This window comes from Pseudomonas sp. FG35 (genome assembly GCF_057809295.1).
Genome location: NZ_JBMDJR010000006.1, coordinates 171065 through 226158, shown reverse-complemented (window position 1 = coordinate 226158; position 55094 = coordinate 171065). Strand labels below are relative to the sequence as shown.

Here is a 55094-nt window from a genome sequence, read left to right as displayed (position 1 = left end):
CAGACCCTGACCGTGGATTACGCGGTGACGCCGATCCTCAGCAACGGCGCGACCCTGCTCCTGCTGGAAGTCCATCCCCGTGACCGCCTGCTGCGGATCACCAAGGAAGAGGCGCAACTGTCGAAACAGGAAACCAGCAAGATGCTGGTGCGCGGCCTGGCCCACGAGATCAAGAATCCGCTGGGCGGCATCCGTGGTGCCGCGCAGTTGCTGGCCCGGGAACTGCCGGAAGACAGCCTGCGCGACTACACCAACGTGATCATCGAAGAGGCCGACCGCCTGCGCAATCTGGTCGACCGCATGCTCGGCTCGAACAAATTGCCGTCGCTGGCCCTGTGCAACGTACACGAAGTGCTGGAGCGGGTCTGCCAACTGGTCGAGGCCGAAAGCCAGGGCTGCATCACGCTGGTGCGCGATTACGACCCGAGCATTCCAGACGTCCTGATCGACCGGGAACAAATGATTCAGGCGGTGCTGAACATCGTGCGCAACGCGATGCAGGCCATCAGCAGCCAGAACGAACTGCGCCTGGGCCGCATCAGCCTGCGCACCCGCGCCATGCGCCAGTTCACCATCGGCCACGTCCGCCATCGCCTGGTGACCAAGATCGAGATCATCGACAACGGCCCGGGCATTCCTGCGGAACTCCAGGAAACCATCTTCTTTCCCATGGTCAGCGGCCGTCCGGACGGTACCGGGCTGGGCCTGGCCATCACCCAGAACATCATCAGCCAGCACCAGGGCCTGATCGAGTGTGACAGCCATCCAGGCCACACCACGTTCTCGATCTTTCTGCCACTGGAACAAGGAGCCACATCGACATGAGCCGTAGTGAAACCGTGTGGATCGTCGATGACGACCGTTCTATCCGTTGGGTTCTGGAAAAAGCCCTGCAACAGGAAGGCATGACCACCCAGAGCTTCGACAGTGCCGATGGCGTGATGAGCCGCCTCGCGCGCCAGCAGCCGGACGTGATCATCTCCGACATCCGCATGCCCGGCGCCAGTGGCCTGGACCTGCTGGCACGGATCCGCGAGCAGCACCCGCGGCTGCCGGTGATCATCATGACCGCTCATTCCGATCTGGACAGCGCTGTCGCCTCCTATCAGGGTGGCGCGTTCGAATACCTGCCCAAGCCGTTCGACGTCGACGAAGCCGTGTCGCTGGTCAAGCGCGCCAATCAGCACGCCCAGGAACAGCAAGGTCTGGAAGTCGCGCCAGCGCTGACCCGCACCCCGGAAATCATCGGCGAAGCGCCGGCGATGCAGGAAGTGTTTCGCGCCATCGGGCGCCTGAGCCACTCCAACATCACCGTGCTGATCAACGGCGAATCCGGCACCGGTAAAGAACTGGTGGCCCACGCCCTGCACCGCCACAGCCCGCGCGCGGCCTCGCCGTTCATCGCGCTGAACATGGCGGCGATTCCGAAAGACCTGATGGAATCCGAGCTGTTCGGCCATGAAAAAGGCGCGTTCACCGGTGCGGCCAACCTGCGTCGTGGCCGTTTCGAACAGGCCGACGGCGGCACGCTGTTCCTCGATGAAATCGGCGACATGCCGGCGGACACCCAGACTCGCCTGCTGCGGGTGCTGGCCGATGGCGAGTTCTATCGCGTTGGCGGGCACGTGCCGGTCAAAGTCGATGTGCGGATCATCGCCGCAACGCACCAGAATCTGGAAACCCTGGTTCACGCCGGGAAATTCCGTGAGGACTTGTTCCACCGCCTCAACGTGATCCGCATCCACATCCCTCGCCTGTCGGACCGTCGCGAAGACATCCCGACCCTGGCCAAGCACTTCCTCAGCCGCGCCGCGCAAGAGCTGGCGGTGGAGCCGAAGCTGCTGAAAAGCGAGACCGAGGAATACCTGAAGAACCTGCCGTGGCCAGGCAACGTGCGGCAGCTGGAAAACACCTGCCGCTGGATCACCGTAATGGCCTCCGGGCGCGAAGTGCACATCAGCGACCTGCCGCCGGAACTGCTGAGCCTGCCGCAGGACTCGGCGCCGGTCACCAACTGGGAACAGGCGCTGCGACAGTGGGCCGATCAGGCCCTGGCGCGCGGTCAGTCGAGCCTGCTCGACAGCGCGGTGCCGGCGTTCGAGCGAATCATGATCGAGACAGCACTGAAGCACACCGCCGGACGTCGTCGCGACGCGGCCGTGCTGCTGGGCTGGGGCCGGAACACCTTGACCCGCAAGATCAAGGAACTCGGCATGAAGGTCGATGGCGGGGATGACGATGAGGGCGATGAAGGCTGAGATTCAGCGCCAGCCTGCACCGCCGCAAGGCACCGTGACCCTTAATCGGGCACGGCAACTGACTCAGTCTCGCACTGTAAACCGCTGAAAATCCCGTCCTGTGAAAAGCCGAAGGCCCCGTATTACGGGGCCTTCGTCGTTGTGCCGAGCTTTTTTGTTTCAAAACGAGAAAAACTGGCACGCCCCCTGCAATAACTCCTTCAGGTGATTCGATTCACCCACCCTTTCGGGGGCCTTGGTACAGGCAGGCCGGGGATTCCCCTCTTTACACCGGACTCAGCGAGTCCACCCTTTTGGGGCCCTTGATACAGGCAGGTCAGGGGTTCCTTCTTTACACCGGCTCAGAACGCGATGCGATGAGCCCGCCCGTTTCGGGAACCTTGGTACAGGCAGGCCGGGGATTCCCTCTTTTATTGCTCCCGGAGATGGATCTCCAGCCGCCAGCGGTCATCGACCGCCTGGCCGGCCCAGTCGCCCTGCAGCGACCGCGCCGCCACCAGCGTCAGCAACAATCCCCCGTCACTCAAACGCGTCCGCCAGTTCACGTCCTTGCCGTTGAGCTTGAGCTGGCCTTTCTGGGGCTTGCCTTCAGCCCCGAACAACAGCGCAACGCTGCCATCGACGATCTCGCCGTGCAGCTTCGGCTCGTTGTTGAACCAGACCGCCAGACCATCATCAATCACCTCGACCTGCTGCAAGACGGTCGGGTCAGGCGTGGTCAAACGACCGATCATCATTCCGACCATCACACCGACGATCGCCAGCGATGCCATCACCCGCGGGAATAGTTTCGAACGCGGATCCGCTTGCGGCGTAGAATGCGCGTCATCTTTACCTTCGGAGCCGTGCATGTTTCACGTCATCCTTTTTCAACCGGAAATTCCGCCGAACACCGGCAACGTTATCAGGCTGTGCGCCAACAGCGGCTGCCACCTGCATTTGATCGAACCGCTGGGCTTCGAGATGGACGACAAGCGCCTGCGCCGCGCCGGTCTCGACTACCACGAGTATGCCACTCTGCAGCGCCACGCCGACCTCGCCAGCTGCCTGGAAAGCCTCGGTCATCCACGGCTGTTCGCCTTCACCACCAAGGGTTCGCGGCCGTTTCACGATGCCGCGTTCGTCCCCGGCGATGCGTTCATCTTCGGCCCGGAAAGCCGTGGCCTGCCGCCGGAAGTGCTCGATGCCCTGCCCGGCGAACAGCGCCTGCGCCTGCCGATGCGCGAAGGCTGCCGCAGCCTGAACCTGTCCAACACTGTGGCGGTGGCCGTGTACGAAGCGTGGCGGCAGAACGACTTCAAGTAACGCCATTCGATCGCCCAAGAAAAAAGCGCCGGTAACGGCGCTTTTTTCGTTGTTGCATCGACCGCTTACTGAACGGTTGGGGTCTCGCCGGATTCCTGCATGCGCTGCAGCTCTTGCGCGTACAGGGCGTCGAAGTTCACCGGGGCCAGCATCAGGGCCGGGAACGAACCGCGGGTCACCAGGCTGTCCAGGGTTTCGCGAGCGTACGGGAACAGGATGTTCGGGCAGAACGCACCCAGGGTGTGGCTCATGGAAGCCGCGTCCAGGTTCTTGATCAGGAAGATACCGGCCTGTTGCACTTCAGCGATGAAGGCCACTTCTTCACCGTTTTTCACGGTGACGGACAGGGTCAGCACGACTTCGTAGAAATCACCTTCCAGGGCTTTCTGGCGGGTGTTCAGATCCAGAGCGACCGCCGGATCCCACTGCTGGCGGAAGATTGCCGGGCTTTTCGGGGCTTCGAAGGACAGGTCGCGTACGTAGATGCGCTGCAAGGAGAATTGCGGTGCGGTTTCTTCTTCGCTGGCTGCAGTGTTCTGTTGGTCAGTCATCTCAGATCCTTTCTGATCTTGGGTCTTTTAGGGTTCTTGGTTTGCAGGTGCAGCAGTTCAGGCCTTGAGCAGCGCGTCGAGCTTGCCGGCGCGCTCCAGGGCATACAAATCATCACATCCGCCGACGTGGGTGTCGCCGATCCAGATCTGCGGCACGGACGTGCGTCCGGCCTTCTGGGCCATGGCGGCGCGCACCTGCGGCTTGCCATCGACCTTGATCTCTTCGAAGGCCACGCCTTTGTTCGCGAGCAGGTACTTGGCGCGCGAGCAGTAAGGGCAGTAATCGCTGGAGTAGACGATGACGTCGCTCATGTCACTTCACCAACGGCAGGTTGTCGCCTTTCCAGCTGGAAATCCCGCCGGACAGCTTGGCGGCGGTGAAGCCGGCCTTCATCAGCTCGCGGGCGTGGGTGCCGGCGGTCTGGCCCAGGGCGTCGACCAGAATGATGGTCTTGGCCTTGTGTTTTTCCAGCTCGCCGATGCGGGCGGCCAGTTTGTCCTGGGGAATGTTCACCGCGCCAACGATGTGACCGGCGGCGTAGTCCTTGCTCGGACGGATGTCCACCACCACGCCGGCTTCCTTGTTGACCAGCGCGGTCAGCTCGCCCGTGCTCAGGCTTTTACCGCCGCCCTGCACCGTATGCGCCAGCAGCAAAGCCAGCAGTACGACGAAGATACCGACAAGAATGTAGTGGTTAGTGGCAAATTCAATCAGGTGAGCAACCATCGAAGGAGGTTCCAGGGCGTTAAAATGTCGGCCAGTATACACAGCCACTATGGTCGGCCAAACCCCGTCCGGCGGTGACGCCGCCGGAACTTCGCTTTAAACTCCAACTCCCTTTTCCATCGCCCTCTTCTTATTAGCCACGAGTGGATTCCATGACTACCACGCCTAAACCTTTGGTCCTGATGATTCTCGACGGCTTCGGTCACAGCGACAGCCCCGAGTCCAACGCCGTCTATGCGGCCAAGAAGCCTGTGCTGGATCGCCTGTGGGCCACCGTACCGAACGGCTTGATCTCGGGCAGCGGCATGGACGTCGGTCTGCCGGACGGCCAGATGGGCAACTCCGAAGTCGGCCACATGAACCTCGGCGCCGGGCGCGTGGTGTATCAGGACTTCACCCGCGTGACCAAAGCGATCCGCGACGGCGAGTTCTTCGAGAACCCGACCATCTGCGCCGCCGTGGACAAGGCTGTGGCCGCCGGCAAGGCCGTGCATTTCATGGGCCTGCTGTCGGACGGCGGGGTTCACAGCCACCAGGATCACTTGATCGCCATGGCCGAACTGGCCTTCAAGCGCGGCGCCGAAAAAATCTACCTGCACGCCTTCCTCGACGGCCGTGACACGCCGCCGAAAAGCGCTGCCTCGTCGATCGAACTGCTCGACGCGACCTTCCAGGCCCTCGGCAAGGGCCGCATCGCCAGCCTGATCGGCCGCTACTACGCCATGGACCGCGACAACCGTTGGGATCGCGTGGCTCAGGCCTATAACCTGATCGTCGACGGCAAGGGCGAATTCAACGCCGCCACCGCCCAGGAAGGTCTGGAAGCCGCTTACGCCCGTGGCGAGAGCGACGAATTCGTCAAGGCCACCAGCATCGGTGAGCCGGTGACAGTCGAAGACGGCGACGCCGTGGTGTTCATGAACTTCCGCGCCGACCGCGCCCGCGAGCTGAGCCGTGTGTTTGTCGAAGACGGTTTCAAGGAGTTCGAACGCGCACGCCAGCCAAACGTGCAGTACGTGGGCCTGACTCAATATGCCGCCAGCATTCCGGCTCCCGCAGCCTTTGCCCCGGGCAGCCTGGAAAACGTGCTCGGCGACTACCTGGCGAAAAACGGCAAGACCCAGCTGCGCATCGCCGAAACCGAGAAATACGCCCACGTGACCTTCTTCTTCTCCGGTGGCCGCGAAGAACCGTTCCCGGGCGAAGAGCGCATCCTGATCCCGTCGCCGAAAGTCGCCACCTATGACTTGCAGCCGGAAATGAGCGCGCCGGAAGTCACCGACCGCATCGTCGAGGCCATCGAGAACCAGCGTTACGACGTGATCGTGGTCAACTACGCCAACGGCGACATGGTCGGCCATAGCGGCGTGTTCGAAGCCGCGGTGAAAGCCGTGGAATGCCTGGACACCTGCGTAGGCCGCATCGTCGAGGCTCTGGAAAAAGTCGGCGGTGAAGCGCTGATCACCGCCGACCACGGTAACGTCGAGCAGATGGCTGACGAATCCACCGGGCAAGCGCACACCGCACACACCACCGAGCCGGTACCGTTCATTTATGTCGGCAAGCGCGATCTGAAAGTCCGCGAAGGCGGCGTGCTGGCGGACGTGGCGCCGACCATGCTGAAACTGCTGGGTCTGGAAAAACCGGCGGAAATGACTGGCACTTCGATTCTGGTCTGATATCAAAAACGCCCTGTAATCAGCCTGAAACGGCTTTTTATGACGAACGCCTCAAAGCAGTTGGCTTTGAGGCGTTTTTTTTGCTGCGTCGGGCGGGCATACTAGACCGTCCCTTACCCTGGTGCCGCCCGCCTCTATGCTTCGCGTCCTGATCGCCCTCGCTCTGACATGCCTGCTTCAACCGGCCTTCGCGGATGAGCGCGCGCAAACCCAACAGCAACTGGACGCCACGCGCCAGGACATCGCCGAGCTGAAAAAACTGCTGGGCAAGCTCCAGGAAGAAAAATCCGGCGTGCAAAAGGAGCTCAAGGGCACCGAAACCGAGATGGGCAAGCTCGAGAAACAGGTCGAAGCCCTGCAGAAAGAGCTGAAGAAGAGCGAATCCGAGCTGCAGCGGCTCGATGCGGAGAAAAAAAAACTCCAGAGCGCGCGCACTGAACAGCAGCGACTGATCGCCATCCAGGCCCGCGCCGCCTACCAGAACGGTCGCCAGGAATACCTCAAGCTGCTGCTCAACCAGCAGAATCCCGAGAAATTCGCCCGCACCCTCACCTATTACGACTACCTGAGCCAGGCTCGCCTGGAACAGCTGAAAAGCTTCAACGAAACCCTGCGCCAACTGGCCAATGTCGAAAAGGACATCGGCTTGCAGCAGGCGCAATTGCTGGTGCAGCAAAGCGATCTCGACACTCAGCGCGAAGCGCTCGACAAGGTCCGCAAGGAGCGCCAGCAGGCCCTTGCCAAACTCAATGACGACGTGAAAGCCCGGGACCAGAAACTGGCCGCCCGCGAGCAGGACCAGGCAGACCTGTCTAAAGTCCTTAAAACCATTGAAGAAACCCTGGCCCGCCAGGCCCGTGAGGCAGAAGAAGCGCGACAGAAAGCGCTCATCGCCCAGCAGGAAGCCGAAAAAAAGCGTTTGCGTGAGGCCCAGGCCCGTGCCGATGCGGACTCGGATACCAGCGACGCCCCGCGAAAACAAGCCAGACCCACACCTGGCGCGCTGGTTTCCAGCAGCGGCGAGACGTTCGGCGGCCCTTTTGCTGCCACCCGGGGAAAACTTCCATGGCCGGTTGATGGTCGACTGCTGGCACGCTTCGGCGAAACCCGTGGCGACGATGCCCGTACAAAGTGGGACGGCGTGATGATCAGCGCCTCCGCCGGCAGCCAGGTGCACGCCGTACATGGCGGGCGCGTGGTGTTTGCCGACTGGTTGCGCGGTGCCGGGCTATTGGTGATCCTCGATCACGGCAACGGTTTTCTGAGTCTTTACGGTCACAACCAGACGCTGCTCAAGTCGGCGGGTGACGTGGTAAAAGCCGGTGAGTCCATCTCCACTGTGGGTAACAGTGGCGGCCAGGACACACCAGCGCTGTATTTCGCAATTCGTCAGCAGGGTCACCCGAGTGATCCGGCGCAATGGTGCCGTGCGCAAGGATAAGCACGCCATCTAATTCAGGAGTTCGTTCGACATGCTGCATTTGTCCCGCCTTACCTCGCTGGCCCTGACGATCGCCCTGGTGATCGGCGCGCCTCTGGCGTTTGCCGCTCAACCGGCTCCGGCCGTCGCTCCGGCAGGTACTGCCGCGACTTCCAAGGCGCCGTTGCCGCTGGAAGAGCTGCGCACCTTTGCCGAGGTCATGGACCGGATCAAGGCCGCCTATGTCGAGCCGGTGGACGACAAGACCCTGCTGGAAAACGCGATCAAGGGCATGCTCAGCAACCTCGATCCGCACTCCGCCTACCTGGGCCCTGAAGACTTTGCCGAGTTGCAGGAAAGCACCAGCGGTGAATTCGGTGGCCTGGGCATCGAAGTCGGCGCCGAGGACGGCTTCATCAAGGTCGTGTCGCCGATCGATGACACTCCGGCGTCGAAGGCCGGCATCCAGGCCGGCGACTTCATCGTCAAGATCAACGGCGCGCCGACCCGCGGCCAGACCATGACCGAAGCCGTGGACAAGATGCGCGGCAAGATCGGCCAGAAGATCACCCTGACCCTGGTGCGCGACGGCGGCACGCCGTTCGATGTAACCCTGGCTCGCGCCGTGATCCAGGTGAAGAGCGTCAAGGCGCAACTGCTGGAGTCGGGCTACGGCCTGATCCGCATCACTCAGTTCCAGGTCAAGACCGGCGAAGAGGTCTCCAAGGCCCTGGCCAAGCTGCGCAAGGACAACGGCAAGAAGCTCAACGGCATCATCCTCGACCTGCGCAACAACCCGGGTGGCGTACTGCAGGCGGCGGTGGAAGTGGTCGACCACTTCATCACCAAAGGCCTGATCGTCTACACCAAGGGCCGGATCGCCAACTCCGAACTGCGCTTCTCCGCCACCGGCAAGGACGAAAGCGAAGCCGTGCCGATGGTCGTGCTGATCAACGGTGGCAGTGCCTCGGCCTCGGAAATCGTCGCCGGCGCCCTGCAGGATCAGAAACGCGCCGTGGTCATGGGCACCACCAGTTTCGGCAAGGGCTCGGTACAGACCGTGCTGCCGCTGAACAACGACCGCGCGCTGAAGATCACCACGGCGCTGTACTTCACGCCGAACGGCCGCTCGATCCAGGCCCAGGGCATCGTCCCGGACATCGAAGTGCGCCGCGCCAAGATCACCAACGAGGCGGACAGCGACTACTTCAAGGAAGCCGATCTGCAAGGTCACCTGGGCAACGGCAACGGCGGCGCGGACAAACCGACCGGCTCTGGCGGCAAAGCCAAGGCGATGCCGCAGGATGACGATTACCAGTTGGCCCAGGCCCTGAGCCTGCTCAAAGGCCTGAGCATCACGTCCGGCCGTTGAGGATGTCCTTGCGTTTGGTCTTTGTCCTGCTGTGCTGTCTGGCGGGTGCTGCTCATGCAGAACCTGCCAGACCCACACCTCAAAAAGCCTACCTGACACTGATCATCGACGACCTGGGGCAGAACCTGCCCCGGGATCGCCGGGTGCTGGCCCTGCCCGGGCCGGTCACGACCGCGATCATGCCCGACACCCCGCACGCCACCGAGTTTGCCCGCGAGGCCCATCGCGCCGGCAAGGTCGTGATCCTGCACATGCCGATGGACCCGGCCACTGGCCCGTTCGCCTGGCATCCCGAACTGCCCATCGAAGAACTCGAAAAACGGCTGAGTGCCGCGTTCAAAATGGTCCCCTACACCGCCGGCATCAACAACCACATGGGCAGTCGCATGACTGCGCAGCCGGTGGCCATGGCCTGGTTGATGGGCGAGTTGCAGCGCCGCCACAAGTTCTTCGTCGACAGCCGGACCAGCGCCCAGACTGTCGCCGCGCAGCAGGCACAGAAGATCGATCTGGCGAGCGTTTCACGGGATGTGTTTCTCGATGACGTGCGCACCGAAGCGGCGATCCTGATTCAATTGCAGACGGCAATCAGCCTGGCGCACAAACAGGGTTCAGCCGTGATGATCGGGCACCCTTATCCACAGACACTCGCGGTGCTGGAACGGGAGCTGCCAAAGTTGAAAGCCCAAGGCATCGAGTGGATCGACATCAAGCAGATGATCAGTGTGCGCAGCAATCGCGCCACGGCCGCACACGGCAAAAACGGTGTCTACCGATAAATGCCCTGATACAACCGCTACACATAGTTATTGCCTGACGACTCGCCCGCGTCTGGATAGTCACCCCTGTAATGGTTAGCGACTCTTGTGGGTCGCCTTGCAAACTTCAGGACTGACTATGACAGGCATCGACAGCAACACATTATCTGCGCAGCGAATGGAACCGATCCGGTTCGGCAATCTGCTGATCAATTTCACCAGCGAATTCCACCGGATCTGGGACAGCCGCGGCTCCGGTTCCGCGGTTGGCAGTTTTTGGCGCCCGGCTCCCGCCCCCGATCTGCTACCGGGGTATTTCCCGTTGGGGGATGTGGCCGTGACCGGATACGAAAACGTCAATGGAAACAGAATCGTGGCCGTCGTCCGTGAAGGCGAGCCGCAAGGCGATGCCCCCTCCCGGAGCAACGCACTCAGCCCGCCCACGGACTACGAAAGAGTCTGGAAGGACGCCAACTCCGGAGCCGCCGCCGACTGCACGGTATGGCGCCCGATCCCTCCTCCCGGTTATGTGGCCATGGGGCTTGTCTGCTCCAACGGTCGCGACAAGCCATTACTCAATGCGATCCGCTGTGTCCGGGAAGATCTGGTCATGCCCGCAACCGTTGGCGATTTGATCTGGGATGACAAAGGCAGTGGCGCCAGGCAGAACTTCAGCGCCTGGGACATTGAACCTGCGCAGGCTGCTGCGGGTGAAATCCACTTTGCAGCGGGCACGTTCTTCGGAGTCCAGAGCCACTCCAAACCTGTGAATGCCATCGTCCATGCGTTGCGAATGCAGCTTCCCCGACAGTCAATACCTGCACCCGAGGCGCCTGAACTGTCGGGGTATGGGGCCCCTCCGGAACTGGCACCGGCCAAGGTCACACAGACCGTGCGAATTCCATGGTTCGCGGTAAACGATCAACTGTCTGCGGGCGAGCAGTTGTCCACTTCCCCGTTCTACCGTCTGGAACGCTCGGATCAATATGTCCTGGTGGGGCACGGCCACAACACCAGTGATCTGCCGCGGCCTTTCAAATGGAAAGCGGTTCGCGTCCAGAACTCGCAGATGCAGCAGATTTTCAGCCGCCTCACCGCTATCGAGTTCTCGACAGCGTGGTCAGCGCTGCCTTCGAGCGCCCCACCTGCCATCCGCTTCTCGGCACATCTGTACAAAGACTTTACCTACTGCGAGACATCAGCCAGCGGCTGGGATGAATCGCGCCCACTGGACATCGTCGCCATGGCTGCCAAACACAAGGCCGTGGCGGTCTATCAAATACAAAGTATCTATACGTTGAGGCGCGCAGACGGCACTCATGTAGCAGTGAGCGTGGGTTACACCGATGATGAAAGCCTTTACCTGACCGAGTATCCGCCAGACAGCGACAGCACGCTGACCTTCACTCCGCAACTGGCGACAGAGCCGCCATCAAGCGAAGGCCATTCAGACAGTGACCGCGACAATATCGGTTTCGCCCCTCAGCCGACGACAGAGGAAGAAGTCGCTACAAATACCGTCCCATGATCTCATCGACCACACCGTCCTTGCGCATCTGATCCAGCTCGGCCTGCAACCGGGCAACCGTTGCATCGGGCACGTCTTTGTTCAGTGCCAGATACAGTTCGGCACTGTTGAAGCGCAGTACGGTTTTCAACCCGGTCACGCCATCCTGCCGTGCCAGATAACGGCCGGCAGGATCGCCGGTGGCCCACAGATCGATCTGACCGCTGACGAGTTTCCTGGCGTTGTCCTGATCACGCAGCACCACCACCGGCTTCAGCCCCTGTTTGGTCAAAGTCTCGGCAATCGCATCACCCTTGTAGGCGCCGATCTTGTACTTGCGCGCATCATTGAGGGTTTCGAGGGTGATCTTGCTGTCGGCCTTGGCCAACATGACCCAGTCGTCCGGGCCGATCGGGCCGACCCATTTGAAGAGCTTTTCGCGATCCGGCAGCCGCGCCATGACGAACGCACCGTAACCGGGATTTTCCAGCGCCAGCTTGTAGACCCGCTCCCAGGGGAAGCGCAGGGTCAGGCTGTAAGTGATGCCGGCACGCTTGAACATCTCGCGCACGATGTCCGTGGCGATGCCGTTGATGTTTTCATCCTGGGCGAAATTCTTGCCGTTCTTCGCCATGTTGTACGGCGGGAAGTTTTCGGTGAGGAGCACCAGATCGGTGTCGGGACTTTCCTCGGCGTGGCCGGTGTTGATCAACAACACGGAGGCACTGGCGAGGGCGAGAAGCAGGCGTTTGATCATGTCGGGCTACCGAAATCCATGGCGTGCCCAAGAGTGCCTTGGGTACGCCATGCTGTCCACTGGCCTGTATGGATGTTTAACGCATTACGATGCCGCGTTTAGACATGTAAGCCTTGGCTTCTTGAACCGTGTATTCGCCGAAGTGGAAAATACTCGCCGCCAGCACCGCGCTGGCGTGACCTTCAAGAATGCCGTCAGCCAGATGCTGCAGGTTGCCGACGCCGCCGGACGCGATCACCGGAATACCCAGCGCATCGCTGATGGCGCGGGTCACGCCGAGGTCGAAACCGTTTTTCATGCCGTCCTGATCCATACTGGTCAGGAGGATTTCACCGGCACCCAGGCCTTCCATTTTCTTCGCCCACTCGACCGCGTCGAGGCCGGTCGGCTTGCGGCCGCCATGGGTAAAGATCTCCCAGCGCGGGGTTTCGCCCGGGCCGGAGACCTTCTTCGCGTCGATGGCGACAACGATGCATTGCGAGCCGAAATGCTGCGCCGCTTCGCCGACGAATTCCGGGTTGAACACGGCAGCGGTGTTGATCGACACCTTGTCCGCACCGGCATTGAGCAGGTTGCGAATGTCCTGCACGGTCCGCACGCCACCGCCGACGGTCAGCGGGATGAACACCTGGCTGGCCATGCGCTCGACGGTGTGCAGCGTGGTGTCACGGCCATCGACGCTGGCGGTGATGTCGAGAAAAGTAATCTCGTCGGCACCCTGCTCGTCGTAGCGACGGGCGATTTCCACCGGATCGCCGGCGTCACGGATGTTCTCGAACTTCACACCTTTGACGACCCGGCCGTTGTCCACGTCCAGGCAAGGGATGATGCGTTTGGCCAGCGCCATGGTCAGTCCTCAGCCTTGGTACGAGTCGCAGAAAGCTTGCGCTTCGGCGACGTCGAGAGTGCCTTCGTAGATCGCCCGGCCGGTGATGGCGCCGATGATGCCTGGCACCTTGGCGTCGAGCAGCGACTTGATGTCACCGAGGTTGTGAATGCCGCCGGAAGCGATCACCGGGATCTTCGTGGCAGCCGCCAGCGCGGCGGTGAACGGAACGTTGCAGCCCTGCATCATGCCGTCTTTGGCGATGTCGGTATAAACGATCGAGGACACGCCGTCGGCTTCGAACTGCTTGGCCAGGTCGATAACTTGCACGGTGCTGATTTCAGCCCAGCCATCGGTGGCGACAAAACCGTCCTTGGCATCCAGACCGACGATGATCTTGCCCGGGAACGCGCGGCAGGCTTCAGCGACAAACGCCGGATCCTTCACCGCTTTGGTGCCGATGATCACGTAGCTCACGCCAGCCTTGACGTAGTGCTCGATGGTTTCCAGCGAACGAATGCCGCCGCCGATCTGGATCGGCAGGGTCGGGTAGCGCTTGGCGATCGCGGTCACCACTTCGCCGTTGACCGGCTGGCCTTCGAAAGCCCCGTTCAGGTCGACCAGATGCAGACGACGGCAACCGCCTTCCACCCACTTGGCAGCCATGCTCACCGGGTCATCGGAGAACACTGTGGAATCTTCCATGCGGCCCTGGCGCAGACGTACGCAGGCACCGTCTTTAAGATCGATAGCGGGAATAATCAGCATCTGGCAAACCTTCAAATTTGAATGTTCAGCTTGGCTCGGAAATCAGTTTTTCTCGAGCGCCCACAGGTCGCTTTCGATGCTTTCAAACCGCTCCTTGAGGTGGGTCTGCACATCGAAAATCGCCCTGTTGTAATAGTGCGGAGCAATTTCGCGGGTAAACAGCTCAAGAATTTCCGCCGCCTCGAACGAACCCAGGTCCAGTTCGAAACGATCCTCCATGAACCGCTGAATCTTGCGGTTGGCCTCGCTCTCCTGCTCGGGAGTGAGGGTCAGGATCGGCGGCTTGGATTTCTTGACGGCCATTTACCAGCGACCGTCCCACGCCGCGAAGTTCTGCAGCAATTGCAGGCCATGGGTATGGCTCTTCTCCGGGTGGAACTGCACGGCGAAACGCGAACCTTCGGCCAGCGCCGCAGCGAAATCGACGCCGTAATGACCGCTGCCGACCACCTGCCGCGGGTTACCGGCGGCGATGTAGTAGCTGTGCACGAAGTAGAAACGCGCCAGGTCCGGAATGTTGTGCCACAGCGGGTGATCCACCGCCTGCTTCACTTCGTTCCAGCCCATGTGCGGGACTTTCAGGTGCTCGCCGTCTTCATGCAGGTCTTTGCCGAAGAACTTCACCGCGCCCGGGAACAGGCCGATGCAGTCGACACCGTCGTTCTCTTCGCTGCTGTCGAGCAAGGCTTGCATGCCGACGCAAATGCCGAGGAACGGACGATCCTGGCTGACTTCACGCACCAGCGAATCGAAACCGAGGCGACGGATCTCCGCCATGCAATCGCGAATCGCGCCGACACCGGGGAACACCACGCGGTCGGCTTCGCGGATCACTGCCGCATCGCTGGTGATCAGCACCTTGCCGGCACCGACGTGCTCGAGGGCCTTGGCCACCGAGTGCAGGTTGCCCATGCCGTAGTCGATAACTGCAACCGTCTGCATTACAGGACGCCCTTGGTCGAAGGCATCTGGCCGGCCATGCGCTCGTCCAGCTCGACGGCCATGCGCAGCGCGCGGCCGAAAGCCTTGAACACGGTTTCGATCTGGTGGTGGGTGTTGGTGCCGCGCAGGTTGTCGATGTGCAGACTGACCAGTGCGTGGTTGACGAAGCCCTGGAAGAATTCCTGGAACAGGTCGACGTCGAAGCCGCCAACGGTGGCGCGGGTGTACGGCACGTGCATCTGCAGGCCCGGCCGGCCGGAGAAGTCGATCACCACGCGCGACAGCGCTTCATCGAGCGGCACGTAGGCGTGGCCGTAGCGACGGATGCCTTTCTTGTCGCCAATGGCTTGCGCGAAGGCCTGGCCGAGGGTGATACCGACGTCTTCCACCGTGTGGTGGTCGTCGATATGCAGATCGCCCTTGCATTGGATATCCAGGTCGATCAACCCGTGACGGGCGATCTGATCCAGCATGTGCTCAAGAAAAGGAACACCGATATCGAATCGGGCCTTTCCGGTGCCATCAAGGTTGATCGAGGCTTTGATCTGGGTTTCCAGAGTGTCGCGCTCGACAGACGCCTTACGTTCGGCCATCACCAGCTCCGCAAAATCATTGGGCGAAAAAGGCAGCCATTATAGGGGCGCGGGGCCGAAACAGAAACACGAGAGGTGATATGGCAGACGGATAGAAGCCCCGGCTGTCGCGGGTAGACATGTCCATACAAGCCATTACAGGCACCCGGAAACAAATGTGGGAGCGGGCAAGCCCGCTCCCACAGGGGTTCTGCGTTTTAACGGTTACTTAGTGGAACAGAACCGCCGTCTTCTGCAGGGTCACCCACACACCCCACGCCAACGGAATTCCCACCACCAGCCACGCAGCGATCGCCAGCGGCTTGCTGCCCGGCGCGGCTTTCCACTCCAGCACGGTGCTGCCATCAGCACCCTTGTCGTGACCCAGCGCCTGTTCGGCAGCCAGTTCGGCGTCGGTCATGAAGTACTTGTCCGCCACCGGGCGCACCAGCAGGTTGCACAGGAAGCCCAGCACCAGCAGGCCGGCGAGGATGTACAGGGTGATGTCGTAAGCGGCGGCGCGTTCAACGCCGATGCTCAGCTGATACTCACGCAGGTAGTTCACCAGCACCGGACCCAGCACGCCAGCGGCAGCCCAGGCCGTCAGCAGACGACCGTGGATCGCGCCGACCATCTGCGTACCGAACAGGTCGGCCAGATACGCCGGCACGGTCGCGAAACCGCCGCCGTACATCGACAGGATGATGCAGAACGCCGCCACGAACAGCGCAACGTTGCCCAGGTGACCGAGGTTCGGGATCAGTGCGTACAGCGCAAAGCCCAGTGCGAAGAACACGAAGTAAGTGTTCTTGCGGCCCAGGTAGTCCGAGAACGACGCCCAGAAGAAGCGACCGCCGATGTTGAACAGGCTCAGCAGACCGGTGAAACCGGCCGCAATCGCTGCGATGGAAGCCAGTTGACCGGCATCCAGCTGACCGAACGGCAGATCGTTGCCCAGCAGCTTGCCACCGAACACTTCCTGCAACAGTGGCGAAGCCATGCCGAGGATGCCGATACCGGCAGACACGTTCAGGCACAGCACCAGCCACACCAGGCGGAATTGCGGGGTTTTCCACGCCACATTCACGTGAACGTGACGGTGGGTGATCATCGCGTTCGAGGCTTTTTTCGCTGGCGCGGTCCAGCCTTCAGGCTTCCAGCCGGTTGGCGGTACGCGGTAAGCCAGCGCGCCACCGATCATGAACACGAAGTAGATCGCCGCCATAGCCACGAAGCTCTGCCACACGCCCACGCCAGTCGGCGAAGCGAAATGGCTCATCAGAGCGGTCGCCAGTGGTGCACCAACCATCGCGCCACCGCCGAAGCCCATGATCGCCATGCCGGTCGCCATGCCGCGCTTGTCCGGGAACCACTTGATCAGGGTCGAGACCGGCGAGATGTAGCCCAGACCCAGACCGATACCGCCGATCACACCGGAGCCGATCCACATCAGCCAGATCTGGTGGGTATAGATACCCAGCGCAGAAATCAGCAGACCGCCGCACCAGCACAATGCCGATACAACGCCGGCCTTGCGTGGTCCTGCGTGTTCAAGCCAGCCACCCCAGATCGCTGCCGAGCAGCCGAGGAAGATGAAGAACAGGGTGTAGATCCAGCCGAGCATGGAGATCGGCCAGTCACATTGCGACGAGAAGACTTGTGCGATGAAGCTCATGTCCGGTGCGCAAGCCACCGGAGCGGTGACGCCCAGTGCCTTGGACAGCGGCAACCAGAACACCGAGAAGCCGTAGGCCATGCCGATGCACAGGTGAATGGCCAGAGCGGCCGGTGGAACCAGCCAACGGTTGAAACCGGGCTTGGCGATGATGCGTTCCTTGGACAGGAACCCGGGCTGATCGGCTTTGAGGCCGTCCGCCGTAATGGTCGTGCTCATTGTGTATCCCCCAATTATTAGTATGGTTCGCCAGCCACTGCCCACCCCGGCCTTTATGCACGCAGGCATGACCGTTTTTTACGGGTGAAGCTCCTTGAAAGCGCGACGTTAAGTCGCAGATGGGCGGACGAACGGGCGAAGGTTACCATTTGCACGTGACAGAAAAACCAAACTGATATCACCTTTTTTGAGTCATCTGATCTCATGACGCCGGGGAACCCCGATGCCGATCGTTGTCGAAGCGCTGTACATCACGGTTCAGCAGGCTGTACGGGACACCGCAACAGCGCGGGTTGATGCAGCGCTATACTCCCCGGCTAAATTACGAATTCGACTACTTACAAGGACTCGCCCATGAAAGCGTTCGGCAAAATCCTGGGTCTGGTACTTCTCGGGCTGTTGCTGATCATTGTGGCGGCGGGCTTCGCCCTGACCCACCTGTTTGATCCCAACGACTACAAAGACGAGATCCGCCAGATTGCCCGCGACAAGGCCCACATCGAGCTGACGCTCAATGGCGACATCGGCTGGAGCCTGTTCCCGTGGCTCGGCCTGGAACTGCACGAGGCCAGCGTCGCGACCCTGGCCAAACCTGCCGAACCGTTCGCCGACCTGCAGATGCTCGGCCTGTCCGTGCGCGTGCTGCCGCTGCTGCGCCGCGAAGTGCAGATGAGCGACGTGCGTGTCGAAGGCCTGAACCTGCGTCTGAACCGTGACAAGAATGGTCACGGTAACTGGGAAGACATCGGCAAGGTGCCGGCTCCCGCCGGCAGCACACCGCCTGCGACCGCTGGGGAAGCCTCTCCAGCAACACCGGCCCCGGTGGAAAAACCGGCCCAGCCGATCCGCCTCGACATCGACAGCCTGACCGTCAACAACGCCCGTGTGGAATACAACGACGAGCTGACCGGCAAGCAATTCAGCGCCGAAAGCATCCAGTTGAGCACCGGCGCGGTTCACGATTCAACCAACATCCCGGTCAAGGCCACCGCGTTCCTCGGCACCAACCAGCCAGTGCTGCGGGTGCGCACCGAGCTCAACGGCGAGCTGCGCTTCGAGCGCGCCCTGCAACGCTACAAGTTCGAAGACCTGAAGCTGTCCGGCGAAGTCGCCGGCGATCCGCTGCAAGGCAAGACCGTGACCTTTGCCGCCCAGGGCCAACTGTTGCTGGACAAGGCCGCCAACGTCGCCGAATGGACCGGCATCAAACTGTCGGTCAATCAGTTGCGTGCCCTCGGCGAGCTGAAGGCCAACGACCTGGACAAGACCCCACAGATCAGCGGCGGGATTTCCATCGCCCAGTTCGACCTGGCGAAATTCGTCGACAGCATCGGCCAGACCCTGCCAGCCATGGCCGAAGGCAGCCTGAGCAAGGTTGAACTGGTCAGCCGTGTCGCCGCGACGCCGACCAGCCTGGCGCTGGACAACATCAACCTGAAACTCGACGACAGCAGTTTCAGTGGCCGCATCGCCGTCGAGGATTTCGCCAAACAATCGCTGCGGGCGGTCCTCAAGGCCGACACCTTCAACGTCGACCGCTACCTGCCGCCGAAATCGGAAAAAGCCAATAACGCCACTCAGGTTCGTCAGGCCGAAGTCGCCAGTACCGAGGCCGATGCGATGGCGGGTGCCGGCAGCACACCGCTGCCGGAGAAACCGAGCAAAAGCGCTTGGAGCACCGAGCGCCTGTTCCCGGTCGAGCGCCTGAGCAAGCTCGACGTGAACGCTGACCTGACCTTCGGCCAGTTGACCCTCGACAAATTGCCGATCCAGAACGCCGCACTGAAAGCGACCGGCCAGGGCGGCCTGCTGACTCTGGAGAACCTGCGCGGCGAGCTGTACAACGGCGACTTCGAAGCCAAGGGCACACTGGACGTGCGCCAGAACGCGCCGGTGCTGAACCTGCAAACCCGGATCAACCGCGTGCCAGTGGAGAAAATCCTCGAAAGCCAGGGCAAGAACCCGCCGGTCAAGGGTCTGGTCAATCTCACCAGCACCGTCACCGGCAGCGGCAACAGCCAGCAGGCGCTGATCGAAACCCTCAACGGCAACGCCAGTTTCGTGATCAACAACGGCGTGCTGCTCAACGCCAACCTTGAGCAGCAACTGTGCAAGGGCATCGCCACCCTCAACCGTAAATCCCTGAGCGGCGAGCCGCGCGGCAAGGACACACCGTTCCAGGAGCTCAAGGGCAACCTGACCTTCCGCAACGGCTTGGCCAGCAACCCGGATCTGAAAGTGCGCATCCCCGGCATGAGCGTCAACGGTGACGGCGATATCGACCTTAGGGTGCTGGGCATGGACTACCGCGTCGGCATCATCGTCGAAGGCGACACCAGCGCCATGCCGGATCCGGCCTGCCAGGTCGGCGACAAATTCGTCGGCATCGAATGGCCGCTGCGTTGCCGTGGCCCACTGGAACTGGGCGCCAAGGCCTGCCGCGTGGACAACGAACGCATGGGCCAGGTCGCGAGCAAACTGGCCGGCGACAAGCTCAGCGAAAAAATCGACGAAAAACTGGGTGATAAAGTCAGCCCGGAACTGAAAAACGCATTGAAGGGGCTGTTCAAGCGATGAGAGCAGAGCAGTTTTCCACGGCGGTACTGGAATGGTTCGACCGCCACGGTCGCCATGACTTGCCCTGGCAACAGAACATCAACCCATATCGGGTGTGGGTGTCCGAGATCATGTTGCAGCAGACCCAGGTCAGCACCGTGCTCAATTACTTCGACCGGTTCATGGCCGCACTGCCGACGGTCGAAGCCCTGGCCGCAGCGCCGGAAGACGAAGTGCTGCACCTGTGGACGGGGCTGGGTTACTACACCCGCGCGCGCAATCTGCAGAAGACCGCGAAGATCGTCGTCAGCCAGTACGGCGGCGAGTTTCCCCGGGATGTCGAGAAACTCACCGAGCTGCCAGGCATCGGCCTGTCCACCGCCGGCGCGATCGCCAGCATCAGCATGGGCCTGCGCGCGCCGATCCTCGACGGCAACGTCAAACGGGTGCTGGCGCGCTTTACCGCGCAGGAGGGCTATCCCGGCGAGCCGAAGGTCGCCAAGCAACTGTGGGCCAACGCCGAGCGCTTCACGCCGCAGGATCGGGTCAACGCCTACACCCAGGCGATGATGGATCTGGGCGCCACGCTCTGCACCCGCAGCAAGCCGAGCTGCCTGCTGTGTCCGCTGGAAAAGGGCTGCGAAGCGCACATGCTGGGCCTGGAGACACGCTATCCGATCCCCAAGCCGCGCAAAGCCATCCCGCAGAAGCGCACGCTGATGCCGCTGCTGGCCAACGAGGATGGCGCGATTTTGCTTTATCGCCGCCCGTCCAGCGGATTGTGGGGCGGTTTGTGGAGCCTGCCGGAACTCGACGACCTCGACGACCTGCAACACCTCGCCGCGCAGCACTCGCTGGAACTGGGCGAGCAGCAGGCGCTGCCGAGCCTTGTCCACACCTTCAGCCACTTCCAGCTGTCCATCGAACCCTGGCTGGTTCAGGTTCAGGAAGCCGGCGGTCACGTGGCCGAGGCCGACTGGCTCTGGTATAACCTCGCCACCCCGCCGCGCCTGGGCCTCGCCGCCCCGGTAAAGACCTTGCTCGAACGCGCGGCCGCCGTCTTGAATGCAGGAGAGTCGACATGACCCGCACCGTAATGTGCCGCAAGTACAAAGAACAACTCGAAGGTCTGGAGCGCCCACCGTACCCGGGTGCCAAGGGCCAGGATATTTTCGAACACGTCTCGGCCAAGGCCTGGGCGGACTGGCAGAAACACCAGACCCTGCTGATCAACGAAAAACGCCTGAACATGATGAACGCCGAAGACCGCAAATTTCTTCAGGGCGAAATGGACAAGTACTTCTCCGGCGAGGAATACGCTCAGGCCGAAGGCTACGTTCCGCCTGCAGAGTAAACCCCGCGAAATCGGGGGTCGGATCGTAAGCGACGGAATTAATTTAAGAAATTTTAAAAAATTCGTTGACGTAAATCCGAAAAACCCTTTTAATGCGCCCCGTTGCCCAGATAGCTCAGTCGGTAGAGCAGGGGATTGAAAATCCCCGTGTCGGCGGTTCGATTCCGTCTCTGGGCACCAAATACCGAAAACCCTGAATCGCAAGATTCAGGGTTTTTTTATGCCTGCGATTTGATGACGGCCCGATCCCGCCCTTCTTGCAGGCCGAAATTCGCGATACGTTGCATAACCCTTACGGAAGAGGGTCATCCCGCGATGAACCAGAAAAGAACCCGCGTTCCCCTGCCCCATCCCGCGCCGCCCGTAAAACGTACCGACTGGCTGATGATCGCGCTCGGCCTGGTGCTGATCCTGTGCATCGGCCTGATCGCCTATGAAACCGTGGACGGCCTGATTCAGGGGCGCATCGGCAACATGGCACGCGGCAAACGCTTCGCCGTGTATTCGTTGACCACACAACCCAGCAGCTTCTGGTTTGCCGTCGCCGCGCATTGCCTCCTCGCCCTCTTTCTGTCGGGCGCCGCCTGGGTATCGATCTGGCTGGGCCGCACGGCAACGGTCGCGCCATCCCGGCGCGACCGTCAGCAACGCTAGCTGTTGTCGTTCCAGTGGAACACCAGATTGCGCGCAGCACCGCCGCCAATTTCCGCCGCATCCCGGCGCGTTTCACCATTGCGCGTCGCGACGACCGTGTATTTGCCGGGCGGTAACTGCACGTACACCAATGGCCCGGTTTGACTCAGCGTCAGCACGGTCTGGCCGGGTGCTTTTTGAATCATCACATCGACATCGGCGGTGTATTGGTTTTGCATGCCGACGGCGAACGTCATATGCAGGTTGTAGCCCGCGGATTGCTGAATGGCTTTCGATTCATCTTCACCAATCCCGCCGGCCAGATAGCGAACACCGTTTTGCTCTTGCTGCTGAACCTGCACAGCGGAACTGTCGATCGGCTCCAGACTCGCAGCCTGCGCCATGATCGGAAACAGCAGCACCGCCGCAGCGGCAACGGGCAGCACGAATGAAAGAACGCGTTTCATGAGGACGACTCCCGGGCTCTCGCGGAGCCCAATCGTTACCTCTTTTTAGATTTTGTCTTGCGGGGTGGGTTTTAGAACGATTGGGAGTTGTTTTGAATGCGAAAAGGACTACTGAAGTATTTCCCAGCCAATTCATGACGCACTGCGTCACGAATTGGCGATTGCCTCGAACCGTCAATCCGGTACGCACTGCGTACCAGTCATTGCGTTACATCCCGCCTGAAGTTCATTCTCGACCCGTCCTAACCAGGCTCGAAACCCATGAACCTACAAAGTGCGCCGCCTCCATTTGGCCAAGCATCCGACATTGAAAGCGAGCCCTTCCACGAGCCCGCCGCCGACGGCTATCTGCTCGGCGGTTTCACCTGGCGTCACGCCTCACCGGACCCACAACGCCCGGTGGTGATCATCAACGCCGCCACATCCGTGCGCTGCCGTCACTACACGCGCTTCGCGGCGTATCTGTTCGCCAATGGGTTCGACGTGATCATTTACGACTACCGGGGCATTGGCGAGTCGCAGCCGAAGTCGATGCGGCATTTGCAGGCTTCGTGGACGGATTGGGGCGCGCTGGATTTCGAGGCGATGCTCAAACGCGCGCAGCGAGAGTTTCCCGGTCAGCCTATCGATGTGGTCGGGCACAGCTTCGGTGGCTGCGCAGCAGGCCTGGGGGCCTCCGGACAGGTAATCCGACGACTGGTGACGGTCGGCGCGCAATTCGCTTATTGGCGCGATTACGCGCCCGGGCACCGCTGGCGGATGTTCGGCAAATGGCATCTGCTGATGCCGCTGGTCACGCTGCTCTGTGGATATTTTCCGGGCAAACGACTTGGCTGGCTGGAAGATACGCCCGCCGGCGTGGTGCGCGACTGGAGCACGCCGGCCGCGCGTTATGAGCGGCGCCCGAGCGGTAGAACGATCCGCAACCTGCCCTTCGCCAACGTCCGGGCCAAAGCCCTGGCAATCAGCATCAGCGACGATCCCTACGGCACGATTCCCGCCATCGAACGCCTGCTGGCTTACTTCCACAATGCGCAAAAGACCCACCTGCGAATCGAGCCGCAGGACATCGGCGAACAGCAAGTCGGACATTTCGCCTTTTTTCGCAGCGCATACCAAGCCACACTATGGCCCATCGCTCTGACCTGGCTGCAGACCGGCGAACTGGCCTCCGACACACCGGGGCGCAAGATCCCACGCAGCCAAGCCCTTTAACGCACCACGGAACACACACCATGGCTTCCGCCAACAAGCAGCAAAAACGCGCCGCCCGGGCCAAGACCAAGGCCAAGCAGAACCGCACCAAACGTGCGGAAGCGCCGGTCGAGCTGGACCCGAACGACGACCGCATCGATTTCGAATCAGTGGACCTCACCGAACTGTTCAAGAAAATGATCGACGCCGAGAAGATCAGCCAGCAGGCCCTGTGCACCGCGTTCCTCGAAGACCCGCTGCTGGAACTGGTGTACGAGCAGGAAGGCGAAGAAGGCGCAATGGACTTCATCCTCGCCGCGCTGATCGAGTACCGCCAGTGGTCCACCGAGACTGACGAGGCTGGCGCTCTGGCGTGGATCGAATCGCCGGATTTCCAGAAAGACTATGTGGCCGCGTCCGACGCAATCGCCGCACAAACCCAACAGAAAAACTGAGTTCCCATGGCATCCCTGAACAAGCAACAGAAACGCGCCAAACGCGCCAAGGCCAAAGCCAAGCAGATCCGCATGGTCGGTCGCAAACCCCTGGCGCAGGACGATGACCTTGGCCATCTGGCCGAGCCGATCCCGGAATACACCTTGGCGATGTTCAGCAAGATGCGCGACGCCGAAGCCGTCAGCCGCAATGAAATGCTGCTGACGCTGCTGCGTGAGCTGGCGTTTATAATCGTCGATCATCCTGATCTGCTGGACATGGAAAACGCCGAGAACGAAGGCATGGCCGCCACTCACCTGGCCGCCGACATGTTGATCGACTACCGCATGTGGGCCGACGGCATGGATCGCGAGACCGCCCAGGCGTGGCTGAGCGAACCGGAGTTCATCAGCGATTTCGGGATTGCGCTGGACACTTACGGTCAGTCGGTGGAAGCGCAGGAAGAGAAGAGCGAATAAACCGCTCGCAGTAACAAAAACGGCCGCTTGTCATCACTGACAGCGGCCGTTTTGCGTTATGCGTTGCGGATCAGTTCAGAACTGCCGCACCACGGTTTTCCATTTTCCGACGACGAGCCACCAACAGGCCGGTCGCCACAACCACCAGACTCAGCAGGCCGGTCGCGAGGATTTCCACGCGGTGGGCGTCCTGGAACAGCATGATGGTCAGGGCTGCCACGATGAAGGCGATCACCGCGTAGGTCAGGCCCGGGAACAGCCACATGCTGAAGACGATTTTCTCGCCGCGAGCCATGCGTTGTTTACGCATGCGCAGTTGCGAAATCGCGATCACCAGATACACCAGCAGCGCGATGGCGCCGGAACTGGCCAGCAGGAACTCGAACACCGCAGCCGGGGCCACGTAGTTGGCGAAGGTGCACAGGAACGCCGCGCCAGTGGACAGCATCACCGCCCAGTAAGGGGTGCCGCTCTTGTTGGTGCGGGTCGACATGACCGGGGCGTCACCACGCTTGCCGAGGGAGAACAGCATGCGCGACGAGGTGTACAGCGCCGAGTTCAGACAGCTGGTCACCGCAACCAGAACCACGATATCGACGATCATCTTGGCGTTCGGGATACCCATGCGCTCAAGTACGGTCTGGTAGGAACCGACGCTGGCCAGAACCGGGTCGTTCCATGGCACCAGGGCCACAACGATGAAGATCGAAACGAGGTAGAACAGGCCGATCCGCCAGATCACCGAGTTGGTGGCCTTGGAGATCTGCTTGCCCGGGTTCTTCGATTCGGCGGCCGCGATGGTCACGATCTCGGTACCCATGAAGGAGAACATGGTGGTCAGGATCGCGCCCAGCACTGCGCCCATGCCGTTCGGCAGGAAGCCCTGGGTGTCGAAGATGTGCGACACGCCGCTGACCTGGCTGTTCGGCAGGAAGCCGAAAATGGCCGCGACGCCGAGAATGATGAAACCAATGATCGCCACGACTTTGAGCAGGGCGAACCAGAATTCAAACTCACCGTAATTTTTCACGCTGAACAGGTTGGTCACCGTCAGCAGCATGGTGATGATCAGCGCGAACGCCCAGATATCCACACCCGGGAACCACGCATGCAGGATGGTTGCGGCGGCGTTGGCTTCCAGCGGAATCACCAAAACCCAGAACCACCAGTACAGCCAGCCGATGGTGAAACCGGCCCAGTGACCGATAGCGCGGTCGGCGTAAGTCGAGAACGAGCCAGTGTCAGGCGAGGCAACCGCCATTTCGCCGAGCATGCGCATCACCAACACAACCAGCGCGCCAGCAGCGGCGTAAGCCAGCAGAACAGCGGGACCGGCAGCGGCGATGGCGTGGCCGGAGCCGACGAACAGACCTGCACCGATCACCCCGGCGATCGACAGCATGGTCACATGACGCGGTTTGAGCCCCTGTTCGAGGCCATTGGAGCTTTGGGTACTGCTCATTGGAACTACCTTTGCGAGGAAAGCGATTGCGTCCGGCCCGTCTGGCGTTCCTTCTCGTAAAAAGAATCCAACGGGGCGTTCCGGATTCTGCACGCAATAAATGCGCCAAAATGTTTCAAACTCTTCTGCTCTGCGGTTTTCCGCTCGACCGGACAGTCATCGCAAGTCATTGAGAATAATGGCCTTTCGCCAAAGCGTTACCCTGCGACTCACTTTTCAAACGAACGAGCGCACCAGAAACACACTGAAAAAGTGCGGGATGCACAATAAAAGGGCGAATGAGGAACGTTCGGCCGGATAGCGCTTCCAACACCCCGCCAAAGGTGGCAACATCGCGCCTTTTTTTACGCGACACCCACGGGAATCCACGTTCAAACACCCGTTCGGTTGTTGATGGGGCGACAGTCTGCTGCGCCGATGCGACAACCTGCCACACGCCATCCGTTTACCGCTCGTAGCGCTGTTGGCTGCCATTGAAACGCTATGCTAGCTTGGCCGCCTCGCCAGGAAGGCCAACCAACAGCAGGAGCGCAACATATATGAGGAACGCACATGGCTGAGGCCACGCCCGCGCTTGAAATCCGCAACTTGCACAAACGCTACGGACAGCTTGAGGTGCTCAAAGGCATCTCGCTGACCGCCCGCGACGGCGATGTGATCTCGATCCTGGGTTCCTCCGGTTCCGGCAAGTCCACGTTCCTGCGTTGCATCAACCTGTTGGAAAACCCGCATCAGGGCCAGATCCTGGTGGCCGGGGAAGAACTCAAGCTCAAGGCCGCCAAGAATGGCGAACTGGTTGCCGCCGACGGCAAGCAGATCAATCGCCTGCGCTCCGAGATTGGTTTTGTGTTTCAAAACTTTAATCTGTGGCCGCACATGAGCGTGCTCGACAACATCATCGAAGCCCCACGCCGCGTGCTCGGCCAGAGCAAGGCCGAAGCCATCGAAGTGGCCGAAGCGCTGCTGGCCAAGGTCGGCATCGCCGACAAACGCCACGCCTACCCGGCGCAACTTTCCGGCGGCCAGCAACAGCGCGCGGCGATTGCCCGCACGCTGGCGATGCAGCCCAAGGTGATCCTGTTCGACGAGCCCACCTCCGCCCTTGACCCGGAAATGGTCCAGGAAGTACTTAATGTCATCCGCGCATTGGCCGAAGAAGGCCGCACCATGCTGCTCGTGACCCATGAAATGGGCTTCGCCCGTCAGGTCTCCAGCGAAGTGGTGTTCCTCCACCAGGGCCTGGTAGAAGAGCAAGGATCGCCACAGCAGGTGTTCGAAAACCCGCTTTCGGCGCGCTGCAAACAATTCATGTCCAGCAACCGCTAACGGAGCTACCCGCATGCAGAACTACAAAAAGGTCTTCCTGGCCGCCGCCGTCACCCTCGCGTTCAGCGCCGGTGCCATGGCCGAGACCCTGAAGATGGGCATCGAAGCGGCTTACCCGCCGTTCAACAATAAAGACGCCAGCGGCAACGTCGTCGGCTTCGACAAAGACATCGGCGACGCCCTGTGCGCCAAGATGAAAGTTGAATGCTCCGTGGTCACCTCCGACTGGGACGGCATCATCCCGGCCCTGAACGCCAAGAAGTTCGACTTTCTGATCTCCTCGATGTCGATCACCGACGAGCGCAAGGGCGCGGTGGACTTCACCGACCCGTACTACTCCAACAAACTGCAATTCATCGCGCCGAAGGATAAAGAGTTCAAGACCGACAAGGACTCCCTCAAAGGCAAAGTGATCGGCGCCCAGCGCGCGACCCTCGCCGGTACCTTCATGGAAGACAACATGCCGGGCGTCGAAGTAAAACTCTACGACACCCAGGAAAACGCCTACCTCGACCTGATCTCCGGTCGCCTGGACGGCATCCTCGCCGACAAATACGTCAACTACGAGTGGCTGAAAAGCGACGCCGGCAAAGCCTATGAATTCAAGGGCGATCCGGTGGAAGAAAGCGACAAGATCGGTATCGCTGTACGCAAAGGCGACCCGATCCGCGAGAAGCTGAATGCTGCGCTGAAGGAAATCGTTGCCGACGGCACCTACAAGAAGATCAACGACAAGTACTTCCCGTTCAGCATCTACTGATACTGACCTGCCGGATCGGCGCCGCCAAATGACGGCGCCGATCCCCGGCCATGCCTGCCGCGATTTGAAAAGAAATCCATGATTATCGACCTCTACGGATTCGGCCCGGCGCTCTTCGCCGGCGCGCTGATGACCGTCAAACTGGCACTCTCGGCCCTTTGCCTGGGGCTGGTGCTCGGTCTGCTCGGCGCCTTGGCCAAGACTTCCCCGTACAAGCCGTTGCAATGGCTTGGCGGTATCTATTCGACCCTGGTGCGCGGTGTCCCGGAATTGCTCTGGGTGCTGTTGATCTACTTCGGTACGGTCAACGCCATGCGCGCGCTCGGTGAGTTCCTCGGCAATCCCGAACTGGAACTCAGCGCCTTCGCCGCCGGCGTCATCGCGCTGGGCCTGTGCTTCGGCGCCTACGCCACGGAAGTGTTTCGTGGCGCGATCCTCGCCATTCCCAAAGGCCACCGTGAGGCCGGCGTGGCCCTGGGCCTGTCGAAATGGCGGATCTTCACCAAATTGATCATGCCGCAGATGTGGCGCATCGCCCTGCCCGGCCTGGGCAATCTGTTCATGATCCTGATGAAAGATACCGCGCTGGTGTCGGTCATCGGCCTGGAAGAAATCATGCGCCACGCGCAGATCGGCGTGACCGTGTCCAAGCAGCCATTCACCTTCTATATGGTGGCGGCGCTCATGTACCTGTGCCTGACCGTGCTGGCGATGATCGGCATGCACCTGCTGGAAAAACGCGCCGCACGCGGCTTCGCGAGGAGCGCTCAATGAATTGGGAAGTCATCATCAAGTGGCTGCCGAAACTGGCCCAGGGCGCAACGCTGACCCTGGAACTGGTGGCCATCGCCGTGATCGCCGGTTTGCTGCTGGCGATTCCGCTGGGCATCGCCCGCTCTTCGAAGCTGTGGTACGTGCGCGCCTTGCCCTACGCCTATATCTTCTTTTTCCGTGGCACGCCGTTGCTGGTTCAACTGTTCCTGGTCTACTACGGCCTGGCGCAGTTCGATGCGGTGCGTAACAGTTCGATGTGGCCGTACCTGCGCGATCCGTTCTGGTGCGCCACCGCGACCATGACCCTGCACACCGCGGCGTACATCGCCGAGATCCTGCGCGGGGCGATCCAGGCGATTCCGCCGGGCGAGATCGAAGCGGCGCGGGCGCTGGGCATGTCCCGACCGAAAGCGCTGTTCTACATCATCCTGCCGCGTGCCGCGCGTATCGGCCTGCCGGCCTACAGCAACGAAGTGATCCTGATGCTCAAGGCCAGTGCCCTGGCCAGCACCGTGACCCTGCTGGAACTGACCGGCATGGCGCGCACGATCATTGCCCGCACTTACCTGCCGGTGGAGATCTTCTTCGCCGCCGGCGTGTTCTATCTGGTGATGGCTTACGTGCTGGTTCGCGGCTTCAAACTGCTGGAACGCTGGCTGCGCGTCGATGCGTGCCAGGGACGCTGATACTTCTGACGTGCTAACGGGCGAGGCCCTACTCGCCCGTTTCACGGCACTGGATACATTTCTCACAGCGCATCAGGCGCTGTGGAAACCCCGCCCGTTCACTCATCTGCAACTGCCATGGGAAGCGTCCTACCCTGAATTATCCTCGTGGCTACGCGGACGTTCGCTGGAAGATGCGGAAAACGCCCATAACCACCCTGCCGAACTCTTGGATGCGCCGGAGCCGTTCGCTTCATTGGCGGCGTTGTCGCTTGAATTGAGTGTGGTCGGTGAGCTGCCTGCACATTCGCTGGAAGCCGCCGGGCATCGCCTGAATGTCGATGTGCCGGGGCGCAAATGGCAGCAGATCGAGGCCTTCGCCAGCCGCTTGTCGTTTGCCGCGCAACCGAAGCACTGGCTGGATTGGTGTTCGGGCAAAGGCCATTTGGGCCGGCGTCTGCTCGGCGCCGATCAGCAACTCACCTGTCTGGAATACGACCCGGCGCTGGTTTCCAGCGGTCAGGCACTGAGTCAGCGTCATCACTTGCATGCGCTGCATGTCGAGCAGGATGTGCTCGCAGCGGACACGGCTTTATTGCTGAACACCGAACACACCCCTGTCGCCCTGCACGCTTGCGGTGATTTGCATGTGCGGCTGATGCAACTGGCCTCCGCCGCTGGCTGCCGACAACTGGCAATTGCACCGTGCTGTTACAACCGGATCAGTCGCACCGAATATCAGGCGTTGTCCTCCGCAGGTTCACGCTCCGTCCTACAGCTCTCGCTGGAAGATCTGTCCCTGCCGACGAGCGAAACGGTCACCGCCGGTGCCCGCGTCCGACGTCAGCGTGACACCTCCATGGCCCGCCGACTGGCTTTCGATCTGTTGCAACGGCAAGTGCGTGGCGTCGACGAATACTTGCCGGTGCCGTCCCTGCCGAGCGTCTGGCTGGACAAACCGTTCGCCGATTACTGCCACGATCTGGCAGCGTTGAAAGAGTTATCCACAGTTGGCGCGCCAGATTGGGTAGCACTGGAAGCCGCCGGTTGGCAGCGATTGGCCGAAGTTCGCAACCTGGAATTGCTGCGCGGACTGTTCCGACGGCCGCTGGAGCTTTGGCTGAATCTTGACCGAGCTCTTTTCCTCACCGAACAGGGATACATCGTACGTCTAGGCACCTTCTGCGAGGCACCGCTCACACCGCGCAATTTCCTGCTGCTGGCCGAACGCGCTTAATCTTTCGCAGCCTGTGGATAACTCTGTTGATGGATTTATCGTGGATCCAATATCCACGGCTGTTTCAGGCCACTAACAGCGCTGGTCATTTTTTGTTCATATAAATAAAAAACCGGCAAAACAGGGATTTGCGACTCAAATGAGAACCCGTCCACAAAAACCTGCCTAAGCCCGCCCTCCTCAAAGCCTGTTGTGCATAAGCCCTCGACCAAAAGGACATAACCGCCGAATCGCGGACGCCGGCAGCGGGCAATTGCGCCTGCCATCCGCCCTTGCTATACAGACCTGTGCCGTGCAGGTAGCGCGCACCCGAACAAGAAAAATCTGACCGACAGGAAGCGACCGTGACGTTCATTTCTTACGCACAGAATTTCGAGGACGTTCGCCTCTGGCGCGCCCTGCAGTATTTTGAAAACGGTTTTTACATCGACGTCGGCGCCAATGACCCGATCCACGACTCGGTCACCAAGGCCTTCTACGATCGCGGCTGGCAGGGCATCAACGTCGAACCGATGCAGAACTACTACGACGCCCTCCGCCAGCATCGCCCCCGCGACACCACGCTGCAATGCGTGGCCAGCGACCAGCCGGGCGAACTGACTTTCTACGGCATTCCCGACACCGGCCTGTCCACCGCTGACCCGGTCGTCGCGCAAGAACGCAAAAACCTTGGCATGGACGTGCAAAGCCTGACCGTCAACGCACGCACACTGACTTCGATCTGCGAAGAACACGCCGCCGAGCGGCCGATCCACTTCCTGAAAATCGACGTCGAGGGCCACGAAGAAACCGTCCTGCGCGGCATGGACTTCAGCCGCTTCCGCCCCTGGATCATCCTCATCGAAACCCCATGGGAACGCGACCACACCTGGGAACACCTGGTGACCGACGCCGGCTACACCAACGTCCTGTTCGACGGCCTCAACAGCTTCTTCCTGGCCAACGAACACATCAACCTCAAACCCGCGTTCGACCTGCCACCGTGCAACCTCGACAACTTCCAGCTGTGCAAAGGCCATAACCTCGCCCACCCGGTAAACCCGGCCCTGGAAACCGCCCTGCAACGCGCCGAACACGCCGAAGCCCAACTGCGCGCCATGCAAAACAGCCGCACCTGGCGCGCTGTACAAAAACTGCGCAACGTCCTGCGCCGGGCGTGATTCGCAGAGGGCGCAAAAATAGTCTGAATTCAGGGGTTTACAGAAGCACCCGAGTCGCTATAATCGTCGCCCACACGCCGGTATAGCTCAGATGGTAGAGCAACTGACTTGTAATCAGTAGGTCCCGGGTTCGATTCCTGGTGCCGGCACCATACAAAACAAAGCCCCTGCAGAAATGCAGGGGCTTTGTTGTTTCTGGGGTTTGGAGAATGCTCTTGCCGCAATGGGGAAGATTCTTTGCGCTGGACATCGGTATTCGGTGATCGCGACCACGCTCTTTAGAACACTGACAAGTGATCGAAAAATAAATCTGCCAACTTTTCTGCCCATGTACATCACTTGCCGTTTCGGCAGAGCGAACGTGCAACATATTCGTTGCTCATGCAACACAAGTGTTGCACCCAAGTATGTCGACTTCCTCGCCACCACCTGGCCACGATTGCGCTCAATCCTCCCCCACGCTACCGTCAAACCCGTCGCTGCCAATCCAGCGACCGGGCCTGATAACCCGCGTAAGATGCAGGCGCACCAGCGCCCCAACCCACGTTTGTCGGCGCTTTTTCATGCCTGCAATTCCGTGTAATGGCGGCTGTGCGTGGGAGACCTTCGGGTCTGCCGGGTTCCTGTATCTCCGGTTTATCAGCCTGCGCATAGCTGCCACCCCATTCGCCTGATAACGAATTGGCAGCCCTCATTTGATACAGGGAGTTTCACAAATGATTAGCATCGATCCATCCAAAGTCTGCCCTTTCCACCTCCCAACAAACGGTAGGTGAAGCCATGACCAATCCCCACGATCTAAAAACCCTCGGCCTCACCCATTTTTCCTTCCAGTCCAACCACGCACTCTTTCGCACCACCCCCGGCGTCCCGGTCGTCACGGCCCTCTCCCACGCATCCCATCTGCTACACATTTCCAAACTGCTCACATCAGATACTTCTGCCGCCAACGATCCAGAACTCCACGCCTGCGCCTCGCAATATTTGCAGGAGTTGAGTAAGGCGCTGGTCGATGACGCGGTCAAAGTGCTGAGCCCCGATCCATAAGCTGTCGCCCACAAAAAAGCCCTCGCATCGCTGCAAGGGCTTTGTGTTACCGGATCAATCAGTGCCCTGCGCTCTGCCCGCCATCCACATGCAGAATCTCGCCAGTCACAAAGTTCGCGTTATCGAGGTACACCACCGCCTGCGCAATGTCGTCGATTTCGCCCATGTGTCCAACCGGATGCAGCGCGCCCAGTGCCTCATGGGTTTCTTCGCCATGCATCGGCGTTTTGATGATGCCCGGCGATACCGCGTTCACCCGTATTCCGCGTTTGGCGTATTCGATGGCCAGGGATTTGGTGGCGGCGTTGAGGCCACCCTTGGTCAGCGAAGCGAGGACCGAGGGCACGCCGTCGATGGCGTGGTCGACCAGGCTGGTGGTGATGTTGACCACGTGGCCCTTGCCCTGTTTTTCCATCTCGGCGATGGCCAGTTGGGTGATGTAGAAGAAGCCGTTGAGGTTGACCGACAGCACCGCCGCGTAGTCTTCCGGGGTGTAGGCGGTGAACGGTTTGGCGACGAAGATGCCGGCGTTGTTGACCAGGGTGTCGATGCGGCCGAAGCGTGCCACGCCTTCGCTGATCACCCGTTGAGCGGTGGCCGGGTCGCCGATGTCGCCGGCGATGGTCAGGATCTGCGGGTCGTTCGACGGCTTGATCGAGCGCGAGGTGGCGACGATGTTGTAGCCCAGTTCACGGAAGGCCTTGACCATGCCTTCGCCCAGACCTTGAGAGGCGCCAGTGATAACGACGGTTTTTTTCGAGTTGCTCATGATGAAATCCTCAATCAATAAGTAGGTGTTGAATCAGGCCGCAGCCAGTTGTTTCAGCATTTGTTCGTAGTACTCGACCGATTGCGAACCGGAAACCAGGTGCTTGCCGTTCAGGATCAGCGCGGGCACCGAGTTGATCCCGTGCTGCCGGTAGAACGCCTGCAGTTGCCGCACTTCGCTGGCGAATTCATCGTTGGCCAGCACCTTGCGGGCCCTCGCCGCATCCAGCCCCGCTTTGGTCGCCAGACGGATCAGCGTCGGGTGATCGTTGGGGTTGTCGCCGTCGCGGAAGTAAGCGCGCAGCAGGATCTTTTTCAGCGCGACCTGCCGCCCTTCCTGCGCTGCCCACATCAGCAATCGATGGGCGTCGAAGGTGTTGTGAAAGTGCGTGCGTTTCTCTAGGTCGAACTCGAAACCGATGGCCTTGCCGCGTTCGATCTGCATCTTCTTGCCGGCGGCGACGTCTTCGGCGGTGCGGCCGTATTTGCGCATCAGGTGCTGCACGGCCGGTTCACCTTCGGCGGGCATGTCCGGGTTGAGTTCGAAGGGCTTGTAGGTCAGCTCCACCGAAATCTCGCCGGCCAGATTGCCGATCGCCTGCTCCAGCGCTGTCGCCCCGAGTGCGCACCAGGGGCACACCACGTCGGAGACGAAATCGATGGTCACGGTCGGGGTCATGACTGACCCCGTTCCGCCAGCTGTCGGCGGTACTCGGTGGTAGTGATGCCGGCGTAGCCCCAGTTATCGGTGTCGACTTCTTCGATCACGATGTGGGTCAGGTCCGGGCGTTTGTTGAGGACGCGTTCCAGGGTTTCAGTGATTTCGGCGATCACCTGAGCTTTCTGCTCACGGGTAACGCCGTCGCGGGTGATGCGTACGCTGACAAATGGCATGACGACTACTCCAGTGACCTGCCCTCGGGATGATGGTCAGGTGTTGGAGCTCAATTTAGGCGTGTGCCGGGAGGGGAAAAAGTAGGGGTGGGGTACTTCATTTGTGAGGTGGTGTAATGAATAGCCTGTAAAAATCGCGCCAAAATTCCTTTGGAAAAACCCGCAGACGCACCCAAACCGTGCACTTTTTTTGACCCCAATCACCCCCACGTCACCAAAAACCCCGATCCTGTGTCAGCCTCCAGCCATCGGCGGGGACATCGATTCGCTACTAATTGCGCGACAACTATGCTCAGGTACAGGAATATAGCCGGCAAATGGCGCCGTTCCGGCTGTCACGTACACAACAATACCCAGCCCACTTCAGAGGGCATTACCCATGGATAGCAGAACCTTACGCAACCTCATGCGCATCGTGCAGACCGGCTCGTTGTCGGCCGCAGCCGAGCATTCGTGCCTGACTGTGCAGGCCTTGGCCGCACAGCTGAACAAGGTCGAAGAGCAGTTCGGTTTCCGCTTGTTTAGACGATCCAACAAGGGGCTGACGCTGACGCCGCAAGGCACCGAGCTGACGCCTTATATGGACAGAGTGCTGATTGCCACGCGGCAGATGGAAGAGAAAGTCGAAGCCTTGAAGGTGCCGGGACAGCGCACGTTGAAAGTGGCGTTGAACACCACGCTGGCGCCGGATTTCAACCGGCGATTGATCGGACGCCTGATCGAGGTGTTTCCCGACTACCAGATGGAATTCAGCTACGCCGAATCGATGGAAAACCTCAGCAAGCTGAAGAACGAGGACTTCGACCTTGCGGTGCTGATCGGTCCGCAGCGTCCGGGTCTGCCGAGCATTGTCCTGCCGGAAGTGCAGGTGCAGGTGGTCGGCGCGCACTGTGGTCAGGAGAACGATCCGCTGACCTTGCTTGGCAACAAGTTTCAGGTGCGTCCCGCAGAAGACTGTCCGTATTCCCACAGCTTTTTGCGTTTTCTCGACGCCGGGCTGGGTAATCACGAGAACAGCCAGCGGACGATCTACTCCTGCAGCGAAACGCTGACCCTGTCGCTCATCACGCAGATGGACGCCGTCGGCATGGTCTCCCGCGAGGCGGCGCAGAAAAATGGCCTGACGATTTTCCCCGGGTTCGAGGATTTCCTCGAAGTGCGCCTGGCGGTGAACAACCCGGATCTGTCCGGTCAGGCGTTGAACGACGTGGTCGATCTGCCGCTACATGAGCGAGCCGAGCGCAATGTACGCAGCCGTCCCAACCGCCACACTGAGAAAGAGGTTTTTGCTGAAATACGCACATAACAGCGTCGGAATCGCGGCATAAAATTCCGGGCGATCGAGCTGTATGTGCTGATCCTTGATCAACAAGGGTGTCAGGCTGATCGCAGCGACGATCGCCACCGGCAGGTATTCCAGCGCGCGGGCGACGAAGGGCGGCCAGTGTTCGGTGTTGACCTGCAACGGCAGGGCCCGTGGCAAAAAGGTCACGGCCATCATCAGCGCGACCACCAGAATCAGGAACGTTTGGTCAGGCATACACCCACTCCGCAGCCCACAAACGTGGCGATGAAAACGTTGAATGGCGAGCTGCCCACCAGGCTCAGTGCGCCCATGCAGACCACTGCGGCCAAGGCGGCGATGAGTTTGTTGCGGGTGTTGCATAGTGAGACCAGGACGTAGAGCATCATCGCGGTCAGCGCGTAATCGAGCTGGTATTTGATCAAGTGCGAGGCGTACTGCGCGCACAGGGCGCCGAGCAATCCGCCGATCACCCACGAGGTGTGGCAGAACAGGTTGAAGCCAATCAGATAACGGACGTTCACCGGCGCCCCGGTGCCCAGTTTGACGCTGTGGAAGGCGAACGATTCATCGGTCAGGCCGCCGGCGTAACACCAGCGTTCCATGCGACTCAGGCCCAGCGCCCGCAGGGCTTTCGCCATGTAGACCGACATCAGCATGTGCCGCGCGTTGATCAGAAACGTGGTCAGCACGATGGTGGTCAGCGACGCCCCACTGCTGATCAGCGCCAGCGCCGCAAATTGCGAAGCCCCGGCATACACGAACAGACACATCGCCACCGGCAGCCACAACGGCAGCCCGGCGTTGACGGCCATCAGCCCGAACACGAACGACACGGTGAAGTAACCGGCCACCACCGGGCTGGCTTCGGCAAAGGTGCGCGACGGCTGACGGTCGACCATCAGCGGCGCACTGCCGGATGTTTCATTCATAGGTCCCTCTCAAATGTCCGCTCGCCGTGAGGTTCGCAAAAACCCTGGGCCGTCCAGAAACGCTTGCCCGCGAGGTTAGCATCATCGACGAACAGGAACATCCGCAGCACTCCGACCCGTTTCATGTCGGCCGACGCCGCTTCCACCAGCCGCTGGCCCACGCCCTGGCTGCGATAGCGCAGGCTGACCGCCAGATGGTTGATCGTGCCACGACTGCCGAGCATGCCGCCCAGCACCGCGCCGACGATTTCGCCTTCGACATCGAAAGCAAGATACGCCGTGGTGGTTTTCTGGATCAGCACGCCGCGCAGGCATTTGGCATCCTGCCATTCACAGAACGACACCTCGTCGAACTGGCGGAAGAAGCGCTCCATGCGCTGCGCGTCCTTGGCCGTCGCACGCCGCAGCACCACCGGCGTCGAGCACTCGACGCCGTCGATTGGGGTGATCTGATTAGCGAACAATGTCGAAAGCGGTCCCGGGCCGCGAGAAGGAAATCGCCAGGATCTGCCGGTACGCCATGGCGTGAGAGTGAGTGTTGCGTGCCGGTGTCACGTAGTGACGCATGTCACGGTCGAGGAAGTAGGTGGTGTCGAGGATTTCCTGGTAAGTGGTCGACGCCAGTTGCTGCTCGTGGATGTCGTACAGACGACTCTCCGCGCCCTCGACGTTATTGCGCCCCCAGAAGTGCACGCCGCTGAACGGGTAACCGTCGCAGTGAATCCCTTCCGGAGTGATTTCCAGTTGTTTGCCGGGCTTGATCTCGATGCGGATCTGATGGATCTGGCACTGCCAGATTTCATCGTGCAGCTCTTCCGGCAACACGCTTTTGTACACTTCGAAATCGGTGTCGATCAGGCTGCGCATCACCGGCGAGCTGATGACTTCGTCCGAGAAGTCCTGGAAGTGCCGCACCACCCCGCCCACATAGCTGTTGTTGGCCTTGGACTGCACGTACGCGCGATGTTCCAGTTGCTTCAGTTCGCGAGTCTTGGGGTTGTACTCAAAGTCGCTGTAACGACGGTAACGCATGCCGGCTTCGGCCTGACCGTAGTAACTGTCAGGCTCCATGTTTTCCCAACTTTTGGTCAGTCTGACGAAGTCGGCGAAATGACCGTAGAGATTGAAGTCAGCACCCTGCACATTGGCGTACTTGTCGCGCCGTAGCGATTCGCCCACTTCTCTGGTTAAAACGATCATTACCAAATTCTCCGCTGCATTGAGCGGCCTAATCTATTAGGTGGAGAATTTGCGTCCATGAGAAAGAATTTCAGGCATTTAAAGCCCTGTTTGAAACGCGATTTGAAACGGCTTGAAAGTGCATTTCAAATGACAAAAGCACGGGTTTTTATGCTGCTTTTTCAAAAAGCGTCAAAAAAAACCCCGAACGAGTCGGGGTTTTTCTGTCGCGTTTCGCGGGTTCAACCGATCATCAGAAGATGTTGATCGGGTAATCCACGAACACACGCAGTTCGTTGCCGCTGACGTTGTATTCGCTGGATTTCTGCGAAACACGCAGGATCGAGCTACGCAGCTTGATGCTCAGGTCTTTGGCCGGGCCACTTTGCACGACGTACTTGAACTGGTTGAAGATCTCGCGCTCGGTGCCGCCTTCGCTGGTGGACGTGGTGATGTTGTCGCCACGCACGTACGCGAAGTTGTAGCTCAGACCCGGGACGCCGAACGCCGTGAAGTCCAGACCGTAACCCAGCTGCCAGCTGCGCTCGTCTTCAGCGTTGAAGTCGGACCAGTAGGAGTTGGCCAGGTAGATGGTGTTGCCACCGTCACCCACGCGACCCTGACCTTTCTGGTAACCGCCGTAGGCGTAACCCAGGTTGCTGTCGCCGGTGGAGCGCTGGTGCGCCACGGTGAACGAGTGCGGGCCGGTGGCGAAGGTCGCTGCCAGGCTCCAGATCTTGTTGTCGTCGCCGGTTACACCGTTTTCGCGGACGTAGGAGTTGTCCAGCTTGGTGCGGTAACCGTTGAAGTCCAGCGTCAGGGACTGATCCTTGTCGATCGGGAACACGTAGTTGGCGTTCACGTATTGCTTCTTCAGCACGTCTTCGACGTCGGAAGCGTACAGCGCAGCCTTGAACTGTTCGGTGAACTGGTAGCTACCGCCCAACACGTTGATCGATTTCAGACCACCGCTGTCACGGCCTTCAGCGCTCTTGCGCGATTCGGCGGTGAAACGACCGGCATCCAGTTGCAGACCTTTGATCTCTTTGGAAGTGATCAAGGTACCGGTATAGCTTTCCGGCAGCAGACGCACGTTGTCGTAGCTCAGCACCGGCAGGGCCGGCATCTGGTCGCCGTAGGTCAGTACGGTGTTGGAGATACGGAATTTGACCGCTGCACCGCCCTTTGACAGATCGTCGGCCGCGTTACCGCTGTCACCGCGCTTGAAGAAGTCGATACCGCCCGCACCGCTGCGGCCCTTGCCGCCGTCCAGACGCAGCGCGTACAGACCGAAGGCATCCACACCGACACCGACGGTGCCTTGAGTGAAACCGGACGAGAACGTACCGATGGCCGCTTGGCCCCATTCGGCTTTGTCCTGGTTGCCATCTTTGTAGTCACGATTGATGTAGGCATTGCGCAGCAGCACTTTGAGACTGCTGTCTTCAACAAAACCCTTGGACTCGGCCTGGTCGTTAGCCATGGCCGAAGTGGCACTCAACATCCCCAGTGCGATCAAACTGATTCGCTTGTTCAACATTTTGTTTTCCTTATTACGGGTTGAAACGCGCTGTGTCGAACGGCTGAAACGGCGCTTATTGCACTCTTTTATTCACCCCGAAACAAAAAGACCCGCTCAAGACAATGTCATGGCGGGCCTGCTCCTAATTTTGAGTCATGGCGGTTAGCCACAGGCGTTGGGCCGAATCGTAGCCGCGCCCTCAACAATGTGTCAATTTCAAGAATCGTCTTTAAATAGGCGAAAAACGTCTAAAAAAAGTAAATTTTGCGATGGCTTCGTGCACGGAATTGCCCGCAGTCAGGGATTTTGATGCTGGATTACGCGCAACCATCGAGGCCACAGACCGGCAGGGTTTCAGTCCCTGGCGCAGGCGTAAACGACTCGCTCAACCATTGGGCGAAGGCTTCTGGTTTGCCGAGCCACGGCCCGATATCAACCAGCGTGAATCGTCCGTCCTGTTCCAGCGCAAAAGTTGGAAAACCCTGCCCACCCAGTTTTGCCAACAGGGCACGGCTGTTCTTTATATGTTGTTCGGTGTCGACGGACTGCAAGGCATTCACGAACATATCGGCGTTGTAGCCCTGCTCTACTGCATATTCCACAAGCACACTTTCATCGGCAATTCGCCGCCCTTCCACATAGTGCGCAGTCTGCAAACGGCCAAGCAGTTCCAGGCCACGACCGTCGATTTTTTCCGCTGCCATCACAGCGGCAATCGGAGGTGCCGAATCAAACAACGCCGATTGATCACGCAAAAGACCTTCGAAATAAGCTTCGCCGAATGGCTGACCGGTGTATTCAGCGATGCGCCGGTCATGAGGCATCACGTAATTGCGCAGTTGCGGCGAAACGCTCTGGCGGTTGGCACCGGTCATCATGCCGCCGGCGTGGGCGATTACCGGCAGCACTTGTTGCGCGGCCTGCACCAGTGGTTTGGCGCCATAGCACCAGCCGCACAGCGGGTCGTAGATGTAATGAAGGGTCATCGGAAAACTCCGGCAAGAAGGTGAGAAAAATAATGTCGGCACATTAGTCCCTCGGTCGTTGCGGAAAAACGCCGGAATGGCTTTCAGTCTGTTTCGGCAATCGGTCAAATGCAGTCGTTGTCAGCTCCGACACAAACATGAAATGAATTGACACAATCAAACCACGGAACCTTTCAGGAATAATTAACGGAAGTAAATGCAAAGCATTACCATTCGCGCGCTCGATTTTTTCCACCCTTTCGGATGCGCTTTTCAATGCCTGCCCCGTTCCGTCTCACGCCCGTCACCCTTGGGCTTTCTGCCTTCTTGTCCTCCGGTTTCGCTTACTCCGCGACCGAGCTTCCCGCCACTTCGATCAGTGCCGAAGCGCAGGCCGACGACCCGCGCGTGAAGGTCAGCAACACTGCGACCCGTACCTCAACCCCTGTCCGTTACGTGCCGCAGGCGATCGACTCGATCAAGACCGCCAACTTCGCCAACTACGGCACCAATGACCTGGGCGACGCCTTGAGCGGCATGCCCAACGTCAGCAGCGGCGGCGACACGCGCTTCGACAGCCTGCGCATCCGCGGCTTCGATGCCAGCAACGACTTCTATCTGGACGGCATCCGCGACGACAGCCAGTACAAGCGCGACCTGCACAATATCGAACGCGTCGAAGTGCTCAAGGGCCCGGCCGCTGTGCTGTATGGCCGTGGCAGCCAGGGCGGGATCGTCAACCGCGTGAGCAAGGCACCCGAGTTCGGCCGTCGCTCGACCATCGAGGCCCAGGGTGGCAGCGAAGACCTGCGCAGCCTGTACGCCGACCTCAGCACCGACCCGAGCGACAACATCAGCCTGCGCCTGAACATGGGCAACATGGACGAGAACAGCTTCCGCGACGGCGTCAGCGGCAATCGCCAACTGTTCGCACCGTCGATGAGCTGGCAGCTCACCCCTGACCTGAACTGGCTGGTGCAATACGAATACAGCCGCTACAACCGCACGCCCGATCGCGGCATTCCCGGGGTCGGTGGGCGCCCTGCCGACGTCGGCCGGGACACCACCTACGGCAACGATCACGATTTCATCGACGACAAGACGCAGTCCCTGCGCTCGAAGCTGAGCTATGAAATCAACGACAACTGGCAGCTGCGCCACACGCTCGGTGTGTTCAAGCTCGACAGCGATTTCGACAACACCTACCTCACCGGCTACACCCCGACGACGAAGAAGGTCACTCGCCAGCACTGGCAACAGGACCTGACCACCCGCAACGTGTTCAACAACGTTGAGCTGGAAGGCGGATTCGAAACCTTCGGCCTCGAGCACCGCCTGCTGACCGGCCTCGAAACCGGCAGTCAGCGCCGCGACCCGACGCTGTACAACGCGGCCACTTCCGGGCGCGGCAGTTCCGCCGTTCCGTCGCTGGATCTGTACACCCCCAACCGCGACCTGCGCCACACCGGGCGCATGCAAGTGTCGAGCAGCAGCCACACCGAAGTCGAAAGCCGCGCGGTCTACGTTCAGGATCAACTGCGCCTGAACGATCAATGGCAACTGCTGGCCGGTCTGCGCTACGACACTTTTGATATCGAGTCGACCAACAAGCTGCGCAACATCTCCGAAGACCGTGACAGCCACAGCACCAGCCCACGTTTCGGCGTGGTCTGGACGCCGCTGCAGAACCACTCGTTCTACGCTTCGTGGACCAAGACCTTCTCGCCGGTCGGTGGCGGCCTGATCGGTATCACCCCGGGTGCGGCCGGCAACACCAACGACCTGAGCCCGGAACTGACCAAGCAGAAGGAAATCGGCGTCAAGAGCGACTGGCTCGACGATCGCCTGAGCACCACCCTGGCGATCTACGAGCTGGAACTCTACAACCGCCGCACCACCGATCCGAACGACCCGACCCTGACCGTGCTCAGCGGCCTGCAACGCTCGCGCGGGATCGAGCTGACCGGTACCGGCAAGATCGTCGGCAACTGGTACCTGCGCGGTGGTGTCGGCGTGCAGGACGCGACCATCGAGAAGGACAACAACGGCCTGGAAGGCAAACGCGTGAACAACGTGGCCAAGCGCAACGGCAGCCTGTTCCTGACCTGGAAACCGGAAATGGGCTGGTACGCCGAAACCGGCCTGACCCTGGTCGGCCAGCGTTATGCCGACAACGCCAACACCACCGTACTGCCGGGCTATGGCCGGTGGGACGCGCTGGTCGGCTACCGCCACAAGGACTGGGATTTGCGTGGTGCCCTGAACAACATCACCGACCGCGAGTATTACTCGTCGGCCACCAGCGCGTTCCAGATCCAGCCGGGTGCACCGCGCAGCCTGGTCGTCACCGGCACCTACAGCTTCTGATATCGCGCCCATAAAAAAAGCGCTGCCATCCCGGCAGCGCTTTTTACAATCCTTGTTTGTTCTTCTTATCCTTCCATCACATCCCAGAGTGCTTCCAGTTCGGCCTCGCTGAACAGGCCAGCGGGGTAACGCTCGATCATCATCCGGCGCGGATCAGGTTCCCTGATCTGACGCGTTCCATTGGATTTCAACCAGTGTGCGACAATCTGGAGCGACTCACTATTTACAGCCATGGGATGCAATGTCCGCTCGCTGATTACGTTCACTTCGGCGTTCATTTCAGCGCTCTCTCCCCGTTCGTGAGCGGCTACGTTATCCAAGGTTTATGACAGAACTGTTGAAGTTCTCCCCCCCTCCCTAGTGCGCCATGAGCGATACAAGAGCTATGCCAACGTAACGAAATTGTCGACCAGCGGACATAAAGAAACCCGCAGTCCTGACGGGCTGCGGGTTTCTCTTCAAGCGTGGGCAACGAATGACTGACAGGTCGATTTTTCAATCAACTCAAGCTGTTACATCCGCACTCACTCTTTGTGCGGCGCGGGTTGCTGTTGGGTAAGGCAGTGAATGTTGCCGCCGCCCAGTAACAGTTCGCGGCCCGGCACCATCACCACTTCGTGTTGCGGGAACAGGTTCTGCAGGATCTCCCGCGCTGGCGCGTCCATCGGATCGTCGAAGCTCGGCGCGATGATGCCGCCGTTGACGATCAGGAAGTTCACGTAGGAACCGGCCAGACGCACGCTTGGGTTGCGCTCCTGAGTGCCGTCCACCGGGTCCACGCCCGCGCACTCTTCTTCGGTGGCGAACAGCGGCCCCGGAATCGGCATCTTGTGCACCGTGAACGGGCGACCCTTGGCGTCAGTGCTGCTTTCCAGCACTTTCATCGCGGCCTGGCAACGCGGGTAGTTCGGATCCTGCGGATCGTCGGTCCAGGCCAGCAGCACTTCGCCCGGACGCACGTAGCAGCAGAAGTTATCCACATGGCCGTCGGTTTCGTCGTTGAACAGGCCATCCGGCAGCCAGATGATCTTGTCCACCGACAGGTTTTCGCTGAGCACCGCTTCGATTTCTTCGCGGCCCAGGTGCGGGTTGCGATTGCGGTTGAGCAGGCATTCTTCAGTGGTGATCAGGGTGCCTTCGCCGTCGACGTGAATCGAGCCGCCTTCGAGCACGAAGCCTTCGGTGCGATAACGCGGGCTGCGCTCGATTTCGAGGATCTTGCCGCCGACCTGGGAATCGCGATTCCACGGCGAATACAGGCCGCCATCAAAACCGCCCCAGGCGTTGAAGTCCCAGTTCACACCGCGCACTTCGCCGCTGTTGTTGATCACAAACGTCGGGCCGCTATCGCGAACCCAGGCGTCATCGCTGGACATCTCCACCACGCGGATATTCGGCACGTCGAGGCGAGCGCGGGCGTTTTCGTACTGGCCGGCAGAGACCGCCACGGTGACCGGTTCGAAACGCGCGATGGCTTTGGCCACTGCCGCGTGGGCGGCCTGCGCCGGTTTGCCGCCGAGACGCCAGTTGTCCGGACGCTCGGGCCAGATCATCCAGGTCTGGGTTTGCGGTGCCCATTCGGCCGGCATGTAGAAGCCATCGGCGCGTGGTGTGCTTTTCAATGTGGTCATGTCGATCAGGACTCCAGGGAACCGTCGAGGTTGTTCAACGCGCCGTACAGGGTTGGACGACGGACTATGGCGACTTTATAAACGATAAATATCGGCTTTAGAAGCCATAAAGAAAAAACAATCTCAATTTAACGCGGCAAATACCGATACAAATCGGCATTTGCCGATTCCGGATCGCCTCAGAGCCCTTCTTCCAGCACCTTCGCCAGCATGTCGACAAAGAAATCCACGCTCTGACGCGAGGTGACCATCGGCGGTTTGATCTTCAGGACGTTCAGGTAATCACCGGTCGGCTGCATGAAAATTCCCAGCGCCCGCAAGCGATCACACAACAGCGTGGTTTCCTCGGTTGCAGGTTCCAGGGTTTCCCGATTGCGGATCAGCTCGACCCCCAGATAGAACCCGGAACCGTGCACCGCGCCAACCAGCGGATATTGATCGATCAGCGCCTCCAGCCGGGCCTTGAAATGAGCGCCGACCACCTGGGCGTTTTCCCAGAGCTTTTCTTCTTCCATGACATCGAGCACCGCCATGCCGATCTGGCAGCTCACCGGACTGCCGCCGGCGGACGAGAAGAAATAGCCCTCGGCCTCCAGCGCCTCGGCGATTTCCCGGCGGGTGATCACCGCGCCCAGCGGCTGGCCGTTGCCCATGCCCTTGGCCATGGTGATGATGTCCGGGACCACGCCTTGCTCTTCAAAGCCCCAGAAGAAGTGGCCCATGCGCCCGTAACCGACCTGCACCTCATCGGCGATGCACACGCCGCCACGGGCGCGCACCATTTCATAGACTTTTTTCAGGTAACCCGGCGGCAGCGAGATCCCGCCCGCGTTGCCGTAGACCGGCTCGCAGATAAACCCGGCGAGCTGGCGTTTCTGCTCATCGAGCTTCGCCAGATGTTGCTCGACGCTGCGCACGTAATCCGGCGCCGAATCCGGGCCGCGAAATTCGCCGCGATAGGTGTTGGGAGCCGTCACCGCGTGCACCCAGTCCGGGCGACTGCTCAGGGCTTTCGGGTTATCGGCAATCGAGGTCGAGACCGCGTCCGCGCCGACCGTCCAGCCGTGATAGGCCTCCAGCACGCTGATCATGTCGCGACCACCGCTGGCGGCCCACGCCAGGCGGATCGCCAGGTCATTGGCCTCGCTGCCGCTATTGACCAGGAACACCCGATCCATGCCCTCCGGCGCCAGTTTCAGCAAGCGCTCGGAGAACTCGGCGACGGCCGCGTAGTTGAATCGCGAGTTGGTGTTGAGCAGCGACCACTGCCGGCTCGCCACCGCCGCCATGCGCGGATGACCGTGACCGAGCACCGCGACGTTGTTGAGCATGTCGAGGTAGGAGCGGCCCTGCATGTCGATCAGGTGATTGCGCCAGCCGCGCTCGATGCGCGGCGGGTCGACGTAATAGTGCTTCTGGGTACGGGCGAAACTGGCGTCGCGGCGCGCCAGCAGGGTTGTCGCGTCCAGCTCGGGTTCGGCGTCGCAGGCCAGGCCCAGCAGCGCGGCCGGTGACGGGGACAAGGCCTGCCATGCCGCCGCGCGGGTTGGCGTGCAGAACCGCGGTGCTTCAAGCTGTGCGCCACGAATCAATTGCACGATCAACGGACCGTCCACCGAACCCAGCACCTGGCCTTTGACCAGCGCTGCGCCGCCGTGCAACGAAGGTTTCACGCCCAGCAAGCGCAGGCTCAGTTGCGGGCCGTCGAGTCGCAGCGCGCCGTCGGCCGACAGGTGAAGCACGCCAGCAAACGGCGCTTCCACCGCCGAACCTTTGGGCACATGCAATTCGACGTGCAGCGGGAATGTCTCTGGCTCATCGGCGCTGTCAGGCCGGGTGCGCGACAACCGGTATTGCCCGTATCGACTGGCCGCCAGACCATGGATGACAGCGGCCTCGCTCAACAGGCGCTGATCGATGCCTGGCTGCTCCCAGTTGCCCGCCTCGAAGTGTGCGCTCAACACCCCCAGATCGATCAACGCGAATTCGCGCCCGACCAGATCGGGCAACAACGGCGCAAAACCTTCACTGTCGATGGCCGGCAATGCCTGGCCGACCGCCGTGAGAATCGCCGCCTCCATCAATGCCAGCGGCACCGAGGTGGCGACCCGGAAGATCTCCCATTCATGGGTCAGGTTGTCGCGGCTGTAGGTATTGCCCGGATCGATGCTGACCTGTTGCTCGCCACTGAGCACCAGCACCGCCGCCCGTGCCACGATCAGCGGCCACAGCGCCAGCAGTTCTTCGTGTTGCAGCGGATTGATCGCGTGATAGGCCTGCACGGCCGGCAGGATCACGAACGGATCGCCGGCGGCGTGATGCAGCAGTGCGGCGCAGGTGACCGACAGATCGGTGATGCGCCAGGTGCGCACCAGATCGCCGAAATCGATGACGCCCTGCAACCGCCAGTGCCGCCGGGCGTCACGCTGCCAGACCACGTTGTCGTCGGTAATGTCCATGTGGATCGCCTGCACCGGCAGCTTTTCCACCAGCGGCTGCAAACGAAGTCTGGCCTGCTCGGCAACCTCGGCGATCAGCGTGCGCTGGCGTTCGTCTTCGATCACCGGCAGCAGGTGCTCGATCAGTGCGCTGGCGTGGCGCGCGTCCCATTGCAACGTGCGCTCGAGCCCCGGATGGTCGAAACCGACGAGGGCCAGATCCATTTCGCCGCAAAGCCGGCCGAAGCCGGCGACGACTTCGTGGCCAAGGTGATCGAGGGCCGTCAGTGGTTGTCCGTCGATGTAATCGAGCAGTCGCACATGCACCGATTCTCCACCGACGTCCAGGGTCAGCAGGTCAGCGCCGTTAGTGGCCGCCATCACCCGAGGAACCTTAACGGCACCCTTCTCGGCCAGATATTTCAGGCCCGCATGCTGGGCTTGCAACTCGACCAGCGAATAGTCGCCCCGGCAGATCTTCAGCACGAACCGCCCACGGTCGCTGTCGACCCGATAATTGAGATCCTGTTGGCTGCCCAGGGCCTGCAACGTGCCGTTCAAGCCGTAATGCTGCGCCAGCAAATGCCGGGCCTGCTCCACCGATACCTGCGGGCTGGGCAAACTGGCGCGATGAATCAACGTGGCGAACGACATGGAACGACCCCTGAAATTTTATTAGGCGCCTATATCGCCATTGCTTCGGGCGATAAGCAACCCCCGACCATCCGTCCCCCGACACGCTGCGAGACCGGCGGATTTGCAAGCGCCCCTCGCACCTGTCGACGCTTTGCGCAAGAATGTCGGCCATTCACACCTGCCACTGGAAAATCTACATGAATGTAATCACCACCGACCTGCCTGGTGTCTTGATCATCGAACCCAAGGTATTTGGTGACGAACGCGGGTTCTTTTACGAAAGCTTCAATGCGAAAGCCTTTCAGGACGCGACCGGCCTGGACACGCAATTTGTCCAGGACAACCATTCGCGCTCGCAGAAAGGCGTTCTGCGCGGGCTGCATTACCAGTTGGAAAATACCCAGGGCAAACTGGTCCGCGTTACCGCCGGCGAAGTCCTCGACGTCGCCGTGGATATCCGTCGCAGCTCGCCGCATTTCGGCAAGTGGGTGGCCGTGCGTCTGTCCGCCGACAACCACCGTCAATTGTGGGTTCCGGAAGGTTTCGCCCACGGTTTCGTGGTGCTGAGCGAGTTCGCCGAATTCCTCTACAAGACCACCGACTACTACAACCCGTCTTCCGAGCGCAGCATTCGTTGGGACGACCCGGATCTGGGCATCGACTGGCAGCTGGATGAAGCGCCGAAACTGTCGGCCAAGGACCAGGCGGCGGCACTGCTCAAGGACGCCGACGTCTTTTCCTGAAGTCCTGTGTGAATCTTCAGCGCCGCTGCGGACCCGGCCACGGGTGCGCAGACTGCGCCGGCAAGCCTAGGCATAATGCGCCTGTACCCACAGGCGCTCGATGCTCATGACTCCGACCCTACCCCGCCGCCCCCGATGGCGCAGTCTTGCCCTGCTGGCCCTGTGCCTGGCACCGCTGCTGTGGCCGCTGGAACATCTGGCCGAGCGCTATTACCGCAGCGAACTGGCCGGCCAGAACCGTCAGACCCTCGACCTCTACGTCGCCAACCTGCTGGGCACGCTGCATCGCTATGAAGTGCTGCCGCAAATCCTCGGCGACCTGCCGGCCCTGCGCGCAGTGCTCGGGGCGCCGGATGACGGCGTGACCCAGGGCAACGCCAACCGCCTGTTGAAGAACATCGCTGCGCAGACCGGCGCCGAAGTCATGTACCTGATGGACACCAGCGGCCAGACGCTCGCGGCGTCGAACTGGGACAAGCACGACAGTTTCGTCGGGCGCAATTTCTCGTTCCGGCCGTACTTCAGCGAGGCCATGGCCGGCCGCCTCGGGCGCTTCTTCGGTCTGGGCACCACTTCCGCCAAACGCGGCTATTTCTTCGCCGCAGCGGTGCGCAACGGCGAAAAAATCATCGGTGTACTGGTGATCAAGGTAGATCTGGACCACACCGAAAGCCTGTGGGGCAAAACCCCGGAACAACTGCTGGTGACCGACCACAACGGTGTCGTCATCCTCACCTCGCGCCCGGAATGGCGCTTTCGCGCGACCCGCACCCTCAGTGATGCCGAGCGCTCGGCAATCACCGCGATCCAGCCCTACCCGACCCGCGAGCCACGCCCCCTGAACCTGAGCCCGACCGCGTGGCTGCCACAGACCCAGGACATCGCGGAAACCGGCTGGAGCGTCAGCATTCTGGCCCCGCGCACGTTGATCGACCGACCGGTGCGTACCGTGGTGGCGATCGGCGGCGCCACCTTGCTGGTAGTCATGTTGTTGCTGGGCCTGATGATGCAGCGTCGTCGTCATTACCTGGAACGGATCGCCTTCGAAGCCAAGGCCCGCCGGGAACTCGAAGGCCGGGTTGCCGAGCGCACCAGTGATCTCGAAGGCCTCAACCGCCGCCTGAAACAGGAAGTGCTCGAACGCGAACAGGCCCAGCAGGAACTGGTGCGGGCCCAGGACGATCTGGTGCAGGCCGGCAAGCTGTCGGCGCTGGGGACGATGTCGGCGAGCATCAGCCACGAACTCAACCAGCCGCTGGCGGCGATCCGCAGCTACGCCGAGAACGCCGAAGTGCTGCTCGACCACGAACGCACCGAAGACGCACGAGGCAACCTCAAACTGATCAGCGAGCTGACCGGGCGCATGGCCTCGATCATCGCCCACCTGCGCGCCTTCGCCCGCCGCGACCGCCACGCCCCGGAAAGCGTCGCCCTGCAACCCGCGCTGGACGACGCACTTGCCTTGCTGGCCAAACGTCGCCGGAGCATGGATGTCGAGCTGATCCGCGACCTGCCCGCCGCCACCCTGTGGGTCGAGGCCGGGGAAACCCGACTGCGCCAGGTGCTGGGCAACCTGCTGGCCAACGCCCTCGACGCCCTGACCGAAAAAGGCCCGCCGCGCAAATTGTGGCTGAGTGCCGAATCCACCGACGAAGGCGTCAACCTGTACATTCGCGACAATGGCCCGGGTTTCTGCATGGAAGCCCTGGGCCGTGCCAGCGAACCGTTTTACACGACCAAGACCCGCACTCAGGGCCTGGGTTTAGGGTTGGCCATTTGCGAAACCCTGATGCGCGCCTTCGGTGGTGAACTGTCGTTCGCCAACCACAAGCAAGGTGGCGCCTTGATCACCCTGCGGCTGCGCGCCGGCGCGCCCGGGGTCAGCCTGCAACCGTCCGAGGATCGAAGCGCATGACCATCGACAACCGCATCCAGGTGGTGCTGATCGACGACGATCCGCACCTGCGTCAGGCCCTCGGCCAGACCCTGGATCTGGCCGGCCTGAAAATTCTTCCGCTGTCCGAAGCCAAGGGCTTGGCCGCGCAACTGGAGCGTGACTGGCCGGGCGTCGTGGTCAGCGACATCCGCATGCCCGGCATGGATGGCCTGGAGCTGCTGAGCGAACTGCACGCCCAGGACCCGGAACTGCCCGTGCTGCTGATCACTGGCCACGGCGACGTGCCACTGGCCGTGCAGGCCATGCGCGCCGGTGCCTATGATTTTCTGGAAAAACCCTTCGCCAGCGACGCCCTGCTCGACAGCGTGCGCCGCGCCCTGGCCCTGCGGCGTCTGGTGCTGGACAACCGCAGCCTGCGCATGGCCCTAAGCGATCGCAACGAGTTGAGCGCGCGGCTGGTCGGTCAATCCGCGCCGATGTTGCGCCTGCGCGAGCAGATCGGCGCACTGGCGGCGACCAAGGCCGATGTCTTGATCCTCGGCGAAACCGGCGCGGGTAAAGAAGTTGTCGCCCGCGCCCTGCACGATCTGTCGAGCCGGCGTAATGGCCCGTTCGTGGCAATCAATGCCGGTGCGCTGGCCGAGTCGGTGGTCGAAAGCGAACTGTTCGGCCATGAACCCGGCGCCTTCACCGGCGCGCAAAAGCGCCGGATCGGCAAGTTCGAATTCGCCAATGGCGGCACGCTGTTCCTCGACGAAATCGAGAGCATGAGCATGGACGTGCAGGTCAAACTGCTGCGCATGCTGCAGGAGCGCGTGGTCGAACGACTGGGCGGCAATCAGTTGATCCCGCTGGACATCCGCGTCATCGCCGCCACCAAGGAAGACCTGCGCCAGGCCGCCGATCAGGGGCGATTCCGGGCGGACTTGTATTACCGCCTCAACGTGGCGCCGCTGCGCATTCCACCACTGCGTGAACGGGGCGAAGACGCGTTGATGCTGTTCCAGCATTACGCCGACGAAGCCAGCGCCCGCCATGGTCTGCCAGCGCATGAACTGCAACCGGCCCAACGGGCGCTGCTGCTGCGCCATTCATGGCCGGGCAACGTGCGGGAATTGCAGAACGCAGCGGAGCGTTTTGCCCTCGGCCTGGAGCTGGCGCTGGACAACACACAGCCCGATGGCAGCCCCGGCACCAGCGTCGAAATCACGGCGGGAGGGCTCAGCGAACAAGTGGAAAACTTCGAGAAATCCCTGATCGCCGCCGAACTGGCCCGCTCTCACGGTTCCGTGCGGAGTCTCGCCGAGGCCCTGGGCATTCCGCGCAAGACCCTGCACGACAAACTGCGCAAGCACGGTCTGAATTTCGCTGGCAGCGGCGGCCATTCCGACGAATCCGAATGAAGCGCGCTCAATTCACTTTTCTGCCGCAAGAGGTCCGGGCATGAAGCACGACAGCCGTTATCTGGAATCCGTACTCCATCACGACATCCCGCTGACCCGGGACATGGGACTCAAAGTGCTCGACTGGCAGGAACAGCAACTGCGCCTGCATCTGCCGCTGGACGCCAACGTCAATCACAAGAGCACCATGTTCGGCGGCAGCCTGTATTGCGGTGCGGTGCTGGCCGGTTGGGGCTGGCTGCATTTGCGTTTGAAAGAGGAAGGCATCGAAGACGGGCACATCGTGATTCAGGAAGGACAGATCAGTTATCCACTGCCTGTGACCGGCGATGCCATTGCGATCTGCCCGTCACCGAGTGCAACGCAGTGGAAGAAATTTCTGGCGATGTATCAACGTTACGGACGGGCGCGATTGACTCTGCATACGCGGGTCGTCAATGCCGGTAGCAATGAGGATGCAGTGACCTTCAGCGGGCAGTACGTCCTGCACCGCTGAGGGCTTGGCGCTCCGGGCCGGGAGCGCTGTTACGAATGGGCCAGTTCCAGCAACTTCGAACGCCACGCCGCTTTTGCCGGCAGTGCAAGAAAGAACGCGTTGCGTAACGAATCCCGTGGTGGATAGCAGAACGCGTCACCGTTCAAATCCAGAACCTCGCCGCCGGCGCCTTCCAGAACGCCCTGCGCCGCCGCTGTGTCCCACTGGGACGTCGGCGCCAGTCGCGGGTAACAATCGGCCGCCCCTTCGGCGAGCAGACAGAACTTCAGCGAACTGCCGATGTTGGCCAGTTGCAACTCGCCAAGGCTGGCACTCAATCCGGCCAGCAAGCGTTCCTGCTCCGGACTCGAATGACGGCGGCTGGCAACCACGGTGAACGCTTCGCCCGGCCCCGGCACATCACGCACCTGAATCGCCACCGGCGTGCCGCCCGTGTCGCCGCGCCAGGCACCGAGCCCGGCTCCGCCAACGTAGAAGCGACCGTTGGTCGGCATCGACACCACACCGAACACCACCCGGCCATTCTCGATCAACGCGATATTGACGGTGAATTCTTCGCTGCCGCTGATGAACTCCTTGGTGCCATCCAGCGGGTCCACCAGCCACCAGCGCTGCCAGCCTGCACGCACGCTTTGCGGGATGTCGGCGTCCTCTTCGGACAGCACCGGAATGCTCGGATCCAGCGCTGTCAGGCCGGCCACGATCACGTGGTGAGCGGCCATGTCCGCCGCCGTCACCGGTGAATCATCGGACTTGGCGGTGACGGCCACATCGGCACGCCAGAACGGCAAAATCGCCTCACCGGCCCGCAATGCCAGCTCGACCACCGGCGCCATCAACGGATGGGGAAAATTCATTGGCATCTCACTCATGACTGGAAAAATCCGCGCTGGGTCAGCAGGTCGCGGGTCAGGTATAGCGCCGCCAGGGCGCGCCCCTCACTGAAATTCGGATTCTGCGCCAGCGTCGACAGCTCTCGCAGATTGACCTTGTCCACGCGCATCGGCTCAGGCTCATCGCCTTCAAGGCGCTCCTCGTACAGGTCGGTGGCCAGCACCACCTGAATTTTCTGGCTCATGTAACCGGGGGACAACGACAGCTCGGTCAGATGCTCCAGTTGTCGCGCGCCGTAACCGGCTTCTTCCTTTAGCTCACGCTCGGCGGCGGCCAGCACATCTTCGCCAGGTTCGATCAGGCCTTTGGGCAGCGACAGTTCATATTCGTCGGTGCCGCCACAGTATTCCTCGACCAACACCGCGTGCTCGGCATCGAGCATCGCCACGATCATGACCGCGCCGTAACCGGCGCCCTTGCCGACCAGCCGCTCGTAGGTACGTTCCACGCCGTTGGAGAAACGCAGCTTCAGCTCTTCGACGCAGAACAGCCGGCTGGTGGCGACGATCTCGCGGGCAAGTACGGTGGGTTTCTGGCGCATGCAAAGCTCCTTGGCGTGAACGCGCTACTATAACGCGGCTTTTCCGATTGTTTGCGTCGGATATCTTTCTACCGTTCGAGACGTTGCCATGCCTTCATTACCGTGGTCCGACATCGATACCGTTCTGCTGGACATGGACGGCACGTTGCTGGACCTGCACTTCGACAACCATTTCTGGCTGGAACATCTGCCGCAGCGCTACGCCGAACTGCACGGCGTGAGCCGGGCGATGGCGGAAATGGAATTGCAGCCGCTGTTCGAGCGCCATGCCGGTCAGTTGCAGTGGTACTGCCTGGACTTCTGGAGCGCGGAGCTGAAGCTGTCGGTGCGTGAGCTGAAACTGGAAACCGCCCACCTGATCGCCCTGCGCCCGGATGCCGACACCTTTCTGGACGCGATCAAACGAGCCGGCAAACGCGTGGTGATGATCACCAATGCGCACCGCGATTCACTGTCGCTGAAACTGGAACGAATCGAACTGGCGCCGTACTTCGAACGGCTGATCAGCTCCCACGATTACGGCTTCCCCAAGGAGAATCCGCAGTTCTGGGATGCCTTGCAGGCCGACATCGGTTTTGACCCGGCACGCAGCCTGTTCATCGACGACACCTTGCCGATCCTGCGCAGTGCGCGGAATTTCGGCGTGGCGCATCTGCTGGCCGTGAAGGAGCCGGACAGCCGTAAAGGGCCGAAGGACACCGGGGAGTTTGCGGCGGTGGAGGATTATCGGGATTTGATTACGGGCCTGTAGACCACATCGTCCCCATCGCGAGCAGGCTCGCTCCCACAATGGAAATGCATTCCAATGTGGGAGCGAGCCTGCTCGCGGTAGCGGTATCTGCGATTACTCGGGAATGCGCAGCGTCTGCCCCGGATAGATCTTGTTCACATCCTTGAGCATTGGCTTGTTTGCCTCGAAGATCTTGTTGTACTGGTTGGCATTGCCATACACCGCCAAGGAAATCGCGCTGAGGGTGTCGCCCTTTTTCACCACTACGAAACGTGCGGCAGCCACCACTGGCCCAGTGACCGTGATCTGGTCATCGACACTGCCGACGCCTTCAATATTGCCCACCGCCAGCAGAATCTTCTCTTTCTCTTCCTGGCTCGCCACCTCGCCGGTGACCGTCACCTTGTCGCCATCCACCGTCGCCTGAACATTCGGGTTACCCAACCCGACCTTGCTGATATGTTCCTTCAATTGCTCGCTGGCATTGGCGTTGCCGGGGGTCAACAGGTCGAGCAACTTCTCACCGGCCTCTTTCACAAAGCTCAAAAGACTCATCGCGCACACTCCTTGATTAAAGTTCCAGACGCCCAAGCCTAGACCACGCCGGACAAACCCGGTTGCGGCCCGACCAATGACCCTGCCCCCGCGCAAGCGGTAGAATCGCCCACCCTTGCCAGCGCCCCGGAGCGAAGATGGACATCAAGCAGCTGAAATTCCTCATCGCCCTCGACGAAACCCGCCATTTCGGCCAGGCCGCCGCCCGCTGCCACATCACCCAGCCGACCCTGTCGATGCGCCTGCGCAGCCTCGAAGAAGAACTCGACCTGCCACTGGTCAACCGTGGCCAGCGCTTCGAAGGTTTCACCGCGC

General features: G+C 60.9%; 58 protein-coding genes and 2 tRNA genes (2 of these 60 running past the window's edge). 32 read left to right on the top strand and 28 right to left on the bottom strand.

Annotated elements, in window-relative coordinates:
- Positions 1 to 825, top strand: the 3' portion of a protein-coding gene (glnL, locus tag ACODTD_RS14430; RefSeq protein ID WP_007952516.1) for a nitrogen regulation protein NR(II). The gene continues 261 nt to the left of window position 1, outside the view; 825 of the gene's 1086 nt are visible here — the last part of the coding sequence; the start codon falls outside the window, past its left edge; it ends in the stop codon at positions 823 to 825.
- On the top strand, positions 822 to 2258 hold the full coding sequence (ntrC, locus tag ACODTD_RS14425; protein WP_011332028.1) for a nitrogen regulation protein NR(I): 1437 nt from the start codon (positions 822 to 824) through the stop codon (positions 2256 to 2258). Before glnL ends, ntrC begins: the two co-directional genes overlap by 4 nt.
- Before the next feature lie 410 nt (positions 2259 to 2668).
- On the opposite strand, the gene ACODTD_RS14420 is transcribed toward ntrC, so the two are convergent.
- The gene (locus ACODTD_RS14420) at positions 2669 to 3109 is read right to left on the bottom strand and encodes a hypothetical protein (protein ID WP_285357299.1); all 441 of its coding nucleotides are present in this window, start codon (positions 3107 to 3109) and stop codon (positions 2669 to 2671) included.
- On the opposite strand from ACODTD_RS14420, the gene ACODTD_RS14415 reads away from it, so the two are divergent.
- The gene (locus ACODTD_RS14415) at positions 3108 to 3563 is read left to right on the top strand and encodes a tRNA (cytidine(34)-2'-O)-methyltransferase (RefSeq protein WP_007952520.1); all 456 of its coding nucleotides are present in this window, start codon (positions 3108 to 3110) and stop codon (positions 3561 to 3563) included. The two genes, ACODTD_RS14420 and ACODTD_RS14415, sit on opposite strands and share 2 nt — an antisense overlap.
- Before the next feature lie 65 nt (positions 3564 to 3628).
- Here the strand turns inward: ACODTD_RS14415 and secB are convergent, their stop codons facing one another.
- The 3 genes from secB to ACODTD_RS14400 are packed head-to-tail and all read right to left on the bottom strand — an operon-like array spanning position 3629 to position 4841.
- Positions 3629 to 4114 (bottom strand): protein-export chaperone SecB, encoded by a 486-nt coding sequence (secB, locus tag ACODTD_RS14410; RefSeq protein WP_007909233.1) that lies wholly within the window; start codon positions 4112 to 4114, stop codon positions 3629 to 3631.
- Positions 4115 to 4171: 57 nt separating this feature from the next.
- On the bottom strand, positions 4172 to 4426 hold the full coding sequence (grxC, locus tag ACODTD_RS14405) for a glutaredoxin 3 (protein WP_007952522.1): 255 nt from the start codon (positions 4424 to 4426) through the stop codon (positions 4172 to 4174).
- Between the two features lies 1 nt (position 4427).
- Positions 4428 to 4841 carry a rhodanese-like domain-containing protein gene (locus tag ACODTD_RS14400; RefSeq protein WP_007952524.1) on the bottom strand — a complete coding sequence of 138 codons (414 nt, stop codon included), beginning with the start codon at positions 4839 to 4841 and terminating at the stop codon, positions 4428 to 4430.
- Between the two features lie 152 nt (positions 4842 to 4993).
- Here ACODTD_RS14400 and gpmI point away from each other — a divergent pair, with 152 nt between their 5' ends.
- From gpmI to ACODTD_RS14375, 5 genes are all read left to right on the top strand, one after another.
- Positions 4994 to 6520 carry a 2,3-bisphosphoglycerate-independent phosphoglycerate mutase gene (gene gpmI, locus ACODTD_RS14395; RefSeq protein ID WP_285357310.1) on the top strand — a complete coding sequence of 509 codons (1527 nt, stop codon included), beginning with the start codon at positions 4994 to 4996 and terminating at the stop codon, positions 6518 to 6520.
- Between the two features lie 136 nt (positions 6521 to 6656).
- Positions 6657 to 7961 carry a murein hydrolase activator EnvC family protein gene (locus tag ACODTD_RS14390; RefSeq protein ID WP_011332025.1) on the top strand — a complete coding sequence of 435 codons (1305 nt, stop codon included), beginning with the start codon at positions 6657 to 6659 and terminating at the stop codon, positions 7959 to 7961.
- Between the two features lie 31 nt (positions 7962 to 7992).
- On the top strand, positions 7993 to 9312 hold the full coding sequence (locus tag ACODTD_RS14385; RefSeq protein WP_011332024.1) for a S41 family peptidase: 1320 nt from the start codon (positions 7993 to 7995) through the stop codon (positions 9310 to 9312).
- 2 nt (positions 9313 to 9314) lie between these two features.
- Positions 9315 to 10091, top strand: coding sequence for a divergent polysaccharide deacetylase family protein (locus ACODTD_RS14380; RefSeq protein WP_201817889.1), 777 nt, complete (start codon positions 9315 to 9317; stop codon positions 10089 to 10091).
- 118 nt (positions 10092 to 10209) lie between these two features.
- Positions 10210 to 11598 carry a Vps62-related protein gene (locus ACODTD_RS14375; RefSeq protein WP_201817892.1) on the top strand — a complete coding sequence of 463 codons (1389 nt, stop codon included), beginning with the start codon at positions 10210 to 10212 and terminating at the stop codon, positions 11596 to 11598.
- On the opposite strand, the gene ACODTD_RS14370 is transcribed toward ACODTD_RS14375, so the two are convergent.
- The 7 genes from ACODTD_RS14370 to ACODTD_RS14340 form a co-directional block, all read right to left on the bottom strand.
- A complete protein-coding gene (locus tag ACODTD_RS14370; protein ID WP_011332021.1) occupies positions 11579 to 12334 on the bottom strand; it encodes a substrate-binding periplasmic protein in 756 nt (251 codons plus the stop codon). The two genes, ACODTD_RS14375 and ACODTD_RS14370, sit on opposite strands and share 20 nt — an antisense overlap.
- Positions 12335 to 12410: 76 nt before the next feature.
- Positions 12411 to 13181 (bottom strand): imidazole glycerol phosphate synthase subunit HisF, encoded by a 771-nt coding sequence (gene hisF / locus ACODTD_RS14365; protein ID WP_011332020.1) that lies wholly within the window; start codon positions 13179 to 13181, stop codon positions 12411 to 12413.
- A 9-nt stretch (positions 13182 to 13190) separates the two neighbouring features.
- The gene (gene hisA / locus ACODTD_RS14360) at positions 13191 to 13928 is read right to left on the bottom strand and encodes a 1-(5-phosphoribosyl)-5-[(5-phosphoribosylamino)methylideneamino]imidazole-4-carboxamide isomerase (protein WP_011332019.1); all 738 of its coding nucleotides are present in this window, start codon (positions 13926 to 13928) and stop codon (positions 13191 to 13193) included.
- A gap of 42 nt (positions 13929 to 13970) precedes the next feature.
- Positions 13971 to 14231: a DUF2164 domain-containing protein gene (locus tag ACODTD_RS14355; RefSeq protein ID WP_011332018.1), complete on the bottom strand. Its 261-nt coding sequence runs from the start codon at positions 14229 to 14231 to the stop codon at positions 13971 to 13973.
- Complete coding sequence (gene hisH, locus ACODTD_RS14350) at positions 14232 to 14870, bottom strand: imidazole glycerol phosphate synthase subunit HisH (protein WP_007952546.1); 639 nt, start codon at positions 14868 to 14870, stop codon at positions 14232 to 14234. It lies immediately after the preceding gene.
- Positions 14870 to 15463 (bottom strand): imidazoleglycerol-phosphate dehydratase HisB, encoded by a 594-nt coding sequence (hisB, locus tag ACODTD_RS14345; protein WP_039764670.1) that lies wholly within the window; start codon positions 15461 to 15463, stop codon positions 14870 to 14872. Before hisB ends, hisH begins: the two co-directional genes overlap by 1 nt.
- Positions 15464 to 15671: 208 nt before the next feature.
- Positions 15672 to 17336 (bottom strand): OFA family MFS transporter, encoded by a 1665-nt coding sequence (locus ACODTD_RS14340; protein WP_011332016.1) that lies wholly within the window; start codon positions 17334 to 17336, stop codon positions 15672 to 15674.
- Positions 17337 to 17690: 354 nt separating this feature from the next.
- Here ACODTD_RS14340 and ACODTD_RS14335 point away from each other — a divergent pair, with 354 nt between their 5' ends.
- From ACODTD_RS14335 to ACODTD_RS14315, 5 genes are all read left to right on the top strand, one after another.
- On the top strand, positions 17691 to 19913 hold the full coding sequence (locus tag ACODTD_RS14335; protein WP_011332015.1) for an AsmA family protein: 2223 nt from the start codon (positions 17691 to 17693) through the stop codon (positions 19911 to 19913).
- Positions 19910 to 20977, top strand: a complete 1068-nt coding sequence (mutY, locus tag ACODTD_RS14330) for an A/G-specific adenine glycosylase (RefSeq protein WP_489104958.1) — start codon at positions 19910 to 19912, stop codon at positions 20975 to 20977. Before ACODTD_RS14335 ends, mutY begins: the two co-directional genes overlap by 4 nt.
- Complete coding sequence (locus tag ACODTD_RS14325) at positions 20974 to 21246, top strand: oxidative damage protection protein (RefSeq protein ID WP_007952551.1); 273 nt, start codon at positions 20974 to 20976, stop codon at positions 21244 to 21246. Before mutY ends, ACODTD_RS14325 begins: the two co-directional genes overlap by 4 nt.
- A 104-nt stretch (positions 21247 to 21350) precedes the next feature.
- Positions 21351 to 21426: transfer RNA gene (locus tag ACODTD_RS14320), tRNA-Phe, on the top strand.
- Positions 21427 to 21561: 135 nt separating this feature from the next.
- Positions 21562 to 21900, top strand: coding sequence for a hypothetical protein (locus tag ACODTD_RS14315; protein WP_489104957.1), 339 nt, complete (start codon positions 21562 to 21564; stop codon positions 21898 to 21900).
- Here ACODTD_RS14315 and ACODTD_RS14310 read toward each other — a convergent pair.
- Complete coding sequence (locus ACODTD_RS14310; protein WP_285357330.1) at positions 21897 to 22346, bottom strand: carboxypeptidase regulatory-like domain-containing protein; 450 nt, start codon at positions 22344 to 22346, stop codon at positions 21897 to 21899. The genes ACODTD_RS14315 and ACODTD_RS14310 overlap by 4 nt on opposite strands.
- A 261-nt stretch (positions 22347 to 22607) precedes the next feature.
- On the opposite strand from ACODTD_RS14310, the gene ACODTD_RS14305 reads away from it, so the two are divergent.
- The 3 genes from ACODTD_RS14305 to ACODTD_RS14295 are packed head-to-tail and all read left to right on the top strand — an operon-like array spanning position 22608 to position 24454.
- Positions 22608 to 23561: an alpha/beta hydrolase family protein gene (locus ACODTD_RS14305; RefSeq protein ID WP_489104956.1), complete on the top strand. Its 954-nt coding sequence runs from the start codon at positions 22608 to 22610 to the stop codon at positions 23559 to 23561.
- Positions 23562 to 23581: 20 nt separating this feature from the next.
- Positions 23582 to 23995 carry a hypothetical protein gene (locus ACODTD_RS14300; protein ID WP_007952560.1) on the top strand — a complete coding sequence of 138 codons (414 nt, stop codon included), beginning with the start codon at positions 23582 to 23584 and terminating at the stop codon, positions 23993 to 23995.
- A 6-nt stretch (positions 23996 to 24001) separates the two neighbouring features.
- Positions 24002 to 24454, top strand: a complete 453-nt coding sequence (locus tag ACODTD_RS14295; protein WP_011332010.1) for a hypothetical protein — start codon at positions 24002 to 24004, stop codon at positions 24452 to 24454.
- Positions 24455 to 24524: 70 nt separating this feature from the next.
- Here ACODTD_RS14295 and gabP read toward each other — a convergent pair whose 3' ends face one another.
- Positions 24525 to 25916 (bottom strand): GABA permease, encoded by a 1392-nt coding sequence (gene gabP / locus ACODTD_RS14290; RefSeq protein WP_011332009.1) that lies wholly within the window; start codon positions 25914 to 25916, stop codon positions 24525 to 24527.
- A gap of 552 nt (positions 25917 to 26468) precedes the next feature.
- Between gabP and ACODTD_RS14285 the strand changes: the two genes are divergently transcribed.
- The 8 genes from ACODTD_RS14285 to ACODTD_RS14250 all read left to right on the top strand — a co-directional run bounded on the left by ACODTD_RS14285 (position 26469) and on the right by ACODTD_RS14250 (position 32885).
- Positions 26469 to 27242, top strand: coding sequence for an ABC transporter ATP-binding protein (locus ACODTD_RS14285; RefSeq protein ID WP_007897462.1), 774 nt, complete (start codon positions 26469 to 26471; stop codon positions 27240 to 27242).
- Between the two features lie 13 nt (positions 27243 to 27255).
- The gene (locus tag ACODTD_RS14280) at positions 27256 to 28002 is read left to right on the top strand and encodes an ABC transporter substrate-binding protein (protein WP_011332008.1); all 747 of its coding nucleotides are present in this window, start codon (positions 27256 to 27258) and stop codon (positions 28000 to 28002) included.
- Between the two features lie 78 nt (positions 28003 to 28080).
- Positions 28081 to 28776 (top strand): ABC transporter permease, encoded by a 696-nt coding sequence (locus ACODTD_RS14275; protein WP_201817899.1) that lies wholly within the window; start codon positions 28081 to 28083, stop codon positions 28774 to 28776.
- Positions 28773 to 29462 carry an ABC transporter permease gene (locus ACODTD_RS14270; protein WP_007952568.1) on the top strand — a complete coding sequence of 230 codons (690 nt, stop codon included), beginning with the start codon at positions 28773 to 28775 and terminating at the stop codon, positions 29460 to 29462. Before ACODTD_RS14275 ends, ACODTD_RS14270 begins: the two co-directional genes overlap by 4 nt.
- A complete protein-coding gene (locus ACODTD_RS14265) occupies positions 29443 to 30678 on the top strand; it encodes a methyltransferase (protein ID WP_201817902.1) in 1236 nt (411 codons plus the stop codon). Before ACODTD_RS14270 ends, ACODTD_RS14265 begins: the two co-directional genes overlap by 20 nt.
- A gap of 344 nt (positions 30679 to 31022) precedes the next feature.
- Entirely contained in the window at positions 31023 to 31838 is an 816-nt protein-coding gene (locus ACODTD_RS14260) for an FkbM family methyltransferase (RefSeq protein WP_489104955.1), read from the top strand.
- Positions 31839 to 31914: 76 nt separating this feature from the next.
- Positions 31915 to 31990, top strand: a tRNA-Thr gene (locus ACODTD_RS14255).
- Positions 31991 to 32618: 628 nt separating this feature from the next.
- On the top strand, positions 32619 to 32885 hold the full coding sequence (locus tag ACODTD_RS14250; protein ID WP_489104954.1) for a DUF3077 domain-containing protein: 267 nt from the start codon (positions 32619 to 32621) through the stop codon (positions 32883 to 32885).
- A gap of 58 nt (positions 32886 to 32943) precedes the next feature.
- Here ACODTD_RS14250 and ACODTD_RS14245 read toward each other — a convergent pair whose 3' ends face one another.
- Genes ACODTD_RS14245 through ACODTD_RS14235 form a run of 3 tightly spaced genes read right to left on the bottom strand, consistent with a single transcriptional unit; the run spans position 32944 to position 34547 of the window.
- The gene (locus ACODTD_RS14245) at positions 32944 to 33654 is read right to left on the bottom strand and encodes an SDR family NAD(P)-dependent oxidoreductase (RefSeq protein ID WP_011332000.1); all 711 of its coding nucleotides are present in this window, start codon (positions 33652 to 33654) and stop codon (positions 32944 to 32946) included.
- Between the two features lie 33 nt (positions 33655 to 33687).
- Positions 33688 to 34332, bottom strand: coding sequence for a DsbA family oxidoreductase (locus tag ACODTD_RS14240; protein ID WP_011331999.1), 645 nt, complete (start codon positions 34330 to 34332; stop codon positions 33688 to 33690).
- A complete protein-coding gene (locus ACODTD_RS14235) occupies positions 34329 to 34547 on the bottom strand; it encodes a tautomerase family protein (protein WP_007952610.1) in 219 nt (72 codons plus the stop codon). The genes ACODTD_RS14240 and ACODTD_RS14235 overlap by 4 nt, the downstream gene beginning before the upstream one ends.
- 379 nt (positions 34548 to 34926) lie before the next feature.
- On the opposite strand from ACODTD_RS14235, the gene ACODTD_RS14230 reads away from it, so the two are divergent.
- Positions 34927 to 35853 (top strand): LysR family transcriptional regulator, encoded by a 927-nt coding sequence (locus ACODTD_RS14230; protein WP_011331998.1) that lies wholly within the window; start codon positions 34927 to 34929, stop codon positions 35851 to 35853.
- Here the strand turns inward: ACODTD_RS14230 and ACODTD_RS14225 are convergent.
- From ACODTD_RS14225 to ACODTD_RS14200, 6 genes are all read right to left on the bottom strand, one after another.
- A complete protein-coding gene (locus ACODTD_RS14225) occupies positions 35770 to 36087 on the bottom strand; it encodes an AzlD domain-containing protein (RefSeq protein WP_041475112.1) in 318 nt (105 codons plus the stop codon). The two genes, ACODTD_RS14230 and ACODTD_RS14225, sit on opposite strands and share 84 nt — an antisense overlap.
- Positions 36066 to 36782 carry an AzlC family ABC transporter permease gene (locus tag ACODTD_RS14220; RefSeq protein ID WP_011331997.1) on the bottom strand — a complete coding sequence of 239 codons (717 nt, stop codon included), beginning with the start codon at positions 36780 to 36782 and terminating at the stop codon, positions 36066 to 36068. The genes ACODTD_RS14225 and ACODTD_RS14220 overlap by 22 nt, the downstream gene beginning before the upstream one ends.
- A complete protein-coding gene (locus ACODTD_RS14215; RefSeq protein ID WP_007952618.1) occupies positions 36779 to 37156 on the bottom strand; it encodes a GNAT family N-acetyltransferase in 378 nt (125 codons plus the stop codon). The genes ACODTD_RS14220 and ACODTD_RS14215 overlap by 4 nt, the downstream gene beginning before the upstream one ends.
- Before the next feature lie 79 nt (positions 37157 to 37235).
- Positions 37236 to 37982, bottom strand: a complete 747-nt coding sequence (locus tag ACODTD_RS14210; protein ID WP_011331995.1) for a 2OG-Fe dioxygenase family protein — start codon at positions 37980 to 37982, stop codon at positions 37236 to 37238.
- 232 nt (positions 37983 to 38214) lie between these two features.
- Positions 38215 to 39501, bottom strand: coding sequence for an OprD family porin (locus tag ACODTD_RS14205; protein ID WP_201817906.1), 1287 nt, complete (start codon positions 39499 to 39501; stop codon positions 38215 to 38217).
- Between the two features lie 299 nt (positions 39502 to 39800).
- A complete protein-coding gene (locus ACODTD_RS14200) occupies positions 39801 to 40469 on the bottom strand; it encodes a DsbA family protein (RefSeq protein ID WP_489104953.1) in 669 nt (222 codons plus the stop codon).
- A 255-nt stretch (positions 40470 to 40724) separates the two neighbouring features.
- On the opposite strand from ACODTD_RS14200, the gene ACODTD_RS14195 reads away from it, so the two are divergent.
- The gene (locus ACODTD_RS14195; RefSeq protein WP_041475111.1) at positions 40725 to 42815 is read left to right on the top strand and encodes a TonB-dependent receptor; all 2091 of its coding nucleotides are present in this window, start codon (positions 40725 to 40727) and stop codon (positions 42813 to 42815) included.
- A gap of 65 nt (positions 42816 to 42880) precedes the next feature.
- Here ACODTD_RS14195 and ACODTD_RS14190 read toward each other — a convergent pair whose 3' ends face one another.
- The 3 genes from ACODTD_RS14190 to ACODTD_RS14180 form a co-directional block, all read right to left on the bottom strand.
- Positions 42881 to 43093 carry a hypothetical protein gene (locus ACODTD_RS14190; RefSeq protein WP_007952633.1) on the bottom strand — a complete coding sequence of 71 codons (213 nt, stop codon included), beginning with the start codon at positions 43091 to 43093 and terminating at the stop codon, positions 42881 to 42883.
- A gap of 246 nt (positions 43094 to 43339) precedes the next feature.
- Positions 43340 to 44446 carry an agmatine deiminase gene (aguA, locus tag ACODTD_RS14185; protein ID WP_007952634.1) on the bottom strand — a complete coding sequence of 369 codons (1107 nt, stop codon included), beginning with the start codon at positions 44444 to 44446 and terminating at the stop codon, positions 43340 to 43342.
- 179 nt (positions 44447 to 44625) lie between these two features.
- Positions 44626 to 47538, bottom strand: coding sequence for an aminotransferase (locus tag ACODTD_RS14180; RefSeq protein ID WP_489104952.1), 2913 nt, complete (start codon positions 47536 to 47538; stop codon positions 44626 to 44628).
- 179 nt (positions 47539 to 47717) lie between these two features.
- Between ACODTD_RS14180 and rfbC the strand changes: the two genes are divergently transcribed.
- From rfbC to ACODTD_RS14160, 4 genes are all read left to right on the top strand, one after another.
- The gene (rfbC, locus tag ACODTD_RS14175) at positions 47718 to 48263 is read left to right on the top strand and encodes a dTDP-4-dehydrorhamnose 3,5-epimerase (protein WP_041475110.1); all 546 of its coding nucleotides are present in this window, start codon (positions 47718 to 47720) and stop codon (positions 48261 to 48263) included.
- Between the two features lie 106 nt (positions 48264 to 48369).
- On the top strand, positions 48370 to 50178 hold the full coding sequence (locus ACODTD_RS14170) for a sensor histidine kinase (RefSeq protein ID WP_041475488.1): 1809 nt from the start codon (positions 48370 to 48372) through the stop codon (positions 50176 to 50178).
- Positions 50175 to 51563, top strand: a complete 1389-nt coding sequence (locus ACODTD_RS14165; protein ID WP_011331986.1) for a sigma-54-dependent transcriptional regulator — start codon at positions 50175 to 50177, stop codon at positions 51561 to 51563. The genes ACODTD_RS14170 and ACODTD_RS14165 overlap by 4 nt, the downstream gene beginning before the upstream one ends.
- Positions 51564 to 51603: 40 nt before the next feature.
- On the top strand, positions 51604 to 52059 hold the full coding sequence (locus ACODTD_RS14160) for a YiiD C-terminal domain-containing protein (RefSeq protein ID WP_011331985.1): 456 nt from the start codon (positions 51604 to 51606) through the stop codon (positions 52057 to 52059).
- A gap of 29 nt (positions 52060 to 52088) precedes the next feature.
- Here ACODTD_RS14160 and cysQ read toward each other — a convergent pair whose 3' ends face one another.
- On the bottom strand, positions 52089 to 52922 hold the full coding sequence (gene cysQ, locus ACODTD_RS14155) for a 3'(2'),5'-bisphosphate nucleotidase CysQ (protein WP_041475109.1): 834 nt from the start codon (positions 52920 to 52922) through the stop codon (positions 52089 to 52091).
- Positions 52923 to 52927: 5 nt separating this feature from the next.
- Positions 52928 to 53494 (bottom strand): ADP compounds hydrolase NudE, encoded by a 567-nt coding sequence (gene nudE / locus ACODTD_RS14150; RefSeq protein WP_007952641.1) that lies wholly within the window; start codon positions 53492 to 53494, stop codon positions 52928 to 52930.
- Between the two features lie 88 nt (positions 53495 to 53582).
- On the opposite strand from nudE, the gene yrfG reads away from it, so the two are divergent.
- The gene (gene yrfG, locus ACODTD_RS14145; protein WP_011331983.1) at positions 53583 to 54245 is read left to right on the top strand and encodes a GMP/IMP nucleotidase; all 663 of its coding nucleotides are present in this window, start codon (positions 53583 to 53585) and stop codon (positions 54243 to 54245) included.
- A gap of 93 nt (positions 54246 to 54338) precedes the next feature.
- On the opposite strand, the gene lysM is transcribed toward yrfG, so the two are convergent.
- Entirely contained in the window at positions 54339 to 54779 is a 441-nt protein-coding gene (lysM, locus tag ACODTD_RS14140; protein WP_011331982.1) for a peptidoglycan-binding protein LysM, read from the bottom strand.
- A 137-nt stretch (positions 54780 to 54916) separates the two neighbouring features.
- On the opposite strand from lysM, the gene ACODTD_RS14135 reads away from it, so the two are divergent.
- Positions 54917 to 55094 carry the 5' portion of a LysR family transcriptional regulator gene (locus ACODTD_RS14135; RefSeq protein WP_011331981.1) on the top strand. 710 nt of this gene lie beyond the right edge of the window, so the window shows 178 of its 888 coding nt (coding positions 1-178); it begins with the start codon at positions 54917 to 54919; the stop codon falls past the right edge of the window.

Coding starts and splice junctions, on each gene's coding strand:
- ACODTD_RS14195 (WP_041475111.1), top strand. CDS start 40,725: ATGCCTGCCCCGTTCCGTCTCACGCCCGTCACCCTTGGGCTTTCTGCC.
- hisH (WP_007952546.1), bottom strand. CDS start 14,870: ATGCAGACGGTTGCAGTTATCGACTACGGCATGGGCAACCTGCACTCG.
- yrfG (WP_011331983.1), top strand. CDS start 53,583: ATGCCTTCATTACCGTGGTCCGACATCGATACCGTTCTGCTGGACATG.
- ACODTD_RS14225 (WP_041475112.1), bottom strand. CDS start 36,087: ATGCCTGACCAAACGTTCCTGATTCTGGTGGTCGCGCTGATGATGGCC.
- rfbC (WP_041475110.1), top strand. CDS start 47,718: ATGAATGTAATCACCACCGACCTGCCTGGTGTCTTGATCATCGAACCC.
- ACODTD_RS14335 (WP_011332015.1), top strand. CDS start 17,691: ATGAAAGCGTTCGGCAAAATCCTGGGTCTGGTACTTCTCGGGCTGTTG.
- ACODTD_RS14160 (WP_011331985.1), top strand. CDS start 51,604: ATGAAGCACGACAGCCGTTATCTGGAATCCGTACTCCATCACGACATC.
- ACODTD_RS14165 (WP_011331986.1), top strand. CDS start 50,175: ATGACCATCGACAACCGCATCCAGGTGGTGCTGATCGACGACGATCCG.
- cysQ (WP_041475109.1), bottom strand. CDS start 52,922: ATGCCAATGAATTTTCCCCATCCGTTGATGGCGCCGGTGGTCGAGCTG.
- ACODTD_RS14245 (WP_011332000.1), bottom strand. CDS start 33,654: ATGAGCAACTCGAAAAAAACCGTCGTTATCACTGGCGCCTCTCAAGGT.
- ACODTD_RS14210 (WP_011331995.1), bottom strand. CDS start 37,982: ATGATCGTTTTAACCAGAGAAGTGGGCGAATCGCTACGGCGCGACAAG.
- ACODTD_RS14390 (WP_011332025.1), top strand. CDS start 6,657: ATGCTTCGCGTCCTGATCGCCCTCGCTCTGACATGCCTGCTTCAACCG.
- grxC (WP_007952522.1), bottom strand. CDS start 4,426: ATGAGCGACGTCATCGTCTACTCCAGCGATTACTGCCCTTACTGCTCG.
- ACODTD_RS14310 (WP_285357330.1), bottom strand. CDS start 22,346: ATGAAACGCGTTCTTTCATTCGTGCTGCCCGTTGCCGCTGCGGCGGTG.
- ACODTD_RS14190 (WP_007952633.1), bottom strand. CDS start 43,093: ATGAACGCCGAAGTGAACGTAATCAGCGAGCGGACATTGCATCCCATG.
- ACODTD_RS14205 (WP_201817906.1), bottom strand. CDS start 39,501: ATGTTGAACAAGCGAATCAGTTTGATCGCACTGGGGATGTTGAGTGCC.
- secB (WP_007909233.1), bottom strand. CDS start 4,114: ATGACTGACCAACAGAACACTGCAGCCAGCGAAGAAGAAACCGCACCG.
- ACODTD_RS14275 (WP_201817899.1), top strand. CDS start 28,081: ATGATTATCGACCTCTACGGATTCGGCCCGGCGCTCTTCGCCGGCGCG.
- hisF (WP_011332020.1), bottom strand. CDS start 13,181: ATGGCGCTGGCCAAACGCATCATCCCTTGCCTGGACGTGGACAACGGC.
- hisB (WP_039764670.1), bottom strand. CDS start 15,463: ATGGCCGAACGTAAGGCGTCTGTCGAGCGCGACACTCTGGAAACCCAG.
- ACODTD_RS14355 (WP_011332018.1), bottom strand. CDS start 14,231: ATGGCCGTCAAGAAATCCAAGCCGCCGATCCTGACCCTCACTCCCGAG.
- ACODTD_RS14300 (WP_007952560.1), top strand. CDS start 23,582: ATGGCTTCCGCCAACAAGCAGCAAAAACGCGCCGCCCGGGCCAAGACC.
- ACODTD_RS14270 (WP_007952568.1), top strand. CDS start 28,773: ATGAATTGGGAAGTCATCATCAAGTGGCTGCCGAAACTGGCCCAGGGC.
- ACODTD_RS14420 (WP_285357299.1), bottom strand. CDS start 3,109: ATGCACGGCTCCGAAGGTAAAGATGACGCGCATTCTACGCCGCAAGCG.
- ACODTD_RS14180 (WP_489104952.1), bottom strand. CDS start 47,538: ATGTCGTTCGCCACGTTGATTCATCGCGCCAGTTTGCCCAGCCCGCAG.
- ACODTD_RS14375 (WP_201817892.1), top strand. CDS start 10,210: ATGACAGGCATCGACAGCAACACATTATCTGCGCAGCGAATGGAACCG.
- mutY (WP_489104958.1), top strand. CDS start 19,910: ATGAGAGCAGAGCAGTTTTCCACGGCGGTACTGGAATGGTTCGACCGC.
- ACODTD_RS14230 (WP_011331998.1), top strand. CDS start 34,927: ATGGATAGCAGAACCTTACGCAACCTCATGCGCATCGTGCAGACCGGC.
- ACODTD_RS14400 (WP_007952524.1), bottom strand. CDS start 4,841: ATGGTTGCTCACCTGATTGAATTTGCCACTAACCACTACATTCTTGTC.
- gabP (WP_011332009.1), bottom strand. CDS start 25,916: ATGAGCAGTACCCAAAGCTCCAATGGCCTCGAACAGGGGCTCAAACCG.
- ACODTD_RS14295 (WP_011332010.1), top strand. CDS start 24,002: ATGGCATCCCTGAACAAGCAACAGAAACGCGCCAAACGCGCCAAGGCC.
- ACODTD_RS14315 (WP_489104957.1), top strand. CDS start 21,562: ATGAACCAGAAAAGAACCCGCGTTCCCCTGCCCCATCCCGCGCCGCCC.
- ACODTD_RS14200 (WP_489104953.1), bottom strand. CDS start 40,469: ATGACCCTTCATTACATCTACGACCCGCTGTGCGGCTGGTGCTATGGC.
- lysM (WP_011331982.1), bottom strand. CDS start 54,779: ATGAGTCTTTTGAGCTTTGTGAAAGAGGCCGGTGAGAAGTTGCTCGAC.
- ACODTD_RS14370 (WP_011332021.1), bottom strand. CDS start 12,334: ATGATCAAACGCCTGCTTCTCGCCCTCGCCAGTGCCTCCGTGTTGTTG.
- ACODTD_RS14340 (WP_011332016.1), bottom strand. CDS start 17,336: ATGAGCACGACCATTACGGCGGACGGCCTCAAAGCCGATCAGCCCGGG.
- ACODTD_RS14380 (WP_201817889.1), top strand. CDS start 9,315: ATGTCCTTGCGTTTGGTCTTTGTCCTGCTGTGCTGTCTGGCGGGTGCT.
- ACODTD_RS14280 (WP_011332008.1), top strand. CDS start 27,256: ATGCAGAACTACAAAAAGGTCTTCCTGGCCGCCGCCGTCACCCTCGCG.
- ACODTD_RS14250 (WP_489104954.1), top strand. CDS start 32,619: ATGACCAATCCCCACGATCTAAAAACCCTCGGCCTCACCCATTTTTCC.
- gpmI (WP_285357310.1), top strand. CDS start 4,994: ATGACTACCACGCCTAAACCTTTGGTCCTGATGATTCTCGACGGCTTC.
- ACODTD_RS14325 (WP_007952551.1), top strand. CDS start 20,974: ATGACCCGCACCGTAATGTGCCGCAAGTACAAAGAACAACTCGAAGGT.
- ACODTD_RS14235 (WP_007952610.1), bottom strand. CDS start 34,547: ATGCCATTTGTCAGCGTACGCATCACCCGCGACGGCGTTACCCGTGAG.
- ACODTD_RS14170 (WP_041475488.1), top strand. CDS start 48,370: ATGACTCCGACCCTACCCCGCCGCCCCCGATGGCGCAGTCTTGCCCTG.
- ACODTD_RS14240 (WP_011331999.1), bottom strand. CDS start 34,332: ATGACCCCGACCGTGACCATCGATTTCGTCTCCGACGTGGTGTGCCCC.
- ACODTD_RS14305 (WP_489104956.1), top strand. CDS start 22,608: ATGAACCTACAAAGTGCGCCGCCTCCATTTGGCCAAGCATCCGACATT.
- ACODTD_RS14265 (WP_201817902.1), top strand. CDS start 29,443: ATGCGTGCCAGGGACGCTGATACTTCTGACGTGCTAACGGGCGAGGCC.
- ACODTD_RS14215 (WP_007952618.1), bottom strand. CDS start 37,156: ATGGAGCGCTTCTTCCGCCAGTTCGACGAGGTGTCGTTCTGTGAATGG.
- ACODTD_RS14285 (WP_007897462.1), top strand. CDS start 26,469: ATGGCTGAGGCCACGCCCGCGCTTGAAATCCGCAACTTGCACAAACGC.
- nudE (WP_007952641.1), bottom strand. CDS start 53,494: ATGCGCCAGAAACCCACCGTACTTGCCCGCGAGATCGTCGCCACCAGC.
- aguA (WP_007952634.1), bottom strand. CDS start 44,446: ATGACCACATTGAAAAGCACACCACGCGCCGATGGCTTCTACATGCCG.
- ntrC (WP_011332028.1), top strand. CDS start 822: ATGAGCCGTAGTGAAACCGTGTGGATCGTCGATGACGACCGTTCTATC.
- ACODTD_RS14415 (WP_007952520.1), top strand. CDS start 3,108: ATGTTTCACGTCATCCTTTTTCAACCGGAAATTCCGCCGAACACCGGC.
- ACODTD_RS14220 (WP_011331997.1), bottom strand. CDS start 36,782: ATGAATGAAACATCCGGCAGTGCGCCGCTGATGGTCGACCGTCAGCCG.
- ACODTD_RS14385 (WP_011332024.1), top strand. CDS start 7,993: ATGCTGCATTTGTCCCGCCTTACCTCGCTGGCCCTGACGATCGCCCTG.
- hisA (WP_011332019.1), bottom strand. CDS start 13,928: ATGCTGATTATTCCCGCTATCGATCTTAAAGACGGTGCCTGCGTACGT.